The organism is Frigoribacterium sp. Leaf8, from assembly GCF_001421165.1.
Taxonomy (GTDB): Bacteria; Actinomycetota; Actinomycetes; order Actinomycetales; family Microbacteriaceae; genus Frigoribacterium.
In genome coordinates this window covers 57,521-115,191 of sequence record NZ_LMKB01000004.1, presented here as the reverse complement: position 1 = coordinate 115,191, position 57,671 = coordinate 57,521, and the positions used below count along the sequence as shown (strand labels likewise).

Sequence of the window (57,671 nt, the reverse complement as noted above, 5' to 3'; positions counted from 1 at the left end):
GGGTCGTCATGCAGAAGCTCGATCCGTACCTGAACGTCGATCCGGGCACCATGAACCCGTTCCAGCACGGTGAGGTCTTCGTCACCGACGACGGCGCCGAGACCGACCTCGACATCGGGCACTACGAGCGGTTCCTCGACATCGACCTCGGTCAGTCAGCGAACGTCACGACGGGGCAGATCTACTCGACCGTCATCGCGAAGGAACGACGCGGCGAGTACCTCGGTGACACCGTGCAGGTCATCCCGCACATCACCGACGAGATCAAGCGGCGCATGCGCCAGCAGGCCGACGACGACCCCAAGCCCGACGTGATCATCACCGAGGTCGGCGGCACGGTCGGCGACATCGAGAGCCAGCCGTTCATCGAGGCCGCCCGTCAGGTGCGCCACGAGCTCGGTCGCAAGAACGTCTTCTTCGTGCACGTCTCCCTCGTGCCCTACATGGGCGCGTCGGGCGAGCAGAAGACCAAGCCGACCCAGCACAGCGTCGCGGCCCTGCGCTCGATCGGCATCCAGCCCGACGCCCTCGTGCTGCGCAGCGACCGTCCGGTCAGCGAGAGCAACAAGAAGAAGATCGCCCTGATGTGCGACGTCGACGAGGACGCCGTGGTCAACGCGAAGGACGTCGCGAGCATCTACGACATCCCGGCCATGCTGAACGACCAGGGGCTCGACGCGTACATCATCGACCACCTGGGCCTCGGCGAGAAGGCCGGCGAGGTCGACTGGTCGGGCTGGCAGCCCGTCTTGACCGCCGTCCACGAGCCGAAGCACGAGGTCACGATCGGCCTGGTCGGCAAGTACATCGACCTGCCCGACGCCTACCTCTCGGTCACCGAGGCCCTCAAGGCCGGCGGGTTCGCACACCAGACCAAGGTGTCACTGACCTGGATACCCTCCGACGACTGCGAGACCGCCGAGGGCGCCGCGAAGGCCCTCAGCAAGGTCGACGGCATCTGCGTGCCCGGTGGCTTCGGCATCCGCGGCATCGAGGGCAAGCTCGGCGCGCTGCGCTTCGCGCGCGAGAACGGCCTGCCGGCGCTCGGCCTGTGCCTCGGCCTGCAGTGCATGGTCATCGAGTACGCGCGCAACGAGGCCGGCCTGACCGGCGCCTCCTCGTCCGAGTTCGACCCCGACACCGAGTACGCGGTAGTCGCGACCATGGCCGAGCAGGTCGACATCATCGCCGACGGTGACCTGGGCGGCACCATGCGCCTCGGCCTCTACCCGGCCGCGTTGACGCCGGGCTCGCTCGCCGCCGACCTCTACGGGTCCGAGCTGGTGTCCGAGCGTCACCGCCACCGCTACGAGGTCTCGAACCAGTACCGTCAGCAGATCGCCGACGCGGGCCTGCGCTTCTCGGGCACCTCACCCGACGGCACGCTCGTCGAGTACGTCGAACTCGACCGCGACGTCCACCCGTTCTACATCGGGACGCAGGCCCACCCCGAACTGCGGTCCCGCCCCAACGACGCGCACCCGCTGTTCGCCGGGCTCGTGGCGGCGTCGCTCGAGCGCCACGATGCGAGCAAGCTGTTCGCCGACGAAGCCGACGCCGCCGAGGTCGTGGCGTGACCGACACGACCGGTGAGCCGCTCGCCGACGAACCAGCGTCGCCGACGATCACGAAGTCCGAGGTCGTCTTCGAAGGCGCGGTCTGGAACGTCAAGCGCGACACCGTCGACTACAACGGCTCGCCGATGGTGCGCGAGTACGTCGCGCACACCGGTGCCGTGGCGGTGCTGGCCGTCGACGACCAGCAGCGCGTGCTCGTCATCAAGCAGTACCGGCACCCGATCCGCTCCCGCGACTGGGAACTGCCCGCCGGCCTGCTCGACGCCGAGGGTGAGAGCAAGCTCGACGCCGCGAAGCGCGAGCTCGCCGAAGAGGCCGACCTGCAGGCGACGAACTGGGACGAGCTCGTCTCGTTCCACACCACACCCGGCGGCAACGACGAGATGGTCACGGTCTTCCGGGCGACCGGCGTCGGCGCCACGGCGGACGCGTTCGAGCGGAGCGACGAAGAAGCCGACATCGAGAAGCGCTGGGTCTCGCTCGACGAGATCGTCGACGGAGTGCTGGCCGGCCGGCTGCACAACTCGATCCTCAGCATCGCGGCGCTCGCCGCGGTCGCGTCCCGCTGAGGCGTGCGTCGCCGAGGTGGCACGGCGGTCCCGGCCGTAGCCTGACCTCGTGACGATCGAGGAGGCGCTGGACAGGTACCTGAGGCACGTCTCGGTCGAGCGTGGTCTCAGCCCGAACACGACCGCCGCGTACCGCCGCGACCTCGTCCTCTGGCGAGCGCACCTGGCGGAGGCCGGACGGCGCACCCTGGACGAGGTCGAGGCCGCGGACGTCGCGACGTTCCCCGCGGCTCTGGTGACCCGCGTCGAGAAGCCGCTCGGCGCCTCCTCGGTGGCCCGGGTGTTGTCGTCGGTGCGCGGTTTCCACCGCTTCGCGCTCGAGGAGGGGCTGGTCGCGGTGGACGTGGCGGCCACCACCCGCCCGCCCAAGCTGCCGAGTCGCCTGCCCAAGGCGATCTCGGTGGGTCAGGTCGAGGCGCTGCTCGCCGCGACGGACGGTGACGAACCGACCCGGCTGCGCGACAAGGCCCTGCTCGAGCTGCTCTACGCGACGGGGGCACGCGTGAGCGAGGCCGTGTCGCTCAACGTCGACGACGTGATCGAGGGCGACGTCGTGCGCCTGTTCGGCAAGGGGAACAAGCAGCGCGTCGTCCCGCTCGGCAGCTACGCGCGCCGGGCTCTCGACGCCTACCTGGTGAGGGCCCGACCGGTGTTCTCTCCGCGGGGAGACCCGACGCCCGCGCTGTTCCTCGGCACGCGCGGGGCCCGGGTGTCCCGGCAGAACGCGTGGCTGATCATCCAGGCGGCGGCCGACCGGGCGCAGCTCGGCGTCGAGGTGTCGCCGCACACGTTGCGGCACTCGTTCGCGACGCACCTGCTCGAGGGCGGGGCCGACGTCCGGGTCGTGCAGGAGTTGCTCGGGCACTCGTCGGTCGCGACGACGCAGATCTACACGCTGGTGACGGCGGACGCGCTGCGGGACGTCTACTCGACGGCGCACCCGCGTGCCCGGTGGGCGTCGTCACCCGCGTGACGACCCGGCGACGACCCGACGACGACCCGGCGCCCACCAGGCGGGGACCCGAGGCCGACCCGGCCCCGACCCGGCCCCGACCAGGCGCTGACCAGGCAAAACCCTCAAGCAAGGCATGAGGCTTCCTGGTGACGGGCCGGGCGCGGCAGCCCGTCGGCGTCGGGGGGCGCCGGTACTCTCGTACCCGTGAGCACCAAGCCGACCTCGAGCACCCCCGCCCTCTTCGAGAGCGCTCCGGCGACCGTCCCCGCGAACGGCCCCACCGGGCGCCCGCGCACCGAGTTCCCGACTCCCGCGCCCCTGTCGAGCCACGGCCCGGCCCGCATCATCACCCTCTGCAACCAGAAGGGCGGCGTCGGCAAGACCACCACGACGATCAACCTCGGTGCCGCGTTCGCCGAGTACGGCCGTCGCGTGTTGGCCATCGACTTCGATCCGCAGGGTGCGCTGACGGCCGGCCTCGGCGTGCAGTCGCACGACCAGGCCACGATCTACGATCTGATGATCGGTGCCGTGAAGGACGCGCACGACGTCATCGTGCCCACCCGCGTCGACAACCTCGACGTCATGCCGGCCAACATCGACCTCTCCGCCGCCGAGGTGCACCTCGTCAACGAGGTCGCCCGCGAGCAGATCCTCGCGCGCATCCTGCGCCAGGTCAGCGACGAGTACGACGTCGTCCTGATCGACTGCCAGCCCTCGCTCGGCCTGCTGACCGTCAACGCCCTCACCGCGGCGCACGGCGTGCTCATCCCGCTCGAGTGCGAGTTCTTCGCCCTCCGCGGCGTCGCCCTGCTCGTCGAGACCATCGAGAAGGTGCGCGACCGGCTCAACCCCGCGATCACCCTCGACGGCATCCTGCCGACCATGTTCGACTCGCGCACGCTGCACAGCCGCGAGGTGCTCGAACGCGTCGTCGAGGCGTTCGACGACCAGGTGCTCGAGACCGTCATCGGCCGCACCGTGAAGTTCCCCGACGCCTCGGTCGCCGGCACCCCGATCACCAAGTTCGCCCCCGAGCACCCGGCGGCGCAGGCCTACCGCCAGCTGGCCCGAGAGCTGATCGCGCGTGGTGCCGCGGCCTGAGTCGGCGACCGCCGAGGCCGGCACCGACGAGACCGCCCTCGCGGGCCCGGAGGTCTCGCCGGGCTTCGAGGTGCGGCTCGAGAACTTCAGCGGGCCGTTCGACCTGCTGCTCTCGCTGATCAGCAGGCGCGAGATGGACATCACCGAGGTCGCCCTCAGCGCCGTGACCGACGAGTTCCTGTCGTTCCTCCGTCGCATCGACACCGACGAGAACCTCGACCAGGCCAGCGAGTTCATCGTCGTCGCGGCGACGCTGCTCGACCTCAAGGTGGCGGGGCTGCTGCCCCAGGGCGAGCTCGTCGACGCCGAGGACGTCGCCCTGCTCGAGGCGCGCGACCTGCTCTTCGCCCGGCTGCTGCAGTACCGGGCCTTCAAGCAGGCCGCCGAGTGGTTCGCCCAGCACGGCGCTGCCGAGGCGGCGCGTCACGCCCGCTCGGTGCGGCTCGAACAGAAGTACCGCGTCACGACCCCGGAGCTCGTCTGGACGCTCTCGCCCGACGACTTCGCGGCGCTCGCCACCCTCGCGCTGGCGCCGCGCGAGACACCCACGGTCGGCCTGGACCACCTCCACGCCCCCCTGGTCAGCATCCGCGAGCAGGCGGCCGTCGTCGTGGCGCTGCTCCGTCGTGGGTCGGTCCTCACCTTTCGCCAGCTCGTCGCGGGAATCGACGAGAAGGGCGTCGTCGTCGCCCGGTTCCTCGCGCTGCTCGAGTTGTACCGCCACGCGTCCATCTCGTTCGAGCAGGTCGAGCCGCTCGGTGAACTCAGCGTGCGCTGGGTGGCCGAGACCTGGACCGAAGAGAACCTCGCGGCGCTGGGGGCCGACTATGAGGGCTGACGCGACCCGCGCCTCCTCGGCCGTCGACACGGCCGACGACGACGTCGTCCAGGACGTCGACGAGTCGCCGTCGTCACCCGATGCCGTCGCACGTCGTCTCGAGGCGTTGTTGATGGTGGCCGACGAGCCGCAGTCGCTCGTCGACCTGGCGACCGCCGTCGGCGCCCCCGTCGCCGCGGTGCGGCAGGCGATCACGACGCTCGTGGCCGATTTCGACGGTGTCGACGGCACGATCCGACGGGGTTTCGAGCTGCGTGAGGTCGGTGGCGGCTGGCGATTCTACGTCCGTGACGAGCACGATCCGGTCGTGCGCGATTTCGTGCTGACGCAGAACCCGACGAAACTGTCCTCAGCGGCTCTCGAGACGCTGGCGGTCATCGCCTACAAGCAACCCATCACCCGCAGCAGCATCGCCCAGATCCGGGCGGTCAACGTCGACTCGGTCGTCCGTACGCTGTTGGGTCGCGGTCTGATCACGGAGTCGTCCACCGACCCCGAGACAGGCGCCATCAACTACGAAACGACAGGCCTCCTCTTGACCCATCTCGGCATCAACTCGCTCGATGAGCTGCCGCTCATCTCGCCCCTGCTCTCGGACGGCCAGGGGGGGTTCGACGATGTCGCGTAGTCAGTTCTCCTCCGACGACTCCGAGCTGGCCTCGGGCGAGCGCCTGCAGAAGGTCATGGCGGCCGCGGGCGTGGCCTCGCGCCGGGTCAGCGAAGACATGATCGCCGCCGGGCGGGTGACGGTGAACGGCAAGGTCGTCACCGAACCCGGCCGCCGCATCGACCCGACCAAAGACAAGATCGTCGTCGACGGCAGCGCCGTGCAGCTCGACGCCACGCGTCGTTACGTCATGCTCAACAAGCCGGTCGGCATCGTCAGCACCCTGAGCGACGAGAACGGCCGGCCCGACCTGCGTCAGTTCACCGAGCAGTACGAAGAGCGCCTCTTCAACGTCGGCCGCCTCGACGTCGAGACGAGCGGCCTCCTCGTGTTGACCAACGACGGCGAGCTCGCGCACGTTCTCGCGCACCCGTCGTTCGGCGTCACCAAGACGTACATCGCGAAGGTCAAGGGCGTCGTCACGCCCGCCGTGCTGAACGAGCTGATGACCGGCGTCGAACTCGACGACGGCCCGATCGCGGCGGACAAGGCGACGCTCGTCGCCGGTGGCGCGGGTCTCTCGCGTTCGTCCGACTCGTCGCTGATCGAGATCACCCTGCACTCCGGGCGCAACCGCATCGTCCGTCGCATGCTCGAGGCCGTCGGCCACCCGGTCATCGACCTCGTGCGCCGGTCGTTCGGCCCGCTGCACCTCGGCACGCTCAAGGTCGGCCACATGCGCTCGCTGACCAAGGTCGAGCTCGGGGCCATCCTCACCATCTCGCGCGACGCCACGGCCGACTCGACGGTCGACGCCGCCCCGATCACCGAGAGCCCCGACGCCCCCGTCGACGAGGCCGACGTCGTCGAGCTGGCCCTCGCCGACGACGAGGTCGAGAAGGACTACTACGACGAGGACGACGAAGAGTACGACCCCGCGACCGATGCCCGTGCCGAGCGTCGCCGTGCCGCGGCCCGTGACCAGGCCGAGTCGACCTCGCGCCGGGCGCAGGTCCGGCGAGAGCAGGAGGCGCGCCGCGGTCAACGCGACGAGAGCCCGACCCGAGGTGGGTACCAGGGCAACCGGCACGACGGACGCTCGGGCGATGAGCGTCCCGTGCGCGGCTACCAGGGCAACAACGACGACGGTCGCGGACGCGAGGGACGACCGGCTCGCACCGGTTACCACGGCAGTGACGCGCGTCCCGCTCGCGGCGGGTACCAGGGACGCGACGACCGCGCTGGATCTCGTGGTGGCTACCAGGGCCGCAACGACGACGGCCGCGGCGAGTCTCGTGGTGGCTACCAGGGGCGGAACGACGACGGCCGCGGGCGCGACGAGCGTCCGGCCCGTGGCGGGTACCAGGGACGTGACGACCGCGGTGGAGCACGACCGGGGTACCAGGGCCGCAACGACGACGGCCGCGGTCGTGACGATCGCGGTGGGTTCGTGTCACGCGACGATCGCGGCTCGCGCGGCGGGTTCGTCTCGCGCGACGACCGTGCGCCGCGAGGTGGCGGAGACCGTCCGCTGAGCCCTGGTGAAGAGCGCGCGGCGGGGTACCCGAACCGTGACGCCAACCGCGACCCGCGCACCGGACGCCCCTCGGGCATCCGTGCCGGCGGCAAGGCGACCAACCGCGGATGGGTCGACCGCGGCGCAGCGGAGCGGGGCGAAGACGACCGTGGCGCGCGTGACGACCGTCGTGCCGGTGCCGGTGCCGGTGCCGGTGGCTACACGGGTGGGCGCGATTCGCGCGACGACCGTGGGGGCTCGCGTGGCGGGTACCAGGGCCGCGACGACCGGAGTGGACGTGACGATCGTGCCGGTCGTGCCGGTCGTGACGACCGTGGTGGTTCGCGCGGTGGGTACCAGGGTCGCGACGACCGTGGTGCGTCGCGTGGCGGCTACCAGGGACGAGAACAGCGTGACGACCGCGGAGACTCGCGCGGTGGCTACCAGGGTCGTGACGACCGCGGTGGCTCGCGCGGTGCCGGCTACCAAGGTCGTGGCGACCGCGGAGACTCGCGCGGTGGCTACCAGGGTCGCGACGACCGTGGAGGCCGCGACGGGGCGCGCAGCGGCGGCTACCAGGGCCGTGAGCAACGCGACGACCGCGGGGGTTCGCGCGGCGGACCCGCCCGTGGCCCGCGCGACGACCGCGGAGGCCGCGACGACCGCGGAGGCCGCGACGACCGTGGCGGTCGCGACGACCGCGGCGGCGACCGTCCGTACCGTGGCCGACCCGACGCCGGGGGACGTGGTCCCCGAGGGGGCGGACGGTCGTGACCGACGCGCACCGCGCCTCCTCGTCCGACGACGCCTTCGGGTCTGACGCGCTCCTCGCTCACGCACCGTCGGCCGACCCTTCGACGGTCGGCGTGCTGACGGCGGGCAGCCGCCGGCTGGCAGGCCAGGTGCGCATCGTCGGTTCGGGTCTGCTCGGTGCCAGCATCGGTCTGCGTCTGCGCCAGCACGGCGTCGACGTGATCCTCGACGACGTGTCACCGGCGGCGCGCAGCCTCGCCGTCGACTACGGCGCCGGGCGGCCCCCGGCCGACGGCGACGCCCCCGGGCTCGTCGTCGTCGCCGTGCCGCCCGACGTCACCAGCGACATCGTCGCGCGCGAACTCGACGCCTGGCCCCAGGCGCTCGTGACCGACGTCGCATCGGTCAAGGTCGCCCCGCTCGCCGAGTTGCGTGCGCGCGGCGCCGACGTGTCGCGGTACATCGGCTCGCATCCCATGGCCGGCCGCGAACGCGGGGGAGCCGTCTCGGCTCGCGCCGACCTCTTCGTCGGCCGCCCCTGGGTCATCGCGGGGCACGACGACATCACGTACCGTCGGGCGGCCGCCGTCGAAGACCTGGCGCTCGACCTCGGAGCGACCCCGATCGAGATGACGCCGGAGGAACACGACGCCGGCGTCGCCCTCGTCAGCCACGCGCCGCAGGTCGTCGCCTCCCTCATGGCGACGCGTCTGCGCGACGCACCCGACGCCTCGCTCGGCCTCGCCGGTCAGGGCGTCCGGGACGTCACGCGGGTCGCGAGCAGCGACCCGGCGCTCTGGACGCAGATCCTGGGGGCGAACGCCTCCCGCGTGGCCGTCGTGTTGCGCGACCTGCGCGCCGACCTCGACCGCGTCGTCGAGGCCCTCGAGGCACCCGACGCGCCGGGCAGTCGCCGCGCCGTCGCCGAGAGCATCGGCGCCGGCAACGTCGGCGTCGCCCGTCTGCCCGGCAAGCACGGGCAACAGACCCAGTTCAGCTCGGTGATCGTCATGGTCGACGACACTCCCGGGCAACTGGCCCGCCTGCTCACCGAGATCGGTGAGATCGGCGTCAACCTGGAAGATCTGCGGCTCGAGCACTCGCCGGGCGCGCAGGTAGGACTCGCGGAGGTATCGATCGTGCCCGAACAAGAAGACCGACTCGTTACCGAACTCGAGACCCGGGGTTGGACCGTCGTGGGGGCGTTCGCGTGAGCGGCGACCTGGGCGGCACGAGCCCCGTCGGCTCGTCGGACGTCGACCCCGAGCGCTCGCCGGGTGATCACGGCGTCGGGGGTCCCGCCGGCGAGGCCCACGTCGAAGAGTTGCGGGCCGAGACCGCCGAGGCCGTGCACCGCCACGTCGTCGTGGCCGTCGACGGACCGGCCGGGAGCGGCAAGTCGAGCGTCAGCCGCGCCTCCGCAGCTTCCCTCGGCTTCGACTACCAGGACACCGGGGCGGCCTACCGGGCCTTCGCCCTGCACGCGCTCGACAGCGGCGTCGACCTCGACGACGCCGAGGCCGTCATCGCGACGCTGCCGACGTTCCACTACGCGATCGGGATCGACCCGGCCCGCGCCTCCTCGGTGACGATCGGTGGTCGCGACGTCACCGACGAGATCCGCACGCCACGCGTGACGACGGCCGTCAGCCACGTGGCCAAGCTGCCCGAGGTCCGCCGGTTCATGGTCGACCTGTTCCGCCGCATCATCGCGTCGACGGACAAGCCGGGCATCGTCACCGAGGGGCGCGACATCACGACCGTCGTCGCACCGGATGCCCAGGTCAGAATCCTGTTGACCGCGAGCGAAGCCGCTAGAATGGCCAGGCGTTCGGCCGAGGTGACCGGGCAGAGTGCCGAAGAGACAGCTCGGCAGCTCTCGACCCGCGACCGGCTCGACAGCAAGGTCGTCGACTTCATGACCGCCGCACCCGGCGTCTCCACCGTCGACTCCACCCAACTCGACTTCGACCAGACCGTGCAGGCCGTGGTCGAGCTCGTGCGAGCGAGCACCCCCATTTCTTAAGGAAGCCCCATGGCAGACGACGACAAGTACCCCGAGCTCGACGAGCAGATGGTCGACCGCATCCAGACGATGCCCGACGAGGACGCCGACCAGCGCGCCCGAGCCCTCCGCGCCGGCCTGACCGACTACGACCTCGACGAGGGCGACATCGACGTCCTCGAGGGGGCCGACTGGGACCCCGACGCACTCACCTACGCCCCGGCCCTGCCGGTGCTGGCGATCGTCGGCCGACCGAACGTCGGCAAGAGCGCCATGGTCAACCGCATCCTCGGGAGGCGCGAGGCCGTCGTCGAGGACAAGCCCGGCGTCACGCGCGATCGCGTCTCGTACAAGGCCGAATGGGGCGGACGCCGCTTCACGCTCGTCGACACCGGCGGATGGGAGCCCGACGCGATCGGCATCGACCGCTCGGTCGCGATGCAGGCCGAGATCGCGGTCGACCTGGCCGACGCCGTGCTGTTCGTCGTCGACGTCAACGTCGGGGCGACCGCCACCGACGAGGCCGTCGTGCGGATGCTCCGTGCCTCGCACAAGCCGGTCATCCTCGTCGCCAACAAGAGCGACGACGCCCGGAAAGACCTCGAAGCCGCGTCACTGTGGTCGCTGGGGCTGGGCGAGCCCTTCCCCGCGTCGGCGCTGCACGGTCGCAACGTCGCCGACCTGCTCGACCTGTGCATGACCAAGCTGCCCGCGGTCTCGACCGTGGCCAAGCAAGAGATCGGCGGCCCTCGTCGCGTCGCGATCCTCGGTCGACCGAACGTCGGCAAGAGCTCGCTGCTGAACAAGGCCGCGGGCGAAGAGCGCGTCGTCGTCAACGAGCTCGCCGGCACGACCCGTGACCCCGTCGACGAGCAGGTCGAGATCGCCGGTCGCGTGTGGACCTTCGTCGACACCGCAGGCATCCGCAAGCGCGTCCACCTGCAGCAGGGCGCCGACTTCTACGCGTCGCTGCGCACCTCGGCCGCGCTTGAGAAGGCCGAGGTCGCGGTCGTCGTGATCGACGTCACGGAGCAGATCTCGACGCAGGACCTGCGCATCATCGACCTCGTGCTCGAGTCGGGTCGCGCGCTCGTGCTCGCCTTCAACAAGTGGGACCTGCTGGACGACGACCGTCGCCGCTACCTCGAGCGCGAGATCGAGCAGGACCTCGACCACGTGTCGTGGGCCCCGCGCGTGAACATCTCGGCCCGCACGGGTCGTCACCTCGAGAAGCTCGTGCCCGCCCTCGAGCTGGCGCTCGAGTCGTGGGACACCCGCATCCCGACCGGCAAGTTCAACGCACTGCTCGCCGAGCTCGTCGCCGAGCACCCGCACCCGCTGCGGTCCGGCAAACAGCCGCGCATCCTGTTCGGGACGCAGGCCGCGAACCGCCCGCCGACCTTCGTGCTCTTCACGACCGGGTTCCTCGACCCGCAGTACCGTCGCTTCATCACGCGACGCCTGCGCGAGATCTTCGGCTTCGAGGGGACGCCCATCACGGTCAACATGCGCGTCCGCGAGAAGCGCAAGCGCCCGTAGTCCTTCTCCCGTGCCCGTCCCGTCGACGGATCGGTACCGCCCTCAGGCCCGCCTGTGGACTGAACGCCCGGTTGTGGATCGTTTCCACACCGGGCGTTCTGCATTGCTAGGGTGGCTCCCATCGGCAGCGATATGTGAATGTCGCATGATGGAGGGCGAGGGTGCATGGCAGACCTGGTGGTGGACGAGAAGACGCTGACGTCGGTTGCGTGGCGGGTGTCGACGGCGGCCGTCGACGCCGAGGTGTCGGCGACGCTGACGCTCGGGTCGGTGGCCGACGTCGGTTCACCGAGCGTGGCGGGTGTCCTCGACGAGGCGACGGGGCAGCTGGTGAGACGGGCGGGGTTGGCCGTCGAGGCGATCCAGGCGGTGGGCGACTTCACGACGACGTTCGTGCGCGAGTTCGAACAGGTGGAGTCGCGGCTCGCCGCCGGCTTGCCGGTGGACGACCTGGCCGGGGTGGGGTCCAAGTGAGTGTTGACGACGACCCGGGGGTCGGTTCGGTCGAGGGCATCCGGCAGCTCGCGACGACGAGGCGGACCGAGGTCGACGATCTCGAGGTGGCGGCCTACCGGTTGGCCGAGGCGGCGAGCTGGGGTGCCGAGTGCTGGCGGGGACGCTCGGGCGAGCAGTTCGTCGCGTCCATGACGGACGTGTCCGCCGAGGTGACTGCTGTGGCTCGAGGCCTCGAGCACCACGCGGCGGCGCTCGAGGCCTACGCGGTCGACGTGTCGTTGATCCAGGGGTCGCAGCAGACCCTGGAGGCGCGGCGCGCGATGGCCGAGCAGAACATCCTCGCGACGGGGGTCGCGCTGAAGACGGTCATGCGCGAGGCGCAGGAGGCGGCACAGGGCGACCTGTTCGGCCTCGTCGTGGAGTCCGAGTACCGCTCGGGTGAACGGTCGACCTTGCAGCGTCGCATCGACGACGAGCAACGCGAGCTCGAGGTCGTCGCGGGCTTGTGGGCCGACCTGGTCGAAGAGCGGGCTGCGGCCGATCGTCGGTGCATCGCCGCGCTGGAGAGCCCCGAGGCGATGGGGTCCCTGCCGCAGGTCACCGGGGAGGCCCTGGCCGCGGGGTCGTCAGAAGAAATGCTGGCGCTGCTGGCAGGGCTCTCGGCCACCGAGCTGACGATGCTGCTCGAGCAGCACCCCGAACTGGTCGATGAGGCGTTCCTGGCCGATCCCGAGCGGGTGCGGGCCTGGTGGGACGAGCTCGGCCAGCAGGGTGCGCGTAACGCTGATGGGCTGACCGCGGTGCAGGTGGCACTGGTGCGAGGGGCTCCGGCGATCATCGGGGCCCTCGACGGTCTGCCGCCGTCGGTACGGGTCGCGGCGAACGTGTTCAACGCGAAGCGGCGGATGGCCGAGATCGACGAGATGGTGGGGCCGATCGGGCGGCGGGGGCTGCACGGCGACGATGAGCTGCTGGCCGCACTGGCGCGCGAGCGCGCGTACCTCGCCGACGCTGTGGCGGAACCACCGCACGTGCAGCTTTATCTCTTCGACCCCTCGAAGAGCCGAATCATCGAGATGATCGGCGAGTGGAACGACCAGACGAGGACGGTGCTGGCCTACGTGCCGGGGACGTTGACGAACATGGACTCGTTCTATCAGGACCCCGAAAGCGTGCAGCAAATGGCGCGGTGGCTGCACGACAGCGACGCCAGCAAGACCACGGTCGCGTTCGTGTTCAAGGACGGGTTCTTTCCCGGTGGGGCGGAGGGCGGCAAGAACCCCGCCGAGTTCGTCGGGGCCTTCGCCGAGGCGAACGACCCCGAGTTTGCTCGCAAGTCCAGCAAGACCCTGTACGACTTCCAGCGAGGATTGGCCGTCGATCCGGTCTCGACCAAGCCCGGCCATCGAGACATCGCGATTGGCCACAGCTGGGGACTCGCGAACATCACGTCGGCCGAGGTTCGGGGTGCGACGTACGACAAGGTCATCTCGCTCGCGGGCGCAGGCATGCCGCCCGAATGGCAGGCGCGTGACGACACGACCTACACCGATTACAGCTACTGGGATTTCCTGCAGGCTGCTCAGCGAACGGGGGGCGTCTGGGAGGGGCGCAACCCGAACCGGTCGGATGAGTTCGACTCCAAGGGGTACTACCTGGGGCCCGACGACCTGAAATTCGGAGACTTGGCCACGTTGACGCCCCTCACGAAGGTGGACGACAATCATTCGCTCGTTGCAGAGTCCAGCGATGCCAACGCCGCCGTGAGAGATGCCCTCACGAATGAAGTTCATTCGCATGTTCACTAGGAAAACGTCCCGTCGACCTTGGCTGGTCGCGGCTGCGATGTCCCTCGTCCTTACACACCTTGGTGCTTGCTCGAGTCCTAGCACCGAAGACACGAAGAGAGAGAGATACATGGAAGAGGGATCTGACCGAGTCGATCTCGGACAGTTGCGTCAAGACATCCGTGTCGTTCAGCGCCGCCTCGTGTCTGTCGGGGCTGATGTCGTGGAAGGGAGCGTCGAGGAGTCGGCGAACGGCGTTCTGATGTCTTGTGCGGGCGGGCAGTTCCAATGGACGGGGTCGACGACCGCCAGTTACTCGCCCGTTCCGGCGCAGGAGGACTACTACCGCCTGGTCGAAGCAGAGCTCGAGGGGTCCAGCGAGCTGACGACGTCTCGGCAGTTCTCACCGGATGGCGAAGACGAATGGCTCATCGTCCGAGGGGAGGACGGTACCCGCTACTCCATCAGCGTCTGGGCTGGCATCTCGAAGGTGCAGGTATCAGCAAGTTCTTGGTGCTTCACAGTTCAGCCCGGACAGACGAAGCGTGGCCGTTTCTGAGGGCGGAGTAGGGCACCATTGGTGTTCGTGAGACGAGCGGACGGGGTGCGAGGGTGACGGGCGCTGGGCTGTGGCACCGCGCCTCCTCGGGGGCGGGGTTGTCGGCCGCGGCCGACCGGGTGTGGCAGCGGCTGCAGCTCGACCGGCTGGCCGGGGGGCGTCACTCGGGCTACGTCATCCACGAGGACATGCAGCGGCACCCGCGCACGGTCCGTAGCTTCGTCGGCATCCGGTGGCTCCTGTTCGGCGAGACCGTCGTCGGGCTCACCGCCATCTTCATCGCCGCCGTCCTCACCAGCCGAGGCGAACACGTCCCGTGGGCCGTGTGGTTCCGCTCCACGGTCGTCCTCTTCATCACCGCCTCGCTGTACGTCTTCGCGTGGCGCGCCCAGCTCGGCTACTACTGGGCCTACTCGCGCCTCCGCCTGTTCAGCCGCATCTTCCCGATCGTGACGCTGATCATCGCGACCATCCCCGGGCTCTACCCCGGGTGGATGGTCGTCGAACAGATCGTCTTCTCGCTGCTGATGATCGGCATCGGCGACCTCCTCACGAGCGACCACATGCGCGCGGCCTTCCCGCGACCGGCCAAGCCCGGCGCGGTCGACAGCACGGGCTGAGGGTCCGCGCGCCCCGCACCACGCCACGAGATGAACAAACCGCCATCCGATTCCGTGGCGGGGTGTTTATTTCGTGGCGGGCCGGCGGGCTCGCAGGCGGGGCTGCGGGGTTGGCGGGTGGACCGACAGCCGGGCGAAAGCAGGCATGTGGGCCGGCGGCAACGGCCGCGGACCCGAGGAGGCGCGGCCTAAGCGCCCGCGCGCGGAACCATCTCGACGTCGGCGGGTTCGACCACGTGCCCGTCGCCCGTGACGAACGCGACCCGCACGGGCTCGCCCGAGCCGGCGACGCTGAACCGGCGTGCGGCGCCGTCGGGGTGCGGATCGTGCTCGTCGCCCCAGACGGCGAGGGCGGCCAGCACGGGGGAGAGGTCGCGGCCGGCTTCGGTCAGCAGGTACTCGACGCGCTCACGGGCCCCGTCCTCCCGGTAGGTCGAGCGCTCGAGCACGCCGGCCGCGACGAGCGACTCGAGCCGGGCCGTCAGCACGTCGGGCGACAGGCCGAGCCGCGCCCGGAACTGCGAGAACCGGGTGTGCCCGAGCAGTGCCTCCCGCACCACGAGCAGGGCCCAGCGCTCGCCGAGCAGGTCGAGGCTGCGCGCGATGCCGCAGCGCGGGTCCAGGGGTCCACGAGAAGCCATGCCGACACCCTACCTCGATAGGCTTTTCGTATCCAGGGTGCTAGCGTCGCCGTCATGCCCCGTGACCTCGCTGCCTCCGTCCGTCCCGACGGGCCGGACCGGCTCGCGTTCTGGACCTGCGCCTCCGTCCTCGCCCTCGCCTTGTGGACGAGCGGCGCCGCGACGCCGGTCTACCCGCTCTACGCGACCGACTGGCAGCTGACGCCGTTCGTCACGACCGCGATCTTCGCCGTCTACCCGCTCGTCCTCGTCGTCGTGCTGCTCGTCTTCGGCAGCCTCAGCGACACGATCGGTCGGCGGGCGAGCATCCTGCTCGGCGTGAGTGCGTCGATCGTCGGCGTGCTGCTGTTCGCGCTGGCACCGGACGTCGGTTGGGTGCTGGTCGGCCGCGCGTTCATGGGCCTCGGCGTCGGCCTGTCGCTCAGCCCCGCGACCGCCGCGATGATCGACATCGCCGGTCCCGTCAACTCGGCGCGCACCGGAGCCATCAGCACCGCCTCCACCGCCGTGGGCCTCGTCTTCGCGACGCTGCTCGGCGGAGCGCCCGTCCAGTACGCGCCCGAACCGCTGCACCTCACGTACTGGGTTCTCCTCGTCGTCGAGGTGGGCGTGCTCGTCCTCGTCTGGCGGCTGCCGCGGGACCGGGACGCGCTGGCCGGACGCTGGAGGCCACGGTGGCCGAGCGTGCCGCGCGCGCTCCTCGGGGCGGTAGGCGCCGCAGCCGTCTGTGTCAGCGCCTCCTACGCTCTCGGGGCCGTGGTGCTCTCGCTCGGTGCCGAGATCGGCGTGACGCTGATCGGCAGCGACAACGCGTTCGTCACCGGCGCGGTGATCGCCCTGTCGATGGTGGTCATCGCGGTCGTGGCGCTGGCGTCACGACGCGTCCCGGTGGTCGTCGCCGTCGTCGTGGCCGCGGGGGCGACGGCGCTCAGCTTCACGGCACTGGTGCTGGCCGCGGCGCAGCAGTCGTTGGGGCTGTTCCTGGCGTTCTGCGTGCTGTCGGGAGTCGGCTACAGCCTCTTCTTCGCGTCGGGGCTGGGGATCGTGTCGCGGTTCGCTCCGGAGCACCACCGGGCGGGGACTCTGTCGGCCGTGTACCTCGTCGCCTACCTGGTGCAGGGGGCGACTGCCCTGTGGCTCGGCGCGCAGGCGACCCGCGGAGGGCTCGAGAGCGCCGTCGACGTCGGGGCCCCGGCGATCGTGGGGCTGGCGCTCGCGGCGATGGTGGCGGTCGTCGTGGTCATGCGCGGGCGGGAGCGGCGGCGGCGGGTCGCGGCGTAGGGGCAACGTGCGGCCAGCGGCGGGCGGCGGGCGGCGGGCGGCGGGCGGCGGGCGGCGGGCGGCACAGTTTGCAGCCGGCAGCACAACCCGCGGGCCGCGGCCCGCGGCCCGCGGTCGGCGTTCAGCACAGCTTGCAGCGGTCGGCACAGCCTGCCCGGGCAGGTCGCGCTATGGGACGGCAGAGAGCGGAGTGCAGGAGGCGCGGGCCGGGTAGGACGCGCGGCGTGCGGACGGTGCGAGCGCGGGAGGCGCGGGCCGGGCAGGACGCGCGGCGTGCGGACAGGGCGAACGCAGGAGGCGCGGGGCGGGCAGGACGCGCGGCCTGCGGACGGTGCGAGTGCAGGAGGCGCGTGCCGGGTAGGACGCGCGGCGTGCGGATGGGGCGAACGTAGGAGGCGCGTGCCGGGCGGGGTGCGCGGCGTGCGGACGGCAGGTGCTCGGCTTGCCTCACGCCACGAGGTACACATGCCGCCACGCGATGTCGTGGCGGCGTGTGTACTTCGTGGCGGGGCGGGCCACGGCGCCAGGAAGTGGTCACCGCGCCAGGCTTAGTCCTGGCGCAGTGACCACTTCCTGGCGTCATGCCCGGGAGGCGCGGCAGACCGCCGCCCGCCGCCCGCCGCCCGCCGCCTGCCGCCTGCGGCCTGCGGCCTGCGGCCTACCGCCAGCGCCGCAGCGCCACGCGCTGCACGACGTTCAGCACGGTGTCGCTCAGCGTCCCGAGCAGCGCCAGCAGGACGATGGCGAGGAAGATCCGGTCGACGCGTCCGTTCGACTGCGACTCGGTCAGCAGGAAGCCGAGGCCCATCGACGACGCGATCAGCTCGGCCGCGACCAGGAACAGCCACGCCTGCGCCAGCGCCAGCCGCAGTCCCGACACGAGCGAGGGCAGCACGGCCGGCAGCTGCACCCGGGTGAAGAGCGACACCCGCCGCAGGCCGTACGCGCGTCCGGCCTCGACGAGCTGCGGGTCGACGTGCCGCAGCGACCCCGCGACCGTGGTGAACACCGGGAAAGCCGCACCGATCGCGATCAGCGTGACCTTCGAGTCCTCGCCGATGCCGAGGTACAGGATCAGCAGCGGCACCCAGGCCAGCGACGGCACCGCGCGCACGGCCGCGATCGACGGTGCGAGCAGGGCCTCGCCCACCCGCGACAACCCGACGACGGCGCCGACGACAAGCCCGATCGCCGACCCGACCACGAACCCGATCAGCACCCGCTGCACCGAGATGGCGACGTAGAGGCCGAGCTGACCCGTGGCGGCGAGGTCGACTCCTGCCCGCGCCACGTCCGCGGGGGACGGCAGGCGGTACGAGGGCACTCCGCCGACGGTGGTGGCGAGCACCCAGGCGGCGAGCACGGCGGCCGGCAGGAGCACCCCGAGCAGTGCCAGGCGGCGGGGAGGGGTCGCGCCCGGGGTGCCCGGGCGTCGCGGCGCGGGCGACCCGGACGAGGAGGCGCGGCGTCCGTCCTCGACGACCCGCGCCTCCTCGGCTCGGGGGGTGACGGTCAGGGTGCTGCTCACGAGGTGGACGCGGCCGTCGCGTACGAGTCGTCGAAGAGCGAGTCGAGGGCGGCGTCGACGTCGTCCTGCGAGGGGACGTCGCCCGACTCGACCAGGATCGGGCCGACGGTGTCGAGGACGGCGCGTTGGTCGGCTCCGGGGGCGGGGTCGATGTCGAGGTGGGTGCGGTCGATCACCGTGGTGGCGACCGCGGGGTCGATCGCGGCGGCCTTCGCGAGGATCGCCGCGGTCTCGTCCGGGTTCTCGAGCGCCCAGGCGCGGGCCTTCTCGTACGAGTCGACGACGACCTGCGCGACATCGGGCGACGTCTCGAGGAACGACTCGGTGGCGTTGAGGAACCCGTAGCTCAGGAAGTCCACGTTGCGGTAGAGCAGCTTCGTGCCCGACTCGGCCTCGCTCGCGGCCATGATCGGGTCGAGGCCGGACCAGGCGTCGACGCTGCCGTTCTCCAGGGCGGCGCGTCCGTCGGCGTGCTGCAGGTTCTGGATCGTCACGTCGGAGGCGCTGAGCCCGGCCTGGTCGAGCGCCTGCAGCAGGAAGAAGTACGGGTCGGTGCCGGTGGTCGCCGCGATCGTCTTGCCGCGGAGGCCTTCGACGTCGGTGATGGTCGAGTCGCCCGGGACGACGAGCGCCGACCACTCGGGCTGCGAGTACACGTCGATCGTCTTGATGGGGGAGCCGTTCGAGCGGGCGAGCAGCGCGGCCGAGCCGGCGGTCGAGCCGACGTCGACCGCTCCGGCGCGCAGCAGCTCGTTGGCCTTGTTCGAGCCGGCCGACTGGGTCCAGTTGACGGTGACTCCGTCGCCGAGGGCGTCCTCGAGGTAGCCCTGGTCCTTCACGACGAGGCTGAGCGGGTTGTAGGTCGCGAAGTCGATGTCGAGCGTGTCGGTCGACCACTCGCCGTCGCTCGCCCCGGCGCCGCCTGCCGCGTCGGCCGCGCCGGTGCCGGCGTCCTCACCCGCGACGCAGCCGGTGAGGAAGAGGGCGCTCGCCGCGGCGAGGGCGAGACCGCCGGCCCAGGAGGCGCGGGTGCGGGTGGTGGGGGAGGTGCGGAAGGTCATCGGTTCGTCTCCGTGCTGTCGGGGGCGGTGCGGTGGTCTGCGGGGGTCGGTGCGGGTGCGGTCTCGGTACGGGGGCGTCCGTCGGTGGCCGTCGCGGTCAGCGTGCTGGTGGTCGAGTTGCCGGCGTGGACGCGGTGGACGCCGAGGTCGGCGAGCAGCTGGAGGCGCAGCTCGGCCAGGGCGGGGTCGTCGCGGTCGCGGGGTCGGTCGCCGGGCACGGTGACGATGCGCTGGATGCTGGGGGCGCCTCCTGCGGTGTCGGCCTGCGCCGCGCCTCCTGCGGTGGGGGCGCCCGTGCCCGTGTCGGCCGCGCTCGTGGCGCCGGCAGGCCGGGGCAGCTGCTGCGAGAGGTCGGCGAGGACGACGATGCGGTCGGCGAGGTAGAGAGCTTCGTCGACGTCGTGGGTGACGAGCAGGACGGTGGTGGGTTCGGCGCGGTGGATGTCGAGCAGCAGGTCGTGCATGCGGAGGCGGGTGAGGGCGTCGAGGGCTCCGAACGGTTCGTCGAGCAGCAGCACCTTGGGGGCCCGGGCGAGGGCGCGGGCGAGGGAGGTGCGTTGGGCCATGCCTCCGGACACCTGGCGGGGGCGGAGGCCGGCCGAGCTGCCGAGCCCGACGAGGTCGAGCAGTTCGGTGATGCGGGCCCGGCCTGCGGCCTTGTCCGGGTTGCTGCCCGTGGTGCCCTTGGTGCCCTTGGCGGCCTCGGCGCGCTCGCTGCGCTTGCGGGCCTTCGGCAGGCCGAGTTCGACGTTCTGGCGGAGGGTGCGCCAGGGCAGGAGGCGCGGCTCCTGGAACGCGATGGCGCAGCGTTGGTCGGTGGGCCGGGTGGGGGAGTCGTCGATGTCGACGGTGCCGGAGTCGGGCTGGTCGAGGCCGCCCACCTGGCGGAGCAGCGTCGACTTGCCGCAGCCGGAGGGGCCGACGATGGCAATGATCTCGCCGGCCGTCACGTCCAGGTCGAGGGCGTGGAGGACGGGGCGCCCGCCGAAGCGCTTCCCGACGCCGCGCAGACGGATCGGCAGGGCCGAGGAGGCGCGGGTCGTCGAGGTGGGCATGTCACGACGGTAGGTGGGCGGGGTGCCTGCCGTCCCGTGGGGTGTAACGGGGCGAAACACTCCGTTCGGTCTAGGACCAGCTGGAGAAGGCCGCCACGGCGGCATCCGTTCGGTAGAACTTCCGGAGGGCTGAGGCCGAGGGTGCGGCAGGTAGGTGGAACAGATCGTCGCGGGTGACCTGCAGGTCGGCCTTCGTGATGCCGGGGGCGTAGGTGATGCGGCTGCCGTCCGGCTCGAGGCGCAGGAGGAATGCGTCGAAGGCGACGTGGTGGTTGAGGCACAGCGGCAAGCCGTTCAGTGCTTCGTCGGCGCCGCCGATGCTCTTGGGGATGAGGTGCGCACCCTGGATGAGTCGGGGGACGGCGATGTCGCAGAAGGCGCAGGTCGAGCCGTAGCGGTTCAGGACGTCGATCTTGAAGCGACGCTGCTGGGTGCGCTGCTGGACGAGGCGGAGCGTCTGTTCGGGAAGTCCACCGAACAGGTCGACCTCTTTTTCGGAGGTCGGCAGTTCATCGTCGGACGGGAGCGGGAGGACGGACTCGACGAAGGAGAGGTAGAAGACGGCGGCATCGTCGTCGAAGGTGTCGACGTAGCCGAGTCGGACGTCCTTGAGGCTCGAGCGCAGGGCGTTGGGGGTCACGACGAAGAGTGGCAGGCCGAGGCTCTGGGCGCGCTTGACCGACTCGATCTCGTTGCGGTCGAACGAGGCGTGCCGCTGCGTGGACGGGTAGTGGTAGTCGAGGTGCTCGTCGGTGAGGTCGTCGGCGTAGGACGTGCCCGTGTGCTGCAGGGTGAGGGCAACGCGGCCGGGGGAGCCATGGGTCCAGTCGCCGGTGCCGTCGAAGAAGATGCCGGCCTGGCCCTTGTAGAGGCCGATGTCGCGGATCGCGGACGGGGTGAGGCCGTCGGCGTTGCCGGCTTTGGCGAGCTCGCTCCAGAGTGTGAGGCGTCGCTCGTACTCGCCACGCGTCCAGTCCGAGATCCCCACGAAAGAGATCATGACTCATGTATGCAGGATGCTGGGCAATCGTCACGTACCCAGTGCGAGGGGCCGGCTGCGAGTGGACTCTGGAGGTCGCTGGATCGGCTATGCTTGTCGGGTTGCCTCGGTCGGGGCAACACCAAGAAGGCAGTTGCTCAGCAACGGTTTTCTCGGGCTGTGGCGCAGCTTGGTAGCGCACTTGACTGGGGGTCAAGGGGTCGCAGGTTCAAATCCTGTCAGCCCGACCATCTAAATATCACCGCGGGGGACATGTGGGTGTTGTGGCTCGATTTCTGATCGTTTCCGATCTCCATGCCTTCATTGGTAGCTTAAGTGATCGGTCTCCATCGCAGATGGCTTTGGGCACCCCCACAAGCGAGGGCCTAGTTCTGCTCGAGGATTGTCTGCAAGTGGTCCGGGATCGTTTTGGGAGCGTCGATGCTGTCCTTGTTGCAGGGGATCTGTCCGACAGAGCTTCGGGGGACGCCCTGCGAGCATTGTGGCCGGAGCTGGGCAAACTCGCTGAGGGGCTTCAAGCCAAGCTGTATGCCACGGCCGGCAATCACGACTATGACAGTCGAGACAATGGCTCCGGGAATCCGAAGGGAGATCTACTCGATCTTGAGCCGCCTTTTCCGTTCCATTCGGAAGCCGCGCGTCTCAACTACTTCGCGTACGACTTCGCCGTAGACAGTCAAAGCGATTACGTGATCGTATCCATCAACTCCGCGGCTCAGCATGGCTACCGCAAGGGGAACGTCCCCGAGCATGTGCACGGCCGCATCACGGCCAGTACAATCAAACGCCTCGGCCTCCACATTCAGGCCAAAGTTCTGCCTGACATCAAGATCGCTCTCATTCACCATCACGTGTCGCAGTTGCCAGGTCTCGACCACGCAGAGCAGAGCGTCGTCCAAGACGCTCAGGAACTTCATCACCGGCTTGAGTCAAGTGGTCAATGGATCATCATCCATGGCCACAAACACCGGCCTTATGTTCAACGTGTGTCTGGAAATGGGGATGCGCCCATCGCAATTAGCGCCGGGAGTTTCTCAGCCAATCTCGGCGGCACCACCTTCGCCGGTCAGGTGCAAAACCAGTTTCACGTAATTGAAGTTCGAAGCCATCCAGTTGAAGCACCCGAGTTGACTATCGCCGGCACGGTCTATTCGTGGTCTTTCACCGGGTTGGCCGGTTCCTCCTGGCGTGTGGCGGGTTCATCAGACGCCCTTCCAGGTGAGTCCGGCTTTGGTTGGAAGGGTTCACCTGCGTCTCTCGCCGCGGCGGTGGCGGACATGCTTTCAGACCAAAAGCCAAGCCTCTCCCGCGCCGAGGTGGAGTCTGTGGACCCGTCGATGGTTTTCATGACGTCGCGGGAACTGCAGATCATGGACGACCACCTAAAGTCGACCCATGACGCGAACATAATTTACGACCTACAGGGCCGAGTCCAGAACATCGAGAGAAGAGTCGCTTGACCGTGCATGAGCCTGAAGGTGGTTCTGAAATGGCACCAGGCCGGCGCGCCGTTTTTGCGAGCAACGCTGTCAAGTTGAGCGCAAGCGAAGTTGCAAGCACTTTCGTAGAGCCCGATTATTTTACTCGACTCATTCGAGCGGATAATGCAATTCTCGTGGGTCCTCGAGGTTCCGGAAAGACGACCTTACTGAAGATGCTGCAGTCGGAGGCGCTGGAGCATTGGAGAGGGGACGCCGCCGACCGAGCGGCCCAGATAGTCCGAAGCACCGGGGTATTCGTGGGGGCTGACCGCTTGTGGAGTGAGCAACTCAGTGCAGCGGAACTTGCCGGAAAAACGGGTTTCGGAAACGCGGCCTTTGCGCTACACATTGGCCTTTCTCTCTCGAGGGCTATGGAGTATCGCCTTAGCGGTGCTGAGGAAGGTCTCCAGAGACAGCATTTGCGGACCGCCATTAGCCGCGAAGGGGAATTGGCGCTCTGCGCAAGTTTCGGTGACTACTTCAGACTTGAGAAGCCGGCGTTTGATCTGGCAGGTGTCCGACGTTCGATCCACAGCCGTCTAGTCGACTTGGGTCGAAGCAGGAATGCAGTAATGCATGGCGCCGCGCCTCAGCAACATTGGGTCGATGTAGATGCTCTGGCGGCAGTACGAGCTCTTACCGAAGAATTCAATGACCTCGCCAATGAACCCGACCATACTTGGTCCATACTTTTTGATGAGTTGGAATTGGCCCCACCTCGTTTGCTCGACGAGCTCCTGGGTCAACTTCGCGGCGGTACGGCACACATCAATTTCAAGCTCTCCTTGGTACCCGTCGTCGGCCAGGCTAAAGCTTTGGGGGGCGAATTTGGCGCTGTAGACGGTCAAGATGTGGAGTTTATTTCTCTCACGGACGCGTCGCGAGTTATTTCGAGTCGTTTCACGAAGCGACTGTTTGACATGCACCTTGATAGCCGCACGCCACCGCTATCGATGCCCGTCCACAAGCTACTCGGCGAGAGTGTCTTTGACGCCTCCGACGCAGAGGGTGCACCCGCCGATCTGTCTAGACAATACCTTCCCGGCGGAATGGTATGGGAGGCAATGAATAGGCTGCGAGACAAGGACGACACCTTCGCCTCGTACCTCATACGCAGTGGTATTGATCTTGAGGACATGCCATCTCTGGGTCCGAGTCAACGTGCCGCAAAGATTCGCAAAGTGAGGAATGTTGTGGTCGTACGCGACTATTTCCGAGCTTCGTCGCGGAGAAGATCTCGCAAAAGTGCTGAGCTCTACGCCGGAGCTTCCAGCATATTGGCGTTGCCCGATGGCAATCCGAGGATGGCCATGGTCCTCATTCGCGAGTTGATTGCTCAATGGGACAAACGGGGCACAAATTCTATTTCTAGACCGGCGCAGGGCGAAGCAATAGACGTCGTCATGGATCGTTTTGTGGCTTTGCTCTCGGCACAGGAAGCGAGCCAGATAGGCGGAGCGGCCACTACTGTGCTGCAGCTCGTTGACCTGATCGGCCGCAACCTCGCAGGCCGCATTTTAGACGCCCCGTTTAGCGCCGACGTTCCAGCGTGCTTTAAAATCGACGAAGCGGTCGATGAACGCCTTCTTCCTCTAGTCGAACGAGCCGTCAACGCAGGTGCTCTTGTTCATGTGGCGGGCACGTCGCCCTCGGAATTGACGTCGAGTGTCGTTGGAAATACATACAGACTCTCCTACCTTTTGGCGCCTCGATACGGCCTGCCTATTCGCACAGGTAAAGCCGTGCAAATGTCCAATCTACTGGGAAAATTCGGAGGTCTCGGAAATGAATCCCGGTGGCAAGTACCCTTGCCTGGTTTTGAAATTTAACATAACTAGGGAGGTTAATTAGTGTTTGGTCGACAAGTCGATGTCAGTCGTGTTAGTGAAGACGATGAGTCGGTCTACGATGCCTTCTTTGGCGTATGTGGCTACGAGTCTCGCTCTTCAGCCCTTGCTCAGCACCTGGGTAGCCGGGTACGGTCCCTCTTTGTTCACGATTACAACAAAGAGCCTGTACTGTCCTACGCAGTGAATCGTGCCTACTACGAAAAGGCCGGCGCAACGTTCTCCGACACGACCGCCTGGACCAAAGTGCCTCAAGTACCTCTCCCCGATGGTGAGGATTTACGCGCTAAGCGCTTCGCGGTCGACATTAGCTCGATGGATAGAGACGTTTTGTCTCACTTGGTTGCCATTTTGGCCGAGGCTGATGCAACGGTTGATTTCTATTACAGTCCGGCGGAATTTAGCCCTAACCTGAGCGGCAGTTCGGGCACCATCACGGTCAATAGGCCCGCGCTCGGGCTCGAGGGCTGGACGTCCACTCCAGACATGCCACTAGTTTCTATAATCGGTTTGGGCTTCGAGGGTGAGCTTGCGCTCGCGGCGGTCGAGAGTCTGGAGCCAAGTGACACTTTTGTATTCTCTCCACGAGGTCTAGACAGCCGATACGATTCGGTGGTTGATGATAAGAATTCAATCGTCCTGGCGATGAGTGGCCATGTGAGCGCCTATGCTCTTGGGGAGCCTTTGACTCTTTATCGAAAGTTAGACACCGCCACCTGGACTTTACGGCAATCAGCCCGGGTGGTCTTCGTGCCGTTGGGGCCCAAGCTTTTTGCATTGGCTAGCGCAATTGTGGCGGTGAAGCACGGCAGTCAGGTATCTGTTTGGCGCGTGTCCTCCGGTCAAGATAGAATCCCAGAAGAACGTCATACTTCGGCGCTTCCTGTTGGCTTGCGTGTAATTTTTGGCGTTGGCAACAATCTAGGTCTCGACAGAAGCTAGTGCTTACGGATATAGACCATATTGAGCTTTTGGCCAAGGCCAATAGGCCTGCTTCGCGGTCTCCAAGACCATTTCTTAGGTGGGCTGGCTCCAAGCGAGGTCTGCTATCGCAAATCGTGCCATTGCTACCAGCGGCATACTCGCGATACTACGAGCCATTCTTGGGCGGAGGTTCGTTGGCTACACTCTTGCAGCCCGCGTCCGCGTCTCTTTCGGATGTCAGCGAGGATCTGATCAACTGTTGGCAGCAAGTACGAGATGTGCCAGACGCTATTATCGAGTGTTTAGACAGTTGGGCTCTAGACAAGGATACCTACTATCGTTTGCGCTCGACCGTTTTCGATTCACGGGTGGAACGCGCGGCCCAGTTTATTTTTCTTAATAGGGGCGCTTTCAATGGTCTTTATCGCGTCAACCGCAAGGGACAATTTAACGTGCCATGGGGTGCTCCAAAGAGTGCGAATATAATTGATAAAAAAGTCATATGCGATGTTGCGCATTGGCTCAGGGGTAGCGGTGTGACGATCAGGCACTCTGACTTTGCGGCATCGTTGAGCCATGCTCGGTCCAACGATCTCGTCTTCCTTGATCCTCCCTACCACGCGGTTACGACAGCGGGGCGAGACTTTCGTCACTACAACGAAAACCTATTTTCATGGACCGATCAGCGCCGCCTTGCTCGGATGGCGGAGGGGGCGAGAATGCGCGGGGCCTTTGTCGTAGTGACCAATTCGTATTCACGAGACATCTCGGATTTATACCCAAATTTCGAGTCTCGCCGTCTCCTACGTCGGTCTTCCATCGCCGCCGACTCTCGTCGTCGAGATGCCGTTTCTGAATTTGCATTCATCGGTCGGCCCAACTCTCCGTAGTTCTGAGCATGCTTCTCCGTACCGTCGTTTGATAAAAGCCATGCTGTTTTCTGCCAGCGAAAGCGTTTAAAGTCCTGATGCTCAGAGATTGAAGTCAGTGCCTAGTTTGGCCATGGTCTAACCCTGCCCGCTCACCTTCCTGCATAGGACGCGGCAACCTAGTCGTGCTTTACGGCAGCGTTGCCTGAGGGGGGAACGAATCGGACGGGTGAGTATCGGCGAACCGGCTCGTCCATCGCCTCGTCTTGTGGGCATGGTCTCTACGTGTTCACGTATCAACATCGCATAGCCTGACTAGGGGGCTCTTGGCTCAGGCGCAATCCATGTGGCCAGGCTGTCCAGCGCCAAGGACGGGTCGCTGCGCTGTCGCCACCACGTGGTGCCGGTAGATGAGCCCAGGTGATCGGTCGCTTGCTGTGAGGACTCAGGCGTTGTGTCATTTGTCCGCCTCATGCCGATCACCCGGATGATCGCCCTCGCGTACCGCTCGCCCATGTCGCATTCCCGGGCTCGATAGGAGACGACCCCACCGGCGCACTCAACACAATGAACGCCGAGCCAACACGGCTGCAACGTACAGGCATCAAGTCGATGGTGACGAGCGAGGATTGGATCAGCGCCTCCTCGCATACATCGGGGCAACCTCATATGGTGGGTCTGTGAATCCAACACCATCACCGTCGTCGGTACTAGTCGAGTTCGTAAGTGAGAACGATTGGTGGAACGCTCCAGTTTTTGCCGTTCTTGCCGGTGTATTGGGAGTCGTTCTCGGTGGTTTGATCTCTCTTTGGGCAAGCTCCCGATCTGAGACTGCGCAAACTCGGCGTGAAGCCCGAAAGGAGGTCTTTGCCGGATTCGATCAAATTGCGACCGACTTCGCCTCAATCAGGCACCGTGTGTTGCCCATCAATGACGGTGACACCAGGCACGGTGATGTGATTGTCGGCCTGATAGAGGGCTTGCAGGCGAACACAGACGCCGCCGCTCGCCGGATTCGTGTTTACGACGGTGCTCTAAGCAAGTCGATCGACACGTACACAGCAAGTCTTCAGTCGGTCTTGGACGCCTTCGCTGATACGAAAGGGAAGTACCAATCTGCTGTTCTAGCTTGGCTGGCGGCGTACGAAGAACTTGAACGTGCCGTGGGAAAGCGTGTCGGGGTCTAGTTCGACCAAGTCATTGTTTTGATGAGGCAGCAGAAGCGAGGCCTTCTGGCCCGCGCACGATCGGGGTGAGGTCGAGGGGGCGGGGGAGACCGGCAAGCAGGTAGGGGCCGTGGCCGGCGACCCAGGGGTAGACGGTGAACTCGTACTCGTCGACCAGGCCCCAGCCGACGACGTCGGTGGCGAAGGCGGAGCCTCCGAGGCGGAGCGGGCCGCCGGGACGGCTCTTCAGCTCGCGCACCGCCTCACGCACGTCGTCGCCGAGCAGCTCGGCGTTCCAGTCGACACTCTCGAGCGTCGTCGACGCCACGTACTTCGGGATCTCGTGGATGGTCCGCGCGAAGGGCTGCATCCAGTCGGGGAACGCGTCGGAGGCGGGCGGACGCCAGGACTGCTCCATCAGCTCGTAGGTGACCCGACCCAGCAGCAGACCGTCGGCCTGGGCGAGAGCCTCCGTGGCGAGCTGATGGACCTCGGCATCGGGTCGGCCTTCACGGTGGTCGATGCAGCCGTCGAGCGTGACGTTGATGGAGTACGTGAGCGTCCTCATGCCGGGGAGGCTAGCCCCGCGACGGAGGTGCCGCCAGAGGCACGAAAGCTAGCGCCCGTCAGCCCAGTGCGTCGGCCGCGCGAAGCCGTCGGGCAGGCGCGTCGCCGCATCGCCCCGCGCGCTGTTCACCTGCATCTGCGTCAGGTAGATCGCCCCCGAGAGGTCCGCCCCACCGAGCTCGGCGTCCCGCAGGTCGACACCGAGCAGATCGCACCGGTCGAGGTCAGCCCCGCGCAGGTCCGCCGCGATCGCGATGCTGCCGCGGAGCGTCCGACCCCGCAGATCCGCCCCGGCCAGGGCCGCACCCATCAGGTCGCTCCCCGGCTCGAGCGTCGGCCCCTTGCCCTTCGACCGCCGAGGAGGCGCAGGTACGGCCGCCCGGGCGACCTCACTCGCCTGCACCAACAGCGGACGCGCCGCGTCGTACTCGGCATCGATGTCGAGGGCGGCCAGCTCGTCGGGGGTGCCGTCGGTGAGGTGCCGGACGTGATCGAAGGCGGCGAGCCACGGGGCGGGGTCTGGGGTGGTGGCGGTGCGGGTGCGGCCGGGCTCGGTCGCCTGTGCGTGCTCGCCTTCGCGTGCGCGCTCGCGGTCGACCAGGGTGATCGCTTCGTCGAGGTACCAGAGCAGCTCGTGGAGCCTCCGCACGAGCGGGAAGGTCGAGAACATCGCCTCACGCGTCGCGGTGTCGTCACGCCACGAGCGCCCGGCGAAGGTCTGCTGGCTGACCTTCTGCCCCGCCCCGAAACAGTCGAACACCGTGCAGCCCTTGAACCCACGATGACGCAACTGCGGGTGGATGCGGCATCCGTCGTGCTCGTCGAGGTTCGTGCACGGGTCACCGGCCGGCTTGTCGAACGGGAAGGCGGCGCTCTTCGTGAACGCCAGCGCGACGCAGCACAGCCCGAAGCAGTTGGCGCAGTCGGCTCCGAGGTCGGCGCGGCGGCCCAGCTCGATCCGGGTGCGGGTGCTCATCGCGTCAACGCTAACGGGCGCGGCGGGCCGGGGCGATCGAACAGGGGTGGATCACTTGTCCCACACCGTCACCGCAGGGAGACCCCGAGCCGCCCGCTCCTCCGTGACGAGGTCGGTGATGAGCGCGGTCTTCGCGGCTGTGTAGGCGCGGCCGTCGTCGAGGCCGGCCAGTGCCTCCTTCCGGGTCGCGTAGCGCTGTCGCGCGACCGGGTCGCGCAGCAGGCGGTCGCGGAACAGTCGCTGGTGGCAGGCGTCCCAGTGGTCGGGGCGGAAGACGTGGAGGATGTGCGTGCGTCGCGGTCCGTCCCGGCGGACGTAGACCGCGTGGGTCTTCGGGCCCGATGCGTGTCGTTCGTAGCCGAGGTCGACCAGGTCGGCGCCGAGGGTGGACGGGTCGGTGCCGGGAGACGTGCGGGCGGCGACGTCGATGGTCGGCTTCGCGAGGAGGTCGGGGACGGCCGTGCTGCCGATGTGCTCGAGGGCGTCGACCCGGGTGCCGAGGGCGACCGCGAGACGCTCGGCCTCACGGCGGTAGTCGTCGGCCCAGGCGGGGGAGTGCGGCTGCAGATCGACCATCGGGGCGATCGTACGGGGTGTCACTCTCGGCGGGTCGGGGTCGAGTGGTCCTGGATCGTCGTTCGCGGGGAGGGGAAGGACGATACGGGACCATTCGATAACCGGTGGGGCGGGCGTGGACCGACCCGCGCCTCCTAGGGGGTGGTCGGGCGGAGGTCGGCGAGGGGGCGCGACCAGGCGACCTCGCGGGCGAGCTGGCCGGAGGCGCGGAAGAGCTGCACCTGGTGCGTGTCGGGGAGGGCCGCGGCGAGGGCGTCGCGGTCGGCGGGGGTGAAGCCGAGCTTCTGCCAGAACGGTCCGGAGCGGCGGGAGAAGAGCCAGGCGCGGTGGGCTCCGTGATTGGCGGCGTCGGCCAGGGCGTGGCGGGCGAGGCGGGAGCCCGCGCCGCGTGTGCGGGCGGCGGGGGCGACGGCGACGCTGCGGATCAGGGCGTGTCGGCCGTCGGCGCTCAGCTCGTAGCCGGTGCTGCCGACCACCGTGCCGGTGGCGTCACGGTCGACCCAGAGCCGGAGGCGCGGCGAGGGGGAGTCGAGACCGGCGAGCGTGAGGTCGGCGGCGGCGAGGAAGGCGCGGAGGTCGGCTCGGGCGTCGGCGTCGGCATCGGCATCGGTCGGGGCGATGGGGACGAGGGGCATGGAGCCATTCTTCCGGGGGCGCGTCGGGCTCGTGGGGCTCGGCGGGCTCGGCGGGTTCGAGTCTGCCCGGGTGGGCCCGGCAGGCTCGAGTGGGCAGAAAGTGTCCTTCGGGAACGGCTGAAGGACACTTTCTGCCCACTCGATGATGCCGCGGTGGGCCACGGCGGCTCAGAACGGGCCGCGCGGGGGAGTCGCGTCCGGAGGCGGCGACCTAGCCTGGCGGGATGCTCGTCGTCGTACCGCTCATCGTGTTCGCCGGGTGCGCCGTCGTCTTCTGGACGACGCTCGCCGCCGCCCGGGGACGGCTCGGGGTGAACCACCTCGCCGGCATCCGGTTGCAGCACGTGATGGCGTCGCCCGAGGCGTGGCGGGCCGGGCACCGGGCAGCACTCGTGCCGGTGACGGTGGGGTGCGCGCTCGCCGTGGGCTCGATCGTGGTGCCGCTCGTCATGGGCCCGTCGGAGGACGCGATGGCCATCTGGGCGATCGGGAGCATGGTGGCACTGCTGTTCGGCACGCTCGTCGGGGCGTGGCGGGCGGATCAGGCGGCCACGGACGTGCTCGGGAGCTGAGCCACGAGGATCATGACCACGACGTCGCCCTTCCCGCGGTGGGGAAGGGCGACGTCATCGACGATCAGTTGGTCCAGGTGGTCTTTTCGTAGTCGAAGCCTCCGGTGACGTCCATGACGATCTGGGCCGGGTCGGCGACGTTGAAGCCGACGGGGTAGCTGACAGAGGCGCCCGGGAGGATGGTCGTCGAGGGAGCGAGGGTGAGCCCACCCTCGGTGTCGAAGATCTGCTCTGCCTCCTGGCTACCCGACGACGCGGAGATGAAGGTCAGCGTCGGGTCGTAGCCCTCGGTCGCTGTGTTCGTGATCGTGATCGTGAACTTGACGTTGTTCGGCTGTGAGCCGGTGTAGGCGTACTGGCTCGGCGTGAAGGCTTCCGGGGCGCTGATGCCGAGGGTGAGGCCGTCGAAGGTCGCCGTCTCGCCGAAGGTGAAGGTGGTCTTGGCGGCCTCGGTCGCGGGAGCGGAGTTGCCGGCAGCGGCCGCGACCTCGGTCATGTTGGGTGCGGCTTCGCCGCTCGTTCCCGTTGCCGGGCTGCCTGAACAGCCGGCGAGGGTCAGGCCGATGATGGAGGCAGCGGCGAGGGCAGTGGTGATCTTCGTGGCGCGGGACATCGTGTGTCTCTTTCTACGGGTGCTAGACGATGGGAAAGCTCGCATTCGGGTGCAGAGCAATCCTCAAGACCTTATGGGTCGGGGTCGATTCCAAGGGCCCGTTTTCGACGACGGGTGTCTCTTTCACCTCGTGAGTGATGTTCATTCACCGCCAGGTGACGGTGAGGTGGCAGGTGTCAGACGTGCGATGACCTGGAGGTGAAAGTAGCCGTTCTACCCCCGGACGGGGGCTGCCTTACGCCTTCGTTCCTGCTGAAACTGTGCGAGGTCGATTCCGGCCAGGTGTCGAGGGGAACGACGATGACGTTGTGGTGGAACAGGCTCACGAACACGGGCCGGGTGTTGATCGCGTGTGGCTTCATGGCCTTCTTGCTGGTCGTCGGAGGTGCGGCGAACGCGGCCGCCGTCGGCGCTTTCTCTGGGGCAGGCGAGGCCGCCGGCCCGGACGGTGCGGCGCAGCCCTTCGTCGCCGTCGACGCCACGACGAGCCCGACCCCCACTCCGACTCCCACCCCGGTCGTCAGCATCACCCGCGTCGACGAGAGCGAGAGCGTCCCGTTCGAGTCGGTCTCGGTCGACGACCCGAACCGCGACGTCGGCACCAGCGCCGTGACGACCACGGGACAGGCGGGCACGAAGGTCCACACCTACGAGGTGACGACCACCGACGGAGTCGAGACCGCGCGCACCCTCGTCAGCGAGACCGTGACGGTCGCCCCGGTGCCGCAGGTCACGAGCGTCGGCACCCGCGTGCCCTACGTCGCCCCGGCACCCGTCGCCGCACCGGCGCCCGCTCCGGCTGCGGGTGGGTGCGACTCGAACTACTCCGGGGCGTGCGTCCCCGTCGCCTCGGACGTCGACTGCGCCGGAGGCAGCGGCAACGGCCCCGCGTACGTCCAGGGGCCGGTCACGGTCGTCGGCTCGGACGTCTACGACCTCGACCGTGACGGCGACGGGATCGCCTGCGACCGGTAGGCGCTAGCCGGGAACGCCTACCGACGAGGATCGAGTGGTCCGGGCGCGGGCTGACCTCCCCAACGGGGGCTCGTCTGCGCGTCACATGTCGCCCTAGCGTGTGGGCAAGGGGGAAACATGAGCGAGACCGTGGCGCGCGGAAGCGTGGCGATGACGTTGAAGGCCCGGCGGCCGGCCTACTCGGTGATGCAGGAGTGCCTGCGCGTCCAGGCCGAGGCGCCCGCACTGACCCGGCGGCAGCGCCTCTTCGGGCACACGCCCCTGAGCGCCGACGCCCGCAGCTGGTACCAGGGCGCCCTCGGCGAGATCGAGGTCGCGCGCGTGCTCGCCGAGCTCGGGCCCGAGTGGACCGTGCTGCACTCCGTCCCGGTCGGCTCGGGCGAGTCCGACATCGACCACGTCGTCATCGGGCCGACGGGCGTCTTCACCGTCAACACGAAGCACCACGCCGGCAAGAAGGTCTGGGTCGGCGGCGGCTTGGTGACGGTCGGCGGACACCGGACCGACCACTCTCGCAACTCCCGTCACGAGGCGGCCCGCGCCTCCCGGTTGATGTCGAGGGCGGCCGACTTCGAGATCGTCGTCACACCCGTCATCGTGCTCGTGGGCGAGGCCTCGCTGTCAGTCGGCAAGAAGGCGCCGACGGTCTCGGTGGTCGTGGCCGCCCGCCTGCGCAAGTGGCTGATGAACGGGCCGCGGGTGCACTCGCCCGAGGCGCTGGCCTACCTGACCATGGTCGCCGAAGAACGCGGTACCTGGCACACGGAGGCGCTGGTGCTGACGGACACGCTCCGTCACGAACACCGCTTCGAGCGCCTGCGCCGCGACATCGACGACGCGGCTCGGCGGCGTCGGCGGTGGCGGGTGGGCACGGCGCTCGGCGTTCTCGGGACGAGCGGGGGAGTCGCGATCGCGGTGGTGGCGACGGTCACGAGCACGGTCGTCTCGACCTTCGGGTAGGTGCCCTGCGCGGTGGGCCCTGAGCCGCGGGCCCTGAGGCCTTGGCCCAGCGACGGCAATCCCCCCGCGGTGATCCGGTACGTACCGGATCACCGCATGAACGACGACACCACGCGGGCCACCGCCGCGGTCACGGCGGCAAGAGCTGCAGCGATCAGTGCGAACGCCGACCAGACGGCGAGGTCGGCGTGCTGCAGGTGCAAGCCGACGAGAAGTGCGGCGAGTGCGACCACGACGGCGGCTGCCCAGACCGCCAGCGCGCGGGCGCTCCACCGGCGCGCCCGGGTCGTCGTTCCGCCCGATGACGACCAGGCCACTGCGAGAGCGGCCACGGTGAACAATGCGGGGATGAGGGCGACGAGGTTGATCACGGGAATCCGATCAGGAGGGTCGAGGCGGTCAGTCGACGAACATCCACCGCACGAGAACGATGAGCCCGAGCACGAGTGCCGTCGGCAGGGCGATGACTGCGAGCCCCCACAGCAGGCCGCCAAGGGTCAGCATGATCGTGAACCAGTCGATCGCCGGAGCGGTGGTATAGCGGGCGGCACCGCTCATGCCGGGCGCCACCTCGTTGATCACCATCAACCCGACGGCGGCGGCGACGCCCACGATGCCGAAGACGAGGGCGAGACGGCCGAGGCGGCGACGACGCCTGGCGGGAGACGAAGCATCCATCTGCTGAGGCTAGATCCTCGGCCGTGTCACCACCAGACCGGACGATCAGGAGGCGCGACCACCGCGATCGGGACGCGCGCTCACCAGCCGGTGCACGAGCATCACCACCAGCAGCGCCACCGCGAACCCGATCGAGAGGACCGCGATGAGCAGCAACGGGCCGCCGACCGTCTGCACCCCGTCGAACCCCTCGAAGCCGTCCGCCGACGAGACCACGACGTACCTGACCGGAGCGGACGGACGGGTGAACGTCCACCATCTGAAGGCCGTATCCGAGAGGAAGGCGAACACCCCGAGAAGCCCGAAGGCGAGAGCGGGTCGCCCCAGCGCGAGGCGGGGCGTGGTCGGGGTGGCCATGAGCCGAGACTAGGGCGCGGCTCGGCTCCGGACGGAGTCCCGCTTCGAGGGGCACGCCGGTCCTCCGGGCCGACCGAACCGGGCGAGTGGGCAGAAGATGCTGCCCGGCGGTCCTCGACGAGCAGGTTCTGCCCACTCGAGCCGTCGCGTGGGTGACGGGCGCGGGCGGGCCGACCCGCGCCTCCTGCTCGGACGTCGCCTCCGCGAGTCGATCGAGTGGTCCGACAACGTTCTTCGTGGGGCGGGGAGGGACGTTTGGGGACCACTCGACCGAGACGAGAGCGCGAAGCCGAGGAGGCGCGGGTCGCGTCGCCGAGGCGCGCTCGTGTAACGAGTGGGTGAAGACTGCAGCCCGTGCACGCTGCGGCACGGGAACGCTCGCATCCGCGGCGGGGCGCGGAGAACGGGGGCTACGGGGGAGCGCCGAGCCGCGCCTCCGGGGCTCCGGCGAGCTGGCCGCCGCCGCGAACCTCCCTTATCGTTCACCCGAACGATAAACGGAAGGCCATCCCCGCATGACACCGATCGTCCCCGAACACCGACACGCGCTCCGCCCGGCGCGAGACACCGGCAGCGGCCCCGACAGCCGCGCCGGCAGCGGCAGCGGCACCGACAGCCGCGCAGACCGCGGCACGGGCCCGACCCGCCGCACCGTCCTCGCCGGCGCCGCAGGGCTCGCCGGCCTCGGCCTGCTCACCCTCGCCGGCTGCACCCCCGCCCGCAGCACCCCGACCATCCCCGAGGCCGCCGCCACCGGCACCCCCGCCCGCGGCGGACGCCTGCGCATCGCGCGCCCGGCCGCCTCCGCCGCAGAGACCCTCGACTCCGCCAGCTCGCTCTCGGCCTACGAGTACCTCGGCGCCCTCTACAACCGGCTCGTCAAGCTCGACGACGCCGGCGTCACCGTGCCCGACCTCGCCGACGACTGGTCCGCCAACGCCGACGGCACGAGCTGGACCTTCCGCCTGCGCGAAGGCGTCCGCTTCCACGACGGCCGCCGCTTCACCGCCGCCGACGCCATCTACTCGATCGAGCACATCCTCGACCCCGACACCGCCTCACCCCAGGGCGAGGTGCTCGCCGCCATGATCGGCCCCGGCGGCATGACCGCCGTCGACCCGCTCACCCTGCGCTTCGACCTGCTGACGCCGAACGCCGAGTTCCCCTCGCTGCTCACCGCGTACCAGTGCTACATCGTGCCCGAGGGCAGCGCCGACCCGAGCCAGGGCGGCGGCATCGGCCGCACCGGCATCGGCACCGGCCCGTTCCGCCTGTCGAGCTTCGAGCCCGCGGGCACCGGCAGCGTCGAGGCCTTCGAGGACCACTTCGCCGGCCGCCCGGTGCTCGACGGCATCGACTTCTTCTCGATCCAGGACACCACCGCCCGCGTCAACGCCCTGCTCGCCGGCCAGATCGACCTGATCAGCCAGACCAACCTCGACTTCGCCACCGCCCAGGTCGTCAGCGCCTCGGCCGGCGCCACCGTCGCCCGCGCCCCCGACGCCCAGTGGTACACGATCCCGATGCTCGCCACGAGCGCCGAGTTCAGCGACCCGCTCGTGCGCCAGGCGATGAAGCTCGCCTACGACCCGCAGGCGATCGTCGCCACCGCCCTGCAGGGCACCGGTTCGCCCGGCTGGGACAACCCCGTGCCTCCCTCGCAGGCCGTCTGGCTCGACGACCAACGCGCCTACGACCCCGACCAGGCCCGCGCCCTGCTCAAGCAGGCCGGCCGCGAGGGGCTGAAGACCGAGATCTACACCTCCAGCTACGAATCCGTCTTCACCCCGATGGCGGTCGCCTACCGCGACGCCGTCCGCGACGCGGGCATCGACCTGACCGTGCGCAACGCCTCGTCCGACTCGTACTACACGCAGATCTGGATGCAGAAGCCGCTCATGGTCAGCTACTGGTTCACCGGCCGCCCGATCGACCAGCTGCTCAACCAGATCTTCCGTACCGGCTCGTCGTACAACGAGAGCGCCTGGTCGAACCCGACCTTCGACGGGCTGCTCGACGACGCCCGCGCCGAGATGGACGACACGCGCCGCATGACGCTCTACCAGGACGCCCAGCGCATCGTCGTCGAGGACTCCGCCGACATGACCCCCATGTTCGGCGACCGCCTCGTCGGCCTGTCGCGGAACGTCCTGAACTACCGCGAGTTCGGCTTCGAGTTCGACTACCTGCAGATCGGACTCCGCGCATGAGCCCCACACCGACCGCCGACGTCACGACCGACGGCGGCCCGGCCGCCGACGGCACGACCGCCAGCAGCCCGGGCGCCGGCGGCCCGCACCCCACGTCCCCGCTCGCCGCGACCCTGATCGTCGTCGCCCGCCGCGTCGGCACGGCCCTCCTCACCGTGCTGCTCGCCTCGTTCTTCGTCTTCTTCGCGGTGCAGGCCCTGCCCGGCGACGTCGCGCAGCAACTGCTCGGCCAGGACGCCACCCCCGACGCCGTCGCCGCCCTGCGCGAGACGCTCGGCCTCGACCAGAACGTCTGGGTCCGCTACGGCCAGTGGCTGGCCGGCGCGGCCCACGGCGACTTCGGCGTCTCGCTGGTCAGCGGCCTGCCGGTCGGCCCCGACCTGTTGATCGCCTTCCGCAACAGCATGCTGATCGCGCTGCCCGCCATGATCGTCGGCGTCACCCTGTCGCTGACCCTCGGCGTCATCGCCGGGGTGCGCCGCGGCCGTCCGAGCGACCACGCGATCTCGCTCATCAGCCTGGTCGTCATGAGCGTCCCCGAGTTCATGGTCGCCACGGTGCTCGTGCTGCTGTTCGCCATCGCGCTGCCGATCTTCCCGGCGGTCGTGCTGCGCGGCCAGGACGCGACGGTCGCCGAACTGCTGCCCAGCATCTGGCTGCCCGTCATCGTGCTGACCCTCGCCATGGCCGCGTACATCGTGCGGACCGCCCGCTCGTCGACGATCGACGTGATGGCGAGCGAGTTCGTCACGACGGCCGAGCTCAAGGGCCTGTCGACGCGTCAGGTGGTCTGGCGCCACGCCGTGCCGAGCGCCCTGCTGCCGACGCTCAACGTCGTCGCGCTGAACGTCGCCTGGCTGCTCGGCGGCGTCGTGGTCGTCGAGAACGTCTTCAACTACCCGGGCATGGGCAAGCTCATGCTCGAGTCCGTGTTCAACCGCGACCTGCCGACGATCCAGGCGATCGCGGTCGTCAGCGCCCTCGTCTACGTGGTGTGCAACCTCGCCGCCGACCTCATCGCGCTCGCCCTCGACCCGAGGCTGCGCACCCGACGGAAGGCCCGCTCATGAGCCCCGCACGCGACCGGACCCCGCCCGCCGACAGCGGCCACGACGGCACCGGACACCGCACCGCCGAGGAGGCGCGGGTCGCCACGACCGCGGACCCCGCGACCCCGGGCGCGCAGGTCGGCGGCCCGGCATCGGCCGGCCCGCAGGCCGCGGGCGGCTGGCCGAGGCGACTGCGCGCGAGCGCGACGTCCCTGACCAGCAGCCTCAGCGCCTCCTCGGCATTGAGCATCGGGCTCGGCCTGATCGCGCTGCACGTCCTGCTGGCGCTGCTCGCCCCGGTGCTGACCGGTCACGACCCCGTCGCCACCGACTCGGGAGCCGCCCTGACCGGCACCAGCTGGGCCCACTGGCTCGGCACCGACCAGTACGGCCGCGACATCTTGTCGCGCACGCTGAACGGCGGCCGGTACGCACTCGTCGTCACCTTCCTCGCCACGACGATCGCGGTCGGCATCGGCACCGTGCTCGGTTGCGTCACCGCCTACGCCGACAACTGGTTCGACGAGGTCGTCATGCGCATCGTCGACGCGCTGCTCAGCGTGCCGTCGATCCTGGCGCTGCTCGTCGTCGTGACCGTGTTCGACTCGGGCCTCTGGGTGATCGTGCTCGCCGTCACCGTGATCTACGCGCCGGCCGTGACCCGCGTCGTCCGCGGCGCCGCCCGCACCGTGATCACGCAGGACTACGTGACCGCCGCCCGCGCCCGCGGCGAGAAGCCGCTGAGCATCGTGTTCCGCGAGATCGTGCCCAACGTCACCGACGTGGTGCTCGTCGAGTACGCGATGCGCGCCTCCTGGATCGTGCTGCTCATCTCGACCCTGTCGTTCCTCGGGTTCGGTGCCAACCCGCCGACGCCCGACTGGGGCCTCATGGTGCAGGAGAACCGCACCGCCCTCACCGTCGTCCCGTGGGGCACGCTCGCCCCCGTCGTCGCCCTCGCCACGCTCGTCATCGGGCTCAACCTCAGCGCGGACGGGCTCAGCAAGTCGCTGGGCGTCGACCGCGCACAGAAGGGGGCGGTCTCGTGAACGAGCCCCTCACCACCGCCGGCACCGCGACCACCGGCACCGCCACCACCGCCGGAGGCGCGGGTGGCCTCGTCGACGTCGCCCCCGATCCCGTCGTCCGCGTCGACGACCTCTCCATCTCGTACGCCGCCGGTCGCCGCGAGGTGCCGGTCGTGCGGGGCGTGAGCTTCGACGTCGCCGCCGGACGCGCGCTCGGCCTGGTCGGCGAGAGCGGCAGCGGCAAGTCCACCGTCGCCCGCACCCTGCTCGCGCACCTGCGGCGCGGGTCGCGGGTCGTGTCGGGCAGCGTCCGCGTCGCCGGGGACGACGTCTTCGCCCTCGACGAGCGGGCGCGCCGGGCCCTGCGCGGTGGCACGGCGGCCCTGGTCGCCCAGAACGCCGGCCAGGCGCTCACCCCGTCGATGCGCGTCGGACGCCAGCTGCGCGAGGCGCTCGAGAGCCACGGCCTGCCCGGAGGCGACGACCGCGTGCTCGAACTCGTGCGCCACGTCCGCCTGCCCGACCCCGAGACGATCGTGCGGCGCTACCCCCACCAGCTGTCGGGTGGGCAGCAGCAGCGCGTCGCGATCGCCATGGCCATCGCGGCCCGGCCGAAGCTGCTGGTGCTCGACGAGCCGACCACCGCACTGGACGTCGTGACGCAGTCGGCGGTCCTCGAGCTGATCCGTGACCTGGCGGTCGAACTCGGCATGGCCATCGTTCTGGTCAGCCACGACCTCGGCGTCGTGTCGACCATGGCCGACGAGATCGCCGTCATGCACGATGGCCGGATCGTCGAGCACGCGCCGACCGCGTCGCTCTTCGCGGACCCGCAGCACGAGTACACCCGCGAGCTGCTCGCGAGCATCCCGCGCGTGCACGCCGACGCCGCCGCACCGCGTTCCGTGCACGGCACCGCGACCAGTCGGGGTGTGCAGCACGAAACGCGGCGCGACGCGGACGACGCACCCGCAGGAGGCGCGGCGCAGGAACCGGGGACGGCACCCGGCACCGCGCTCGGCGAGGTGGTGACCGACGTCACCGCACCGCGTTCCGTGCACGGCACAGCGACTAGTCGGGGTGTGCAGCACGAAACGCGGCGCGACGCGGACGCCGCACCCGCAGGAGGCGCGGCGCAGGACCCGAGGATCGCAGCTGCCACGGGGCCGGTCGTCACGGCGAGCGACCTCGTCGTCCGGTACGGGCGTGGCCTGCCCGCCGCGGTCGACGGCGTCTCGTTCACCATCGGCCGCCGCGAGACCCTCGCCGTCGTGGGGGAGTCCGGCAGCGGCAAGTCCACGCTCGCCACGGCCCTCGCCGGGCTGATCCCCGCCGAGTCGGGCCGGTTCGCCTTCCACGGGGCCGACGGGGTCGAGAGCGACCTGACGCGGCCCGTGGCCGGGCGCACTTCGACGCTGCGCCGGTCGATCCAGCTGATCTTCCAGAACGCCGACACCTCGCTCAACCCCCGCCGCACCGTCGGCGCCGCGATCGCCCGACCGCTCAAGCTCTTCACGGGCGAGTCGAGCCCCGAGCGCGTCGCCGAGCTGCTCGTCGAGGTCGGACTGCCGCCCGAGTTCGCCTCGCGCCTGCCCGCCCAGCTCTCGGGCGGCCAGCGCCAGCGCGTCGGCATCGCCCGGGCGCTCGCCGCCTGCCCCGAGCTGATCATCGCCGACGAGATCACGACGGCGCTCGACGTCCGCGTGCAGGCCGGGGTGCTCGACCTGCTCGCGGGGCTCCGCGACGAGAAGGGGCTCAGCTGCCTCTTCATCAGCCACGACCTCGCGGTCGTCCGCGGCGTCGCCGACCGGGTCGCCGTCATGACCGGCGGCCGCATCGTCGAGGTGGGCCCGACCGAACGCGTCTTCCAGGGGCCGAACCACCCGTACACGCGCACCCTGCTCGACGCGACGCTCGACCCGGGCACGACCGAGCTGCCCGACGTCGGCGACGCACGGCCCCGCTGGCGGGACGCCGACGGCTGGGACGACCACGGCGGAGGACACCACGTGAAGCGCTGGGAGGCGATGTGAGCACGAGCGGCAGGACCGGCACGGCATCCGGGCGAGACGAGCGGGGGGACGGCGCACGCGACCCGCGCCTCCTGGGCGACCCGCGCCTCCTGCAGGAGCCCGCGTGGGCCGGGGGAGTCCGCACCCTCGGAGCCCCGCGCGCCGACCTCGCCGACGCCCCCGGGCGGCAGGATTCCGACCGCCCGCACGGCAGCGGCCCGCTCGAGGTCGAGGTGCGCGACGAGTGGGTGCCGATGCCCGACGGGACGCGACTGCACGCCCGCATCTGGGCCCCCGTGGTCGACGAGCCCGTGCCGGTGCTGCTCGAGTACCTGCCCTACCGGCTCGACGACTGGACGGCTCCGCGCGACAGCGAGCGGCACCCCTGGTACGCCGCGCACGGCTACGCGTCGGTGCGGGTCGACATCCGCGGCACGGGGTCGAGCGACGGCCTCTTCGACGACGAGTACTCGGTGCAGGAGCTCGACGACGGCATCGCCCTGATCGAGTGGCTCGCCGCCCGGCCCTGGTCGACCGGCGCGGTCGGCGCGTTCGGCATCTCGTGGGGCGGGTTCAACGCGCTGCAGCTCGCCGGGCGGGCTCCGGCGGCCCTCAAGGCGATCGTCACCGTCTGCTCGACCGACGACCGCTACGACAACGACGTGCACTACATGGGCGGCGCCGTGCTCGGCATCGACATGGCGTCGTGGGGCGGCACGATGTTCGCGTTCAACTCGCGCCCGCCGAGGCCCGAGGTCGTCGGCGCCGACTGGGTCGCCCGCTGGCGCGAGCGGCTCGAACACAACCGACCGATGACGACGACCTGGCTCTCGCACCAGGAACGCGACGACTACTGGCGGCACGGCAGCGTCTGCGAGGACTACTCGTCGATCACGGCCGCCGTCCTCGCCGTGGGCGGCTGGGCCGACCCGTACCGCGACGCCGTGCTGCGCCTGGTCGAGAACGTCGACGCACCGGTCAAGGGCATCATCGGGCCGTGGTCGCACCAGTACCCGGACCGCGGGCTGGCGCCCGGCCCGGGCATCGGGTTCCTGCAGGAGACCCTGCGCTGGTGGGACCGCTGGCTGCTCGACTGCCCCAACGGCGTCGACGCCGAGCCCGCGCTGCGCGCCTGGATCAACGACTCCGAGCCGCCGGCGACGTACTACGCCGAGCGGACCGGGCGCTGGGTCGCGGCCTCCACATGGCCGGCGCACGAGACCGAGGACCGGGTCGTGCCGCTGGTCTCGCTGCGTGGCGGGGCGGACGGCCCCGTCGTCGTGCGCTCGCCGCAGAGCACCGGCCTCGACGCGGGGCGCTTCTTCCCGTTCGGCAACGCGACCGACCTGCCGCCCGACCAGCGCGCCGAGGACGGCCGCTCGGTCTGCTTCGACCTGCCGGTCGACTCGCCGCTGGACGTCCTGGGCAGCGTCGTCGCCGACCTCGCCGTGGCGAGCGACGTGCCCGACGGCACCGTCGTCGTGCGCCTTTGCGACGTCGCCCCCGACGGTTCGTCGACGCTCGTCACCCGCGGCGTGCTCAACCTCAACAAGCGGAACGGACGCGACCGCGCCGACGACCCGATGGAGGCGCGGGTCGAGCAGGTCGTGCGCGTCGCCCTGGTCTCGACCGGGCACTCCTTCCCGGCCGGCCACCGCCTCCGGATCGCCGTGTCGAGCGCCTACTGGCCGTGGGTCTGGCCGCACCCGGTCGAGGCGACCCTCACCCTCGACCCGTCGCGCAGCAGCGTGACGCTGCCCCTGTGGACGCGCGAGCCCGGCGACGGGTCGGTGGAGCACCCGGTCGACGACGGCGTCGCGTTCGAGGCGCCCGAGCGGGCCGAGCCCCTGGCCGTCCGCGCCCTGCCGCCGGCCACGGACCTGCCCCAGCGCAGCGTCTCGCACGACGTCGGCACGGGCGAGTGGGTGCTCGACGTCGACCCCGGCTACGGCGGCGGACGCGAATACCCCGACGGCCTGGTCTTCACCGAGGACAGCCGCGAGACCTACCGCATCGTCGACGGCGACCCGCTGTCGGCGTCGGCCGAGTCGCGCTGGGCGATCGGACTCGAGAAGCCGACCTGGAAGGCGTGGCTCGAGACCACGTCGCGCGTCACGGCCTCGGCCGAGGCGTTCCGCGTCGAGAACACCGTGCGCGCCTGGGCCCGGGACGGCGGGCCCGGGGCCGAGACGGTGCTCGTCGCCGACCGGACCTTCGACGAGCTCGTGCCCCGGACGTCGGCGTGAGCGGCGCGGGCGGCGGCGGCGTGAGCGGCGTGGCCACGGGCGGCGCGGGCGTGCGGCAGAAGCCGGTCGTCCGGCGGGCGTCCATCGTCGAGGCCGCCCGTGAGGTGATCGTCCGCGAGGGCATGGGGGCGACCCGACTGCGCGACATCGCCGCCGCGGCCGGGGTCTCGGTCGGCACCGTGACCTACCACTTCGACGGCGTCGCCGAGATCCTCAACGAGGTCGTCGTGCTCGAGACCGCCCGGTTCTACTCGTCGATCATCGAGGCGGTCGACGTCGAGCCCGACCCGGTCGTGGGGGTGCGGATGCTCGTCGAGCCCCTGTTCGCCGACACCGACGCGACCGACGAGCACTGGCGGCTCTGGTCCGACTACTGGACGGCCGTGGCGCGCAAGCCCGCCGTCGCCGCCGAGTACGTCGAGCGCATCCGCGTGTGGGAGGCCTGCCTGACCCGCACGCTCCGCCGCGGGATCGAGCAGGGCCGGTTCGCGACGGCCGACCCGTCGGCGCTCGCCCTCAAGCTCGCGGCCTACAGCGACGGCCTCGCGACCCAGCTCGCCCAGAAGGCCCCCGGCCTCACTCCCGGCCTCGCACTCGACTGGATGTGGACGCTGCTGGAGCACGAGACCGGGGCGTCCTTCCGGGGCTGACCCGCGCCTCCTCGGCGTCACTCATAGCGCAGCGACTCCACCGGGTCGGCCTTCGCGGCGCGCGCGGCGGGCAGCGTGCCGGCCAGGAACGCGATCACCATGACCACGACGATGATCAGCGCGATCGACACGGGGTCGAACGCGATCAGCGTCAGCCCGGGCAGGTTCGACAGCAGCGACCCGGCCAGGGTGGCGCTGACGACGCTGCCCGCGATCATCGCGACGCCCACGCCGATCGCGCTGCCGAGGAACCCGATGAACGCGGCTTCGAGGCTGAACAGGCCGAACACCTTGCCGCTGCCCATGCCCATGGCCTTCATCAGGCCGATCTCGCGGGTGCGCTCCTGCACGCTCATCAGCAGCGTGTTGACGATGCCGAAGCTCGCCGCGAGCAGGGCGATGATCGCGAAGGCGTTGAGCACGAGCACGATGCCGTCGATCACCGTGGTGAACGTGCCCAGCTGGTCGGCGACGGTGGTGCCGGTGTAGCCGGCGGAGGCGAGACGCTCCTTGAGGTCGCTCACCTGCCGGTCGGACGCGTCCGCGGCGAACCGCACCGTGGCCTGCGCGTAGCGGTCGACCTGGTCGGCGGGCAGCCCGACGTTCTGCGCGTCGAACAGGGCCGTGCCGAGGGCCGCGTTCGGGGTGACCGCCGCTCCAGCGGGCGAGGCGATGCTCTCCTCCGCGACGCCGACGACGGTCGCGGCGACCGTGTGCTGCGTGCGCGTGGCGTCGGTCACGGCGAGCGTGACGGACCGACCGACGGCCGCCTCGTCGTCCGCGAACCCCAGGGGACCGACGTACGACGTCGGGACGACCACCTGCAGGTCGGTCGCGTCGTCGTCGGGCTGGGCGCCCGCCGTCAGGGTGAGTTGCTGCCCGGGCACGAGGGCGCTCGCCGAGACGACGTACTTCGTGCCGCTCTCGCCCTCGACGTAGTCGGTCGCGAGCGACTCGGTCGGCTGCACGGCCAGCACGCCGTCGACGCCCTCGAGGGTCGTCACGTCGTCCGGGGTCAGGGCGACGACGGTCGCCCCGGGGGCACCGAACCCGCCCGCGGCGACGGTGTCGGGGTCGTACTCGGTCGGGCCCGAGTTCGCCCCGCCGAGACCCTGCGCGTCGTCGGAGGCCTTCGTGACCGTCATCGTGTCGGACGAGCCCACGGCCGAGACCGTGTCGTCGATGTAGGCGTTGATGCCGGTGCCCAGCCCGCTCGTCAGCGTCAGCGTGAAGGCGCCGACGAAGATCGCCAGGACGGTCAAGATCGTCCGCGTCTTCGACCGGAACGTGTTCGAGACGGCGGTCAGCAGCAGGTCGAGGGTCGTCATGCGGCCACCTCGGCCCTGTCGTCGACGATCAACCCGTCGCGGATCACGATGCGCCGGTCGCAGCGCGCCGCGAGCTCCTCGTCGTGGGTCACCACGATCAGCGTGATGCCGTTCTCGCGGTTCAACGAGAACAGGATGTCCTCGACGACCGCCCCGGTCGCCGTGTCGAGGTTGCCGGTGGGCTCGTCGGCGAAGATGATGCGCGGGTCGTTGACCAGCGCGCGCGCGATCACCGTGCGCTGCTTCTGACCACCTGACAGGTTCAGGGCCTTGTTCTTCGCCTTGTCGGCGAGCTCGAGCTGCTCGAGGGCCGCCAGGCCGCGGCGACGGCGTTCGCCGCGGGGCACGCCCGCGATCTTCATCGGCAGCACGACGTTCTCGAGCACCGACGAGCTCGACGTCAGGAAGAACTGCTGGAACACGAAGCCGAACGTCTTGTTGCGCGTCCGGTTGAGGCGCCCTCCCTTGAGCGTGCTCGTGTCGACCCCCTCGAGCTCGACGGTGCCGGTCGTCGGGGCGTCGAGCAGGGCGAGCACGTGCATCAGGGTCGACTTGCCCGAGCCGCTCTTGCCGACGATCGCGACGCTCTCGCCCTCGGCGACGTCGAAGCTCACCCCCTTCAGGGCCTCGAACCGGTTCGGGCCGCGCCCGTACGAACGGTGGACGTCTCGGACCGAGATGATCGGCGCCATGGTGCTCCTGTCGCTGACGGCCCCGGTGTCTCCGGGGCCGAGACCCACCCTCGCGGGCCGCGCCGACCGGGTCGTCCCCCCACCGCGGACACCTGCCGGCCGTCGAGTACCGCACCTGCGGTACGCGACGTCGGGCCAGAGGGGGACTCGGCCACCGCCGTTCCAGGGCACGATGGGGTCATGACGACGACGGACGGCAGGAGGCGCGAGCCCGCCTACCCGCGACCTCGCGTCCCCTGGTGGCTGGGCGACACGCTCGCCGCGGTGCTCGTCGTCGGTGCGGCGTTCGCCCCCTTCCCCGTCGCGGGGTTCCGGCCGACCGGCGGGCTGGCCGTCGCGGTCGTCCTCGCCCCCGTCGTCCTGCTGCCGTTCCGTCGTCGACGCCCCGTCCCGGTGCTCGCCGCGATCGTCGGCCTGTTCGGCATCGCCGCCCTGCTCGGCACGCTCGCACCGGGCGTCGTCCTCGCCACCGGCATCGCCGTCTTCGCCGTGGCCGCGCGGACCCCGCGCCGCCGCACCATCGTCGTGACGGTCGTCACGGTCCTGGCCGTCGCCCTGCTCGGCCTGCTGGGGGTCGGGGGACGCGTCGTCGACCTGCCCGTGGTCCAGTTCACGCTCCTGGTCGCCTTCGCCGCCGCGGCGGGCGACGCCAGCCGCTCCCGACGGGAGTACATCGAGGCCGTCACCGAACGCGCCGAGCGAGCCGAACGCACCCGTGAGGCCGAGGCCTCGCGCCGGGTGGCCGAGGAGCGGTTGCGCATCGCTCGCGACCTGCACGACGCCGTCGCCCACCAGATCTCGGTGATCAGCCTCAACGCGGGCGTCGCGTCGTCGGCGATCGAGACGCGACCCGAGAAGGCGGTGACGGCCCTCGCGACCATCCGCCGCGCCTCCCGGACCGTCCTCGGCGAGATCGGCGACCTGCTCGAGGTGCTGCGCGCCGGGGACTCCGAGCGGGTCGCGTCGCCGCAGCCGGGCCTCGCACGACTCGACGAGCTCGTGGCAGGGTTCGCCGACGCGGGCCTCGTCGTGAGAACGCGGGTCGAGGGCCCGCTCGCCGCGGTCACGGGCGCGGTCGACCTCGTCGCGTACCGGGTCGTGCAGGAGGGGCTGACGAACGCCGGCAAGCACGGCGGCGAGAACCGCGCCCACGTGCTCGTCGCGGTCGACGAGCACGAGGTGTCGGTCGTGGTGACGAACCCCGTGCCGGCGTCGAGGGACGTGACCGAAGCGGTGGACGTCCGTGGCGGGTACGGGCTGCTCGGACTGCGCGAACGCGTCGCCTCGGTGCGGGGCGTCGTCGAGACCGGGCCGACGCCGGGCGGCTTCCGGCTGGCGGCCGTGCTGCCGGTGACCCGTGGGGGCGACATGGCCGGCTCGTCGGGCTCGGCCGGCTCGTCGGGCTCGGCCGGCTCGTCGGGCTCGGCCGGCTCGTCCGGTGGGAGCGGGGGAGTCTCGTGACGACCGTGCTCGTCGTCGACGACCAGCCGCTGATCCGTCAGGCCGTGACCGACATCCTCGACGGCGAGGACGGGGTCGAGGTCGTGGGCGACGCCGTGAACGGCCGGGAGGCGGTGATGCGGGCGTCGGCGCTGAGGCCGGACGTGGTCGTGATGGACATCCGCATGCCCGAGCTCGACGGCATCGGCGCGACGGCCGAGATCTGCGCCGACCCGCTGCTCGCCGGGACGAAGGTGCTGATCCTCACGACGTTCGAGGAGGACGAGTACCTCGTCGCGGCCCTGCGCGCCGGGGCGAGCGGGTTCATCGGCAAGGGCGCGGAGCCCGACGAGATCGTCCGGGCGGTGCGGGCCGTCCACGCGGGGGAGTCGCTGCTGTCGCCCGTCGCGACCCGCAGCCTCATCGAGAAGTACGTCCTGCCGGGTGGTGGCGGGGCGGGATCGGTCTCGGGGACGACGTCGTCAGGGGAGTCGTCGTCGGGGGCGTCGTCGCCGGCCGTGCCGGCCGGGCTCGCGCACCTCACCGACCGTGAGCGCGAGGTGCTGCTGCTCGTCGCCCGGGGTCGCGCCAACGCCGAGATCGCCACCGACCTGGTCATCTCGCCGCACACCGCGAAGACCCACGTCAACCGCATCATGACCAAGCTCGATGCCCACGACCGGGCGCAGCTGGTGATCCTGGCCTACGAGACGGGCTTCCTCGCGCCGGGCGCCGCGTAGCGGCCTTCCCTGCGTCCGAGTGGGCCGAACATGTCCTTCCCGGGCGTGCGGAGGACATCTTCTGCCCACTCGGACGGAGGGGGACGAGGAGGCGCGGGTCAGGCGAGCGCGGCGGGGTCGAGACCGTGCTGCTCGACCTGGATCGCCTGCCGGATGGTCAAGGGGTAGATGCGCGACAGCTCGGGATTCGACGGATCACTCGAGATGTACGCCACGCTCTCGACGTGCTGCTCGAAGGCGTTGACCTTGTCGCGCGGCGCGCCCACCACGAGCTGGAAGCCCAGGGAGGTCAGCGCCGCCAGGGCCCGGCCGGTGTACTCGGCGTCGGCCTTGACGAAGCCCTCGTCGAGGACGATCGGCGCGTAGGTCGGCACCCGGTCGGTGCCGTCTCCCAGCCGGAACCGCAGGGCGGCCCCCAGCACGAACGCGATGAGCTCCTGCCCCTCGCCACCGGACTTGCCGGCCACGCCCTCGTGCACGATCTGCGTTCCGTCGGCGCGGGTCTCGATCGCCCGGAACTGGTAGTGCTCCCGCGCGTCCAGCACCCGCCGGCGCCAGGCGTCACCGACCTTCGACTTCTCCTCGAGGTGGGCGAGGTCGCGGCGGAGCCTCAGGAACCGGCGCTCGACCTCGGACGCGTCCCGCGCCTCCGGGGCCCGTCCGTCCGCGGAGCGTGCCTCGGACGTGCCCTCGCTCCCGGCCCCGCCGGTGTGCTCGCGCAGGGTCCGCTTGAACTCGAGCAGGTCGCCGTTCGACACCGGCCGCGGCTCGATGTCGAGCGTCGAGCCCTGCCGGAACTCGATCGACCGCAGGGCCTGCGAGATGGGGCGGACGCCGCGGCGGATGACGTGGCCGTCCTCCTCGATCTGGACGAGCAGCGCCCGAAGGCTGTCGCCCACGTCGCTGCCGGCCCTCTCGAGCCAGCGCTGTCTCGCGCGGGGCAGGTCGTCCTCGACGAGCTGCCGGTGGATCGCCCGGACCGCCGGCAGGCTCTCGATCGTGGCGTCGATGCCCGCGGTGCGGTCGAGTTCGAGGTACCGCTCGAAGACGACGACGAGCGTCGACTCGGCGTTCGCCCGGTCGCGGTCGTGCGCGTCGACCTGGGCCCGCAGCTGCGACGCCGCGTCCCGGTACAGCCGCACGACGTCGGTCGCCTCACGCGGTGCCGCGAACGGCAGCGGGGCGAGGAGTGCCCGCTCGTCGTCGGTCAGGGGGTCGGCGTCGGCGGCGTCCGCGAACTCGTCCTCGATGTCGACGAGCGTCGCGTGCTTCTCGTCGAGCTGCGCGAGCACCTGGTCGATCTCGGCCAGGCGGCGCGTCGCGGCCGAGCGGTCGTCGTCGTGCTGCGCGGCCTCGGCCTGCAACGTGGCCAGTTCGGGACGCTCGACGGCGATGCGGTCCAGCTGGGCGCGCAGGTCGTCGAGCCTCGCCTGCGCGGGGGCGGTGTCGAGCTCGTCCCAGGTGAACTCCTTCGCGCGGGCGACGGCGTCGGCGACGCGACGGCGTTCGACCGCCTCGGCCTCGATCGCGTCGTACTCGGCGCGGACCCGGGCCAGCACGGCCTCGAGGTCCACGATCTCGTCGCCGAGCTCGGCGATCCGGGCCGCGTTGTCGAGCCCGATCCACGAACGGGTCGACCGGTCGTCCTTGATCACGCGGTCCCGCGAGCCGGTGCGGAGGCCGCGCCGGGTCACGGCGCCGCGGGTGCCGGTCGGGCGGGGGCCGCCGAGGTCGTCGGGACCCTCGACGCAGAGCACGCTGCGGTCGGCGACGAGCTCGTCGTGGAGCCAGCCACGGAACGGGCTGGCCGGGTCGAGCCGCACCATGACGGGCACGGTGCGGTCGACCGGGGTGAGCGTCGGCTCGGCCCCGGTGGTCGCCGGCACGAGCGTGACGCGTCCCCGCACGTCGTTCTCGTCCACCCAGCGGCGCACGGCGTCGAAGTGCGCGCGGTCCACGAGGAGGTGCGTGGCGAGGTCGCCGAGCACGCGCTCGATCGCGACGGCCCACCCGGCGTGCTCGGGCGCGACCTCGAACAGCTCGCCGGCGTAGGGCAGGTCCGACACCGGCACGCCCGCCCCCTCGGCGATGCGCCGGCGTCGCTCGATCGCGTCGTCGGGCACGTTGCTGCGGCGCTGTTCGAACGACCGTTTCTGCTTCTCGAGGGCGGCCAGCGACCGCTTCGTCTCGCCGATGCGGGCGGCGAGGTCGCTCCGGGCGTCGGCGGTCGCGGCCCGGGCGGCCGCGTCGTCGGCCGAGAGGCGGTCGGCACGCTGCCCGAGCGCGGCGAGCTGCTCGTCGTCGCGGGGGAGGGACGCGCCGGTCCCGTCGAGTGCGGCGGCGAGCCGGCCGCGGGTGCGCTCGACGGCGGCGAGCTCGGCCTCGGCGGCGGCCACGTGCTCGCGGAGCGACTGCGTGGGGTCGCCCCCGAGCTCGCTGATCCGCGCCAGGGCCTGTTCACGGGACCGGAACGCGAGCTGCTCGTCCGCCTGGGCGCGCCTCCGGCGTTCGCCCTGCTCGCGCTTGTCGGTCGTGACGCGGTCGACCTCGCCGCTGACCCAGCTGCCGACGCGTTCGGCCAACCAGATGCGGAGCCGGCTCGGCCCGTCGTCGTCGACCAGCAGGCGGCGCTTGGCCGAGCCGTCGCGTCCGGCGAGCTCGTACCGGTCGGCGAGCGTCGGCACGGCCTCGAGCACGTCGAGCTTCTTGCGGGTCGTCTCGAACACGTCGTAGAGCGCCGAGGCCTCGCGATAGGTGGCGAGCGTGGTCTCCCAGCGGCTGAGCGCCTGCGGCTGCACGAGCACGAACTGCTTGAACAGGTCGTCGATCGAGAACACGCCCTTCGACGCCTGCGCCCGACGCAGCAGGGTCAGGGCCTTGAGCTGCGACTCGTCGCTGCCGCCGATGCCGAGCTGACCGCACAACCGCACCCGCAGCTCGGGCTGCGACGAGGTCGCGAGGTCGTGGGCGGGGTCGAGCAGGCGGGCGAGGGAGCCACGGGTCAGGGGGTTCTGGCTCGTGCCCTCGCGCGTCACCTCGGACAGCCGGCTGAGGTCGAAGCGGCCCTGCACGAGCAGGTAGACGCTCGCCTGGGTGACGTCGTCCTGGCTGGCGGTGTCCTCGCCGATCCAGGCGACGCGGACGGCCGTGACCGTCTGGCCGAGTTCGGTGGACCAGGTGATGGCCGCACCGCTCGGGAACGCCTGGCCGAGCGGACGCAGGAACCGCGTCGTCGTGCGGTCGGAGGCGGCGTCGCGGACCTCGTCGGTCTTGCCGCGCGCGTAGCTGTAGACGGTGCGCTCGGACCGCTGCCGGCTGTCGTCGCGGGCGGCCCGGTTGAACTCCTGCGGGTTGGGCATGATGACCGCGGCCATCGCGTCGAGCACGGTGGACTTGCCGCGACCGGTGGGGCCGAGGATGGCGATGCCGCCGCGCCCCACGGGCATGCGGTGCAGGCCGGCGTAGCTGCCCCAGTTGAGCAGCTGCACCTGCTCGATGCGGTACTGGCCCGAGTGGAACATGCCGAGGTCGGGCGGGGTGTCGGCGATGCTCATGCCTGGGGTGCTTCCGTGTCGGTGTCGGTGCCGGTGCCGGCGTCGTGCGCGGGCGCGGGCTCGAGGTCGAGGTCGAGGTCGAGCGGGACGGCGGTCGGGTCGGGTTCGGCGTCGGGGGTGTCCTCCACCGTGTCCGCGGGGTCGTCGTCGGCGGGATCGGGTTCGACCTCGACCTCGGGCTCGTCAGCGTCGGCGTCGGCGTCGGCATCGATGTCGGCGTCGACCTCCGCTTCGGCCGCGTCCGCATCGACGGGGATGCCGACCTCGTCCCCATCGGTCGGGTCGCCCTCGACGCCTGCCGCCTCGAGGTACACCCGCTCGAGGTGCGCGAGTCGGTCGGCGGTCATCAGCGGCACGATCGCGGGCGAGACCACGAACAGTTCGGGGTCGTCGGGCTCGGCCGTCAGCAGGTCGCGGGCGACGAGCGCGGCGATCGCGGCGTCGACCCGGCGGCGGGCGCGCACCTCGTCGGAGCCCGAGTCGTCGTGGTACCGACCGAGGAACTCGGCCACGGCGTCCTTCGAGATCACGACCGCCTCGTCTTGCCCGTCCGTGAAGGCGTGCTCCCGGCGGGCGAAGACCATCAGCAGCGAGGCGTCGCGCGACAGCGGCTTCTCGCGGCGCAGCAGCACGGGCACGTCGTCCTCGCCGCCCTGTCGCTTGAAGGCGACCTCGTGGTCGTGGTCGACGACCAGCACCAGGAACAGCTCCTCGAGCCGCGCCCGGATCTCGGGTTCGTGCGCGAGTAGGCCCGCCCAGGCCTCCTGCTGCCGCGCGCGGGACACGAACCGGTGGGTCAGCAGCGTGACGAGCGCCTTGCGTCCGGCCAGCGGTAGCGCGTCCGGGACGCCACCGGCCGCCGCGTCGTCGGCGTCGCCGTCGTCGAAGGCATCGCGGGAGGCGCGCGCCGACTCGTCGGGGGAGGTGGCGGTCGCCTCGGCCGAGGAGGCGCGGGTCGCCTCGTCGACGCCGGTCTCGTCCCAGGGGGCTGCGGGGCTCATGCGAGGTCCTTCGTGCTGGTCGTGCCGGTCGTGGGGTCGGGGGCGTCGGGCTCGACGCCCGGCTCGGCCCCGGGCGGACCCGCGGGACCGCGTCGGAAGACGAGGCGGGGCAGCGTGACCTGCCGACCCGCGCCTCCTGACGTCGTGGGGTCGGCGGGATCGCCGACGAGCTCGACGGTCTCGGTGTCGTCGCCGACGACGCCGCGCTCGAGCGCCAGGTCGAGCATGCTGAGGACGAGCGCGAGGCGGCGGAACCCGGGCTCGGTCGCCTGGTAGACGTCGCCGCTCGTGACCTCGTCGCGGTCGACGAGCAGCCGGTCGATCGTCGCCGACACGGCCGCCGTGCTCGTGCCCGAGGTGAGGCGGAGGGCGGCCCGGTCGGCCTCCGGCAGGGTCGCGTCGCCGATGGTCACCTGCACGTCGACCGTCGGCCGCGCGCGATCGGTGTGCAGCTGCACCTGGCTGACGTCACGGACGTCGAGCGCCCCGAGGCCGAGCCCGTCGCCGTGCTCGACGGGCAGCATGGCGTGGCCCGGCCGGCGCTCGGCCCAGACGCCGCCCGCGTGCAGCGCCCGGTCGGCGAGGGTGAGCAGGCGCTGCTGCTGGTCGGAGCCCGACCGGCTGAGGAAGCGCCGCAGCGAGGACGTCCACCGGCCGTACGTCTCTTGCACGCTCTGCTCTTCGGCGAGCAGCGACGAGATGAGCGACTCGAGCTGCGTGCGCTGCCGCTCGGTGAGCTGCGCGGCCGCGTCGGGCTGGGCGAGGACCTTCTCGATGTCGGCGCGCATGACGTCGATCCCGCGCGACGACAGCATCTGGGCGAAGCCGCGGTACGCGCGTCCCTCGGGGGTCTGCTCGAGCAGGTCGTTGTCGCGCAGGTACTGGTCGACGAGCGCGCCCTTGCCGACGTGTTCGGACGAGGCCCGGCGCGCGACCTCGCGGTGCCGCTGCTCGACCATGGCGCCGAGCTGGCGGAAGTCCTCGGGCAGCGACGCGGTCAGACGCACCACCTCGCGGACCTGACGGCGCAGCACGTCGGGAGCGGTGGGCTCGGTGCCGTGCCGCTCGATCTCGGCCTTGCGGCGCTCGAGCTCGGCGATCTGCTCGTCGAGCCGGGTGAGCTGCGACCCGCGGCTGGGGTCGGCGAGGCCCGCGAGCTGCCCGACGGCGTGGGCGATGCTGCCGAGGCGGGCCTCGCTGACGGCGTTGTCACGCTCGACGAGGTCGCGCACGAGGCGCAGCGCCTTGAGCGCGTGCGGCGACAGGCGGTACTCGGCGCGGGCGTCCGGTCCGGAGGCGCGGGTGCGGACGAGCCAGCGGCTCTCGACCCAGCTGCGGCAGTACTCGGCCGGGGTGGTCTTCTGCTCGGCGGGGGCCGGCGTGGCGACGGGCGTCGGGGACGCGGGCCGCGCCTCCTCGGGGTCCCGCTCGGTCGTCGCCCGCTCGGACGTCGGGTGCTCGGGGGCGGCCTGCTCGGACGCCGCCTGCTCGAGTGCGGCCTGCTCGGACGCCGCCTGCTCGGCCGTGTTCTGCTCGAGGGCGTCGGCGACCTGCCGGTGGAACCAGTCGGCCGACACCGGACCCTCGGCGTGCTCGAGGTGGCGGGAGAAGAGCGGCAGCATCCAGCGGGCGTTGTAGCCGCGGAGCAGGGCCCAGGTGGGGTCGTCTTCGTACGCCGCGCGCACGTCGTCGCGGCTCAGGGCGTCGTCGTGCCCCGACGGGTGGTTCACCAAGCAAGACCTCCGGCAATCGTCGGACGACGATACCAACTGGTGACGCTCCGCTCGGCGACGGTGTCGCTCGTCGTCCGCAGCGGCCAGGATGGGGGGATGGGGATGGGGATGGGGATGGGGATGGGAATGGGGATGGGCATCAGGTCGAGGCGGGGCGTCGTGGCGACCGTCGTCGTGGCCGTCCTCGCGCTCGCCGCCGGATGTGCCAGCTCGAGTGACCTGCTCCAACGATTCGAGTCGCTCATGGACGGTGTCGGCGGCGTGGTCGAGATCGAGACGGCCGGGACCGACTCTCCCCTCGGCGTCGCGGAGGCCCAGGCCACGGTCGTGGTCGAGGACGACCTCTCCGACGACGACCTCGAAGCCGTCGCCGAGCGCATCAGGCCGTTCGTGGCCCGCAACGTCGGTGACTCCTCCGACTGGCGGTTCGTCGACGTCCGGCGAGGCACCGTCTCGTTCGAGGTGCTCGCCGACGAGGGCGACACGGCGGCCCAGCTCGACCTCGCGCGTCGCGTCGCGGACGACGCGGTCTTCGCCGAGGTTTCCCTCGCCACGCACGCGTTCGGCGAGGACGGGGCGACCGGGGACGACTCGCCTCGGCGAGGGTTCGGGATCACGGTGGTCCCGTCGGAGTCGTCGGACGTCCTCTCGGCCTGGCAGCGGGCACGCTCCCTTCGGGACGCCGCGGCCCAGCTGACCGACGTCGACGTGACGGCGTGGAGTCCGGACACCCGCCGGTTCGTGACCGAGAACGTCTCCGGGTTCCCCTCGGTCCTCGACGATCCCGCGACGTCCGACGTCGTCCTCGACGCCGCCGACCAGGCCCGTCTGTTCGACGCCGTGGGGGCTGCGGATCTCGGGGCCGGGCGGGTCGAGGTCCTGCCGGAGGGCATCCGGGTCGACCTCGACACACCGAGCGTCACGGGTCACCACTCGCGCGACGAGGTGGCGGAGGCGTCCCCGCGAGCGGCACGGATCGCCGGCGTCCTCGTCGGGATGTCCGAGGTGCCCGGCACCTCGATCGGCTTCGTCTCGTCACCGGACGAACGGCGAGAGCTCGACGGCGACCTGTCCGCCGCCGAGTCGCTGGTGGACGTCGTCGCGTCCGACACGGTCACCTACTCGGCGATCAGCGCCCGGTCGGTCGAGGTATGGACGTCGGGGCTCGAGGGCGTCGTGCCCGCGATGCAGGCCATCGGTGGTTCCGCGGCCGTGTCCGGGATGGACGAGATCCGCGTCTCGTCCGGTGCAGCCGACCGCAGGGGTCTCTCGTTCTCGGGCCGGCCCGAGGCACTCGCCGTGCTCGCCACCGTCACGGGCGCCATCGTGGCCGCACCCCGGATCGAAGGCATGGCCGTGACCGCCACGGAAGGCCGCCTCAGCATCGAGCTCGACGACGACCACGACGCCGCCGCCACCGACGCCGCCCTGGCGGACGTCGTCGGCGCGGTTCGGACGGCACCGGCCGGGACCGTCGTGACGTTCCGGCGAGACGTGCGCGGGGCGGCCGACCTCGCCACCGAGACGGTCGGCCAGGCCGCGACGGGCGAGTGCTCGGCGCTCGCCGACGACGATGCAGCACTGTGCGCGATCGTCCGGTCCGCATGGGGCGCGTGATGGTCGGTGCTGGCACCCCGGGCCCGAAGGGTGCACGATCGAACGATGACCTCGCCGATCGACCACGCCGACCCGTCACCCGTCGTGCACGTGCTGCACGACAACGCCGAGTGGCTGCCGCCGCTCGTCGCCGCGCTCGACGCCGCGGGGGTGCCCCACCGCGAGCACCTGCTCGACGGGACGTCCTTCGACCTCGCGGCCGCGCCTCCTGAAGGGGTGTTCTGGTCGCGGCTGAGCGGCTCGGCCCACACGCGCGGCCGGGGGACGGCCAAGGAGGTCGCGCGAGCGACCCTGCGCTGGGCCGAACGGCACGGGCGCCGGACCATCAACGGCAGCGGTGTCGTCGAACTCGAGGTGAGCAAGGTGGCGCAGTACCTGGCGCTGGCGTCCGCCGGGTTCAACGTCCCCGCGACGACTGCCGTGTTCGGCACCGCCGACCTCAAGGCCCGGGCACGCGAGCAGACGCTGCCGTTCATCACGAAGCACAACCAGGGCGGCAAGGGCCTCGGTGTGCGGCGCTTCGACGACCTCGACTCGTTCGACGCGTACGTCGACGGGCCCGACTTCGAGGTGCCGGTCGACGGGATCACCCTGCTGCAGGAGTTCCTGCAGGCCGAGGAGCCCTTCAACACACGCGTCGAGGTCGTCGGCGGGCGCTTCGTCTACGCGGTGCGCGTCGACACCTCGGCCGGCAGCTTCGAGTTGTGCCCCGCCGACGCGTGCGTCCTGCCCGACGGCGCCGACCCGGCCACGTTCGCGCCGTTCGCGGTGCGCCCGTCGGTCACCGCGGAGCACCCGCTCGTACGGCGTCTCGAGGCTTTCGTCGCCGAGCACGGCATCGAGGTCGCCGGCATCGAGTTCATCGAGACCGTCGACGGCCGCTCCGTGCCCTACGACGTCAACACGAACACCAACTACAACCCGGACGTCGAGCGGTCGTCGTCGGTGTCGGCCGCCGCGACGCTCGCCGCGTGGCTGGGCGAGGTGTTGGCGGCGGAGTACGCCGCGACCCCGGCCTAGCGCCGGTCGCCTGGACACCGTCGAGTGGACGCCGCGCCACGTCCTGCCGCGGTTCGTCGTCCACTCGGCGGTGTCCCGCGACGGGGTGTCTCGGGTCGCGGTGTCAGGGGCCGGCGATCAGGACGAGGAGTCCCCAGGCAGCGGGCAGCAGCGCCACGGCCATGACCACGTTGGCCACCAGGAGGCCGGTCACACGGGCCTCGCGCCCGGCGGGACGTGGGGCCCCGTCCGGCGCTGATCCTTCGCGGAGGGGCGCCGTGGGGCGGATGGCCCGCAGACAGACGACGGCGCCGATCACCCCGGCCACCGGCACGACCACGACGGGAACCCACCGGAGGGCATCGTCGGAGCCCCAGGGGGCCGCCACGGCGACCACCACCGAGAGCAGCCCCACGACCAGTGCGACGATGCCGGTCCGCGTGGCCACGTCAGCCCGGTCGGCCGGACGCTCGTCGGACGTCATCGGCCCGCTGTGCTGGTCGTACTCGGCCTCGAGCTGCAGGACTTCGTCGACGACGTCATCCGGCCACGGTACCGACCTCACCCGGGCCTGTGGACGACCGCGTGGGCTCATCTGGTCCGGTCCGCTCTGCTGGTCCATGGGAGACGCCCATTCTGCGGCGGGCGGAGAGTATTTCGGCTTCTACCTTTCCTGCTGCTTCTCGGAGCGGATCGTGTTCCCAGACCCGAACCACCGACCAGCC

The 57,671-nt window shown here is 70.4% G+C and carries 52 protein-coding genes, 1 tRNA gene and 1 pseudogene (2 of these 54 running past the window's edge); 34 read left to right on the top strand and 20 right to left on the bottom strand.

The genetic code is table 11. The annotated features are described in order from the left end of the window. The 14 genes and pseudogenes from ASL10_RS04700 to ASL10_RS04635 form a co-directional block, all read left to right on the top strand. Positions 1-1,577, top strand: partial view of a CTP synthase gene (locus ASL10_RS04700; protein ID WP_082460201.1) — the 3' portion only. It extends 133 nt beyond the left edge of the window; only the last 1,577 of its 1,710 coding nucleotides appear in the window; the start codon falls outside the window, past its left edge; its stop codon occupies positions 1,575-1,577. Further along, a complete protein-coding gene (locus tag ASL10_RS04695; RefSeq protein ID WP_056044878.1) occupies positions 1,574-2,146 on the top strand; it encodes an NUDIX hydrolase in 573 nt (190 codons plus the stop codon). The genes ASL10_RS04700 and ASL10_RS04695 overlap by 4 nt, the downstream gene beginning before the upstream one ends. A 49-nt stretch (positions 2,147-2,195) precedes the next feature. After that, a complete protein-coding gene (xerD, locus tag ASL10_RS04690; protein ID WP_056044877.1) occupies positions 2,196-3,119 on the top strand; it encodes a site-specific tyrosine recombinase XerD in 924 nt (307 codons plus the stop codon). A gap of 186 nt (positions 3,120-3,305) precedes the next feature. After that, positions 3,306-4,205 carry a ParA family protein gene (locus ASL10_RS04685; protein ID WP_056044876.1) on the top strand — a complete coding sequence of 300 codons (900 nt, stop codon included), beginning with the start codon at positions 3,306-3,308 and terminating at the stop codon, positions 4,203-4,205. After that, entirely contained in the window at positions 4,189-5,043 is an 855-nt protein-coding gene (locus tag ASL10_RS04680; RefSeq protein ID WP_056044875.1) for a ScpA family protein, read from the top strand. Before ASL10_RS04685 ends, ASL10_RS04680 begins: the two co-directional genes overlap by 17 nt. After that, the gene (gene scpB, locus ASL10_RS04675; RefSeq protein WP_056044874.1) at positions 5,033-5,671 is read left to right on the top strand and encodes an SMC-Scp complex subunit ScpB; all 639 of its coding nucleotides are present in this window, start codon (positions 5,033-5,035) and stop codon (positions 5,669-5,671) included. Before ASL10_RS04680 ends, scpB begins: the two co-directional genes overlap by 11 nt. Then, a pseudogene (locus ASL10_RS16480) lies at positions 5,661-6,455 on the top strand (pseudouridine synthase); the annotation flags it as partial. The gene scpB and the pseudogene ASL10_RS16480, both read left to right, overlap by 11 nt. A gap of 1,580 nt (positions 6,456-8,035) precedes the next feature. Continuing rightward, a complete protein-coding gene (locus tag ASL10_RS04665; RefSeq protein ID WP_056044918.1) occupies positions 8,036-9,133 on the top strand; it encodes a prephenate dehydrogenase in 1,098 nt (365 codons plus the stop codon). A 134-nt stretch (positions 9,134-9,267) separates the two neighbouring features. Next, complete coding sequence (gene cmk / locus ASL10_RS04660) at positions 9,268-9,945, top strand: (d)CMP kinase (protein WP_056044916.1); 678 nt, start codon at positions 9,268-9,270, stop codon at positions 9,943-9,945. A gap of 48 nt (positions 9,946-9,993) precedes the next feature. After that, positions 9,994-11,463 carry a ribosome biogenesis GTPase Der gene (gene der, locus ASL10_RS04655; protein ID WP_369794368.1) on the top strand — a complete coding sequence of 490 codons (1,470 nt, stop codon included), beginning with the start codon at positions 9,994-9,996 and terminating at the stop codon, positions 11,461-11,463. Between the two features lie 165 nt (positions 11,464-11,628). Beyond that, positions 11,629-11,937 carry a hypothetical protein gene (locus ASL10_RS04650; RefSeq protein ID WP_056044872.1) on the top strand — a complete coding sequence of 103 codons (309 nt, stop codon included), beginning with the start codon at positions 11,629-11,631 and terminating at the stop codon, positions 11,935-11,937. Continuing rightward, positions 11,934-13,727, top strand: coding sequence for a hypothetical protein (locus ASL10_RS04645; RefSeq protein WP_056044870.1), 1,794 nt, complete (start codon positions 11,934-11,936; stop codon positions 13,725-13,727). The genes ASL10_RS04650 and ASL10_RS04645 overlap by 4 nt, the downstream gene beginning before the upstream one ends. A gap of 109 nt (positions 13,728-13,836) precedes the next feature. Further along, positions 13,837-14,265, top strand: coding sequence for a hypothetical protein (locus ASL10_RS04640; RefSeq protein WP_056044869.1), 429 nt, complete (start codon positions 13,837-13,839; stop codon positions 14,263-14,265). A 53-nt stretch (positions 14,266-14,318) separates the two neighbouring features. Next, positions 14,319-14,885: a hypothetical protein gene (locus tag ASL10_RS04635; RefSeq protein WP_233568299.1), complete on the top strand. Its 567-nt coding sequence runs from the start codon at positions 14,319-14,321 to the stop codon at positions 14,883-14,885. 188 nt (positions 14,886-15,073) lie between these two features. Here ASL10_RS04635 and ASL10_RS04630 read toward each other — a convergent pair whose 3' ends face one another. After that, positions 15,074-15,526 carry a helix-turn-helix domain-containing protein gene (locus tag ASL10_RS04630; RefSeq protein ID WP_056044866.1) on the bottom strand — a complete coding sequence of 151 codons (453 nt, stop codon included), beginning with the start codon at positions 15,524-15,526 and terminating at the stop codon, positions 15,074-15,076. Positions 15,527-15,580: 54 nt separating this feature from the next. Here ASL10_RS04630 and ASL10_RS04625 point away from each other — a divergent pair, with 54 nt between their 5' ends. Continuing rightward, positions 15,581-16,807, top strand: a complete 1,227-nt coding sequence (locus ASL10_RS04625; RefSeq protein WP_056044864.1) for an MFS transporter — start codon at positions 15,581-15,583, stop codon at positions 16,805-16,807. 658 nt (positions 16,808-17,465) lie between these two features. Here the strand turns inward: ASL10_RS04625 and ASL10_RS04620 are convergent. The 4 genes from ASL10_RS04620 to ASL10_RS16315 form a co-directional block, all read right to left on the bottom strand. Further along, the gene (locus ASL10_RS04620) at positions 17,466-18,335 is read right to left on the bottom strand and encodes an ABC transporter permease (RefSeq protein ID WP_235452430.1); all 870 of its coding nucleotides are present in this window, start codon (positions 18,333-18,335) and stop codon (positions 17,466-17,468) included. Next, positions 18,332-19,396: an aliphatic sulfonate ABC transporter substrate-binding protein gene (locus ASL10_RS04615; protein WP_056044862.1), complete on the bottom strand. Its 1,065-nt coding sequence runs from the start codon at positions 19,394-19,396 to the stop codon at positions 18,332-18,334. Before ASL10_RS04615 ends, ASL10_RS04620 begins: the two co-directional genes overlap by 4 nt. Further along, complete coding sequence (locus ASL10_RS04610; protein ID WP_082460193.1) at positions 19,393-20,451, bottom strand: ABC transporter ATP-binding protein; 1,059 nt, start codon at positions 20,449-20,451, stop codon at positions 19,393-19,395. The genes ASL10_RS04615 and ASL10_RS04610 overlap by 4 nt, the downstream gene beginning before the upstream one ends. Positions 20,452-20,521: 70 nt before the next feature. After that, entirely contained in the window at positions 20,522-21,451 is a 930-nt protein-coding gene (locus ASL10_RS16315; RefSeq protein ID WP_056044861.1) for an HNH endonuclease, read from the bottom strand. Between the two features lie 153 nt (positions 21,452-21,604). Between ASL10_RS16315 and ASL10_RS04600 the strand changes: the two genes are divergently transcribed. The 6 genes from ASL10_RS04600 (at position 21,605) to ASL10_RS15925 (ending at position 27,759) form a co-directional block, all read left to right on the top strand. Continuing rightward, positions 21,605-21,681 (top strand) — tRNA-Pro (locus ASL10_RS04600). A gap of 24 nt (positions 21,682-21,705) precedes the next feature. After that, positions 21,706-22,911 (top strand): metallophosphoesterase, encoded by a 1,206-nt coding sequence (locus ASL10_RS15530; protein WP_369794367.1) that lies wholly within the window; start codon positions 21,706-21,708, stop codon positions 22,909-22,911. Further along, a complete protein-coding gene (locus ASL10_RS15935) occupies positions 22,908-24,761 on the top strand; it encodes a hypothetical protein (protein ID WP_157485284.1) in 1,854 nt (617 codons plus the stop codon). Before ASL10_RS15530 ends, ASL10_RS15935 begins: the two co-directional genes overlap by 4 nt. Before the next feature lie 21 nt (positions 24,762-24,782). Beyond that, on the top strand, positions 24,783-25,721 hold the full coding sequence (locus ASL10_RS15930; protein ID WP_157485282.1) for a hypothetical protein: 939 nt from the start codon (positions 24,783-24,785) through the stop codon (positions 25,719-25,721). Beyond that, entirely contained in the window at positions 25,721-26,593 is an 873-nt protein-coding gene (locus ASL10_RS16700; RefSeq protein WP_082460190.1) for a Dam family site-specific DNA-(adenine-N6)-methyltransferase, read from the top strand. Before ASL10_RS15930 ends, ASL10_RS16700 begins: the two co-directional genes overlap by 1 nt. 608 nt (positions 26,594-27,201) lie before the next feature. Then, a complete protein-coding gene (locus ASL10_RS15925; protein ID WP_157485280.1) occupies positions 27,202-27,759 on the top strand; it encodes a hypothetical protein in 558 nt (185 codons plus the stop codon). Positions 27,760-27,769: 10 nt separating this feature from the next. Here ASL10_RS15925 and ASL10_RS04580 read toward each other — a convergent pair whose 3' ends face one another. From ASL10_RS04580 to ASL10_RS04565, 4 genes are all read right to left on the bottom strand, one after another. Beyond that, positions 27,770-28,306, bottom strand: coding sequence for a dihydrofolate reductase family protein (locus ASL10_RS04580; RefSeq protein ID WP_056044853.1), 537 nt, complete (start codon positions 28,304-28,306; stop codon positions 27,770-27,772). 48 nt (positions 28,307-28,354) lie between these two features. Then, positions 28,355-29,281 carry a pentapeptide repeat-containing protein gene (locus tag ASL10_RS04575; protein ID WP_056044851.1) on the bottom strand — a complete coding sequence of 309 codons (927 nt, stop codon included), beginning with the start codon at positions 29,279-29,281 and terminating at the stop codon, positions 28,355-28,357. Positions 29,282-29,332: 51 nt separating this feature from the next. Further along, positions 29,333-29,857 (bottom strand): GrpB family protein, encoded by a 525-nt coding sequence (locus ASL10_RS04570; RefSeq protein WP_056044848.1) that lies wholly within the window; start codon positions 29,855-29,857, stop codon positions 29,333-29,335. Positions 29,858-29,991: 134 nt separating this feature from the next. Further along, positions 29,992-30,492, bottom strand: coding sequence for a GNAT family N-acetyltransferase (locus ASL10_RS04565; RefSeq protein ID WP_056044846.1), 501 nt, complete (start codon positions 30,490-30,492; stop codon positions 29,992-29,994). 224 nt (positions 30,493-30,716) lie between these two features. Here ASL10_RS04565 and ASL10_RS04560 point away from each other — a divergent pair, with 224 nt between their 5' ends. Then, the gene (locus ASL10_RS04560; RefSeq protein ID WP_056044845.1) at positions 30,717-31,064 is read left to right on the top strand and encodes an SdpI family protein; all 348 of its coding nucleotides are present in this window, start codon (positions 30,717-30,719) and stop codon (positions 31,062-31,064) included. 64 nt (positions 31,065-31,128) lie between these two features. Here the strand turns inward: ASL10_RS04560 and ASL10_RS04555 are convergent, their stop codons facing one another. Beyond that, entirely contained in the window at positions 31,129-31,677 is a 549-nt protein-coding gene (locus tag ASL10_RS04555; protein ID WP_157485278.1) for a hypothetical protein, read from the bottom strand. Positions 31,678-31,977: 300 nt separating this feature from the next. Between ASL10_RS04555 and ASL10_RS04550 the strand changes: the two genes are divergently transcribed. Continuing rightward, complete coding sequence (locus ASL10_RS04550) at positions 31,978-32,652, top strand: G5 domain-containing protein (RefSeq protein WP_235452428.1); 675 nt, start codon at positions 31,978-31,980, stop codon at positions 32,650-32,652. 117 nt (positions 32,653-32,769) lie between these two features. Next, positions 32,770-33,612: a nuclease-related domain-containing protein gene (locus ASL10_RS04545; RefSeq protein ID WP_056044842.1), complete on the top strand. Its 843-nt coding sequence runs from the start codon at positions 32,770-32,772 to the stop codon at positions 33,610-33,612. Positions 33,613-33,701: 89 nt separating this feature from the next. On the opposite strand, the gene ASL10_RS04540 is transcribed toward ASL10_RS04545, so the two are convergent. The 3 genes from ASL10_RS04540 to ASL10_RS04530 are packed head-to-tail and all read right to left on the bottom strand — an operon-like array spanning position 33,702 to position 34,647. Next, positions 33,702-33,983, bottom strand: coding sequence for a hypothetical protein (locus ASL10_RS04540; protein WP_056044840.1), 282 nt, complete (start codon positions 33,981-33,983; stop codon positions 33,702-33,704). A 28-nt stretch (positions 33,984-34,011) separates the two neighbouring features. After that, positions 34,012-34,290 (bottom strand): hypothetical protein, encoded by a 279-nt coding sequence (locus ASL10_RS04535; protein WP_056044839.1) that lies wholly within the window; start codon positions 34,288-34,290, stop codon positions 34,012-34,014. A gap of 45 nt (positions 34,291-34,335) precedes the next feature. Beyond that, positions 34,336-34,647: a hypothetical protein gene (locus ASL10_RS04530; protein WP_056044836.1), complete on the bottom strand. Its 312-nt coding sequence runs from the start codon at positions 34,645-34,647 to the stop codon at positions 34,336-34,338. A gap of 515 nt (positions 34,648-35,162) precedes the next feature. On the opposite strand from ASL10_RS04530, the gene ASL10_RS04525 reads away from it, so the two are divergent. From ASL10_RS04525 to ASL10_RS04500, 6 genes are read left to right on the top strand one after another with little or no spacing between them, the layout of a single operon-like run. Further along, positions 35,163-36,857: an ABC transporter substrate-binding protein gene (locus ASL10_RS04525; protein ID WP_082460189.1), complete on the top strand. Its 1,695-nt coding sequence runs from the start codon at positions 35,163-35,165 to the stop codon at positions 36,855-36,857. After that, entirely contained in the window at positions 36,854-37,927 is a 1,074-nt protein-coding gene (locus tag ASL10_RS04520) for an ABC transporter permease (protein WP_082460188.1), read from the top strand. Before ASL10_RS04525 ends, ASL10_RS04520 begins: the two co-directional genes overlap by 4 nt. Continuing rightward, a complete protein-coding gene (locus tag ASL10_RS04515) occupies positions 37,924-38,955 on the top strand; it encodes an ABC transporter permease (RefSeq protein WP_235452426.1) in 1,032 nt (343 codons plus the stop codon). Before ASL10_RS04520 ends, ASL10_RS04515 begins: the two co-directional genes overlap by 4 nt. Beyond that, on the top strand, positions 38,952-40,967 hold the full coding sequence (locus ASL10_RS04510) for an ABC transporter ATP-binding protein (protein WP_082460187.1): 2,016 nt from the start codon (positions 38,952-38,954) through the stop codon (positions 40,965-40,967). The genes ASL10_RS04515 and ASL10_RS04510 overlap by 4 nt, the downstream gene beginning before the upstream one ends. Beyond that, positions 40,964-43,192, top strand: coding sequence for a CocE/NonD family hydrolase (locus ASL10_RS04505; RefSeq protein WP_235452424.1), 2,229 nt, complete (start codon positions 40,964-40,966; stop codon positions 43,190-43,192). Before ASL10_RS04510 ends, ASL10_RS04505 begins: the two co-directional genes overlap by 4 nt. Beyond that, positions 43,189-43,842: a TetR/AcrR family transcriptional regulator gene (locus ASL10_RS04500; protein WP_235452422.1), complete on the top strand. Its 654-nt coding sequence runs from the start codon at positions 43,189-43,191 to the stop codon at positions 43,840-43,842. Before ASL10_RS04505 ends, ASL10_RS04500 begins: the two co-directional genes overlap by 4 nt. Positions 43,843-43,859: 17 nt before the next feature. Here ASL10_RS04500 and ASL10_RS04495 read toward each other — a convergent pair whose 3' ends face one another. Next, positions 43,860-45,170 carry an ABC transporter permease gene (locus ASL10_RS04495; RefSeq protein WP_056044834.1) on the bottom strand — a complete coding sequence of 437 codons (1,311 nt, stop codon included), beginning with the start codon at positions 45,168-45,170 and terminating at the stop codon, positions 43,860-43,862. Beyond that, entirely contained in the window at positions 45,167-45,862 is a 696-nt protein-coding gene (locus ASL10_RS04490) for an ABC transporter ATP-binding protein (protein WP_056044902.1), read from the bottom strand. The genes ASL10_RS04495 and ASL10_RS04490 overlap by 4 nt, the downstream gene beginning before the upstream one ends. A 180-nt stretch (positions 45,863-46,042) precedes the next feature. Here ASL10_RS04490 and ASL10_RS04485 point away from each other — a divergent pair, with 180 nt between their 5' ends. Beyond that, positions 46,043-47,323, top strand: coding sequence for a sensor histidine kinase (locus ASL10_RS04485; protein ID WP_056044832.1), 1,281 nt, complete (start codon positions 46,043-46,045; stop codon positions 47,321-47,323). Next, on the top strand, positions 47,320-48,042 hold the full coding sequence (locus ASL10_RS04480; protein WP_056044830.1) for a response regulator transcription factor: 723 nt from the start codon (positions 47,320-47,322) through the stop codon (positions 48,040-48,042). The genes ASL10_RS04485 and ASL10_RS04480 overlap by 4 nt, the downstream gene beginning before the upstream one ends. 98 nt (positions 48,043-48,140) lie before the next feature. On the opposite strand, the gene ASL10_RS04475 is transcribed toward ASL10_RS04480, so the two are convergent. Genes ASL10_RS04475 through ASL10_RS15520 form a run of 3 tightly spaced genes read right to left on the bottom strand, consistent with a single transcriptional unit; the run spans position 48,141 to position 54,327 of the window. After that, positions 48,141-51,596, bottom strand: a complete 3,456-nt coding sequence (locus tag ASL10_RS04475; protein WP_056044829.1) for an ATP-binding protein — start codon at positions 51,594-51,596, stop codon at positions 48,141-48,143. Next, positions 51,593-52,597, bottom strand: a complete 1,005-nt coding sequence (locus tag ASL10_RS04470) for a DUF4194 domain-containing protein (protein ID WP_056044827.1) — start codon at positions 52,595-52,597, stop codon at positions 51,593-51,595. The genes ASL10_RS04475 and ASL10_RS04470 overlap by 4 nt, the downstream gene beginning before the upstream one ends. Then, the gene (locus ASL10_RS15520) at positions 52,594-54,327 is read right to left on the bottom strand and encodes a DUF3375 family protein (RefSeq protein WP_056044825.1); all 1,734 of its coding nucleotides are present in this window, start codon (positions 54,325-54,327) and stop codon (positions 52,594-52,596) included. Before ASL10_RS15520 ends, ASL10_RS04470 begins: the two co-directional genes overlap by 4 nt. A 162-nt stretch (positions 54,328-54,489) precedes the next feature. On the opposite strand from ASL10_RS15520, the gene ASL10_RS15920 reads away from it, so the two are divergent. Both ASL10_RS15920 and ASL10_RS04455 read left to right on the top strand, forming a co-directional pair. After that, positions 54,490-55,947 carry a hypothetical protein gene (locus ASL10_RS15920; RefSeq protein WP_056044823.1) on the top strand — a complete coding sequence of 486 codons (1,458 nt, stop codon included), beginning with the start codon at positions 54,490-54,492 and terminating at the stop codon, positions 55,945-55,947. 45 nt (positions 55,948-55,992) lie between these two features. Next, entirely contained in the window at positions 55,993-56,967 is a 975-nt protein-coding gene (locus tag ASL10_RS04455) for a RimK family alpha-L-glutamate ligase (RefSeq protein ID WP_056044821.1), read from the top strand. 103 nt (positions 56,968-57,070) lie between these two features. Here ASL10_RS04455 and ASL10_RS04450 read toward each other — a convergent pair whose 3' ends face one another. Beyond that, positions 57,071-57,511: a hypothetical protein gene (locus ASL10_RS04450; protein WP_056044819.1), complete on the bottom strand. Its 441-nt coding sequence runs from the start codon at positions 57,509-57,511 to the stop codon at positions 57,071-57,073. Then, positions 57,486-57,671, bottom strand: the end of a protein-coding gene (locus ASL10_RS15510; protein WP_235452420.1) for a very short patch repair endonuclease. 366 nt of this gene lie beyond the right edge of the window; only the last 186 of its 552 coding nucleotides appear in the window; its start codon lies beyond the right edge, outside the window — the gene reads right to left on this strand; the stop codon is at positions 57,486-57,488. Before ASL10_RS15510 ends, ASL10_RS04450 begins: the two co-directional genes overlap by 26 nt.

Bases quoted from the DNA above. Each gene is read 5' to 3' on its own strand.
- scpB (WP_056044874.1), top strand. From the start codon at position 5,033: ATGAGGGCTGACGCGACCCGCGCCTCCTCGGCCGTCGACACGGCCGAC.
- der (WP_369794368.1), top strand. From the start codon at position 9,994: ATGGTCGACCGCATCCAGACGATGCCCGACGAGGACGCCGACCAGCGC.
- ASL10_RS04650 (WP_056044872.1), top strand. From the start codon at position 11,629: ATGGCAGACCTGGTGGTGGACGAGAAGACGCTGACGTCGGTTGCGTGG.
- ASL10_RS04640 (WP_056044869.1), top strand. From the start codon at position 13,837: ATGGAAGAGGGATCTGACCGAGTCGATCTCGGACAGTTGCGTCAAGAC.
- ASL10_RS04630 (WP_056044866.1), bottom strand. From the start codon at position 15,526: ATGGCTTCTCGTGGACCCCTGGACCCGCGCTGCGGCATCGCGCGCAGC.
- ASL10_RS04625 (WP_056044864.1), top strand. From the start codon at position 15,581: ATGCCCCGTGACCTCGCTGCCTCCGTCCGTCCCGACGGGCCGGACCGG.
- ASL10_RS04615 (WP_056044862.1), bottom strand. From the start codon at position 19,396: ATGACCTTCCGCACCTCCCCCACCACCCGCACCCGCGCCTCCTGGGCC.
- ASL10_RS04610 (WP_082460193.1), bottom strand. From the start codon at position 20,451: ATGCCCACCTCGACGACCCGCGCCTCCTCGGCCCTGCCGATCCGTCTG.
- ASL10_RS16315 (WP_056044861.1), bottom strand. From the start codon at position 21,451: ATGATCTCTTTCGTGGGGATCTCGGACTGGACGCGTGGCGAGTACGAG.
- ASL10_RS04580 (WP_056044853.1), bottom strand. From the start codon at position 28,306: ATGAGGACGCTCACGTACTCCATCAACGTCACGCTCGACGGCTGCATC.
- ASL10_RS04575 (WP_056044851.1), bottom strand. From the start codon at position 29,281: ATGAGCACCCGCACCCGGATCGAGCTGGGCCGCCGCGCCGACCTCGGA.
- ASL10_RS04570 (WP_056044848.1), bottom strand. From the start codon at position 29,857: ATGGTCGATCTGCAGCCGCACTCCCCCGCCTGGGCCGACGACTACCGC.
- ASL10_RS04565 (WP_056044846.1), bottom strand. From the start codon at position 30,492: ATGCCCCTCGTCCCCATCGCCCCGACCGATGCCGATGCCGACGCCGAC.
- ASL10_RS04560 (WP_056044845.1), top strand. From the start codon at position 30,717: ATGCTCGTCGTCGTACCGCTCATCGTGTTCGCCGGGTGCGCCGTCGTC.
- ASL10_RS04555 (WP_157485278.1), bottom strand. From the start codon at position 31,677: ATGTCCCGCGCCACGAAGATCACCACTGCCCTCGCCGCTGCCTCCATC.
- ASL10_RS04550 (WP_235452428.1), top strand. From the start codon at position 31,978: ATGACGTTGTGGTGGAACAGGCTCACGAACACGGGCCGGGTGTTGATC.
- ASL10_RS04545 (WP_056044842.1), top strand. From the start codon at position 32,770: ATGAGCGAGACCGTGGCGCGCGGAAGCGTGGCGATGACGTTGAAGGCC.
- ASL10_RS04535 (WP_056044839.1), bottom strand. From the start codon at position 34,290: ATGGATGCTTCGTCTCCCGCCAGGCGTCGTCGCCGCCTCGGCCGTCTC.
- ASL10_RS04530 (WP_056044836.1), bottom strand. From the start codon at position 34,647: ATGGCCACCCCGACCACGCCCCGCCTCGCGCTGGGGCGACCCGCTCTC.
- ASL10_RS04525 (WP_082460189.1), top strand. From the start codon at position 35,163: ATGACACCGATCGTCCCCGAACACCGACACGCGCTCCGCCCGGCGCGA.
- ASL10_RS04520 (WP_082460188.1), top strand. From the start codon at position 36,854: ATGAGCCCCACACCGACCGCCGACGTCACGACCGACGGCGGCCCGGCC.
- ASL10_RS04515 (WP_235452426.1), top strand. From the start codon at position 37,924: ATGAGCCCCGCACGCGACCGGACCCCGCCCGCCGACAGCGGCCACGAC.
- ASL10_RS04495 (WP_056044834.1), bottom strand. From the start codon at position 45,170: ATGACGACCCTCGACCTGCTGCTGACCGCCGTCTCGAACACGTTCCGG.
- ASL10_RS04490 (WP_056044902.1), bottom strand. From the start codon at position 45,862: ATGGCGCCGATCATCTCGGTCCGAGACGTCCACCGTTCGTACGGGCGC.
- ASL10_RS04485 (WP_056044832.1), top strand. From the start codon at position 46,043: ATGACGACGACGGACGGCAGGAGGCGCGAGCCCGCCTACCCGCGACCT.
- ASL10_RS04475 (WP_056044829.1), bottom strand. From the start codon at position 51,596: ATGAGCATCGCCGACACCCCGCCCGACCTCGGCATGTTCCACTCGGGC.
- ASL10_RS04470 (WP_056044827.1), bottom strand. From the start codon at position 52,597: ATGAGCCCCGCAGCCCCCTGGGACGAGACCGGCGTCGACGAGGCGACC.
- ASL10_RS04455 (WP_056044821.1), top strand. From the start codon at position 55,993: ATGACCTCGCCGATCGACCACGCCGACCCGTCACCCGTCGTGCACGTG.